Source organism: Proteus sp. G2669 (genome assembly GCF_009915245.1).
GTDB lineage: Bacteria > Pseudomonadota > Gammaproteobacteria > Enterobacterales > Enterobacteriaceae > Proteus.
Genome location: NZ_JAABLX010000040.1, coordinates 1 through 57,671, shown reverse-complemented (window position 1 = coordinate 57,671; position 57,671 = coordinate 1). Strand labels below are relative to the sequence as shown.

Annotated in this window: 55 protein-coding genes, 1 tRNA gene and 2 pseudogenes (1 of these 58 running past the window's edge); 43 read left to right on the top strand and 15 right to left on the bottom strand. The window is 36.6% G+C overall.

Annotated elements, in window-relative coordinates; genetic code table 11:
• From GWI68_RS10430 to GWI68_RS10420, 3 genes and pseudogenes are all read left to right on the top strand, one after another.
• A protein-coding gene (locus GWI68_RS10430; RefSeq protein WP_166540231.1) for a hypothetical protein crosses the window boundary here: on the top strand, nucleotides 1-426 show its 3' end. The gene continues 513 nt to the left of window position 1, outside the view; only the last 426 of its 939 coding nucleotides appear in the window; its start codon lies beyond the left edge, outside the window; its stop codon occupies nucleotides 424-426.
• Between the two features lie 213 nt (nucleotides 427-639).
• Nucleotides 640-972: a hypothetical protein gene (locus tag GWI68_RS10425; RefSeq protein ID WP_166540230.1), complete on the top strand. Its 333-nt coding sequence runs from the start codon at nucleotides 640-642 to the stop codon at nucleotides 970-972.
• Between the two features lie 394 nt (nucleotides 973-1,366).
• Nucleotides 1,367-1,508 (top strand): annotated as a pseudogene (locus GWI68_RS10420) (PAAR domain-containing protein); the annotation flags it as partial.
• Nucleotides 1,509-1,520: 12 nt separating this feature from the next.
• On the opposite strand, the gene btuF reads toward GWI68_RS10420, so the two are convergent.
• Nucleotides 1,521-2,348: a vitamin B12 ABC transporter substrate-binding protein BtuF gene (gene btuF / locus GWI68_RS10415; protein WP_166540229.1), complete on the bottom strand. Its 828-nt coding sequence runs from the start codon at nucleotides 2,346-2,348 to the stop codon at nucleotides 1,521-1,523.
• Between the two features lie 104 nt (nucleotides 2,349-2,452).
• Nucleotides 2,453-3,148, bottom strand: coding sequence for a 5'-methylthioadenosine/S-adenosylhomocysteine nucleosidase (mtnN, locus tag GWI68_RS10410; RefSeq protein WP_166540228.1), 696 nt, complete (start codon nucleotides 3,146-3,148; stop codon nucleotides 2,453-2,455).
• Nucleotides 3,149-3,275: 127 nt separating this feature from the next.
• On the opposite strand from mtnN, the gene dgt reads away from it, so the two are divergent.
• From dgt to GWI68_RS10390, 4 genes are all read left to right on the top strand, one after another.
• A complete protein-coding gene (gene dgt, locus GWI68_RS10405) occupies nucleotides 3,276-4,784 on the top strand; it encodes a dGTPase (RefSeq protein ID WP_166540227.1) in 1,509 nt (502 codons plus the stop codon).
• Between the two features lie 389 nt (nucleotides 4,785-5,173).
• Nucleotides 5,174-6,499: a 23S rRNA (uracil(1939)-C(5))-methyltransferase RlmD gene (gene rlmD, locus GWI68_RS10400; RefSeq protein ID WP_166540226.1), complete on the top strand. Its 1,326-nt coding sequence runs from the start codon at nucleotides 5,174-5,176 to the stop codon at nucleotides 6,497-6,499.
• Between the two features lie 71 nt (nucleotides 6,500-6,570).
• Nucleotides 6,571-8,808, top strand: coding sequence for a GTP diphosphokinase (gene relA / locus GWI68_RS10395; protein ID WP_166540225.1), 2,238 nt, complete (start codon nucleotides 6,571-6,573; stop codon nucleotides 8,806-8,808).
• A 149-nt stretch (nucleotides 8,809-8,957) separates the two neighbouring features.
• Entirely contained in the window at nucleotides 8,958-9,296 is a 339-nt protein-coding gene (locus GWI68_RS10390) for a colicin E1 family microcin immunity protein (protein ID WP_103005062.1), read from the top strand.
• A 23-nt stretch (nucleotides 9,297-9,319) separates the two neighbouring features.
• On the opposite strand, the gene GWI68_RS10385 is transcribed toward GWI68_RS10390, so the two are convergent.
• Nucleotides 9,320-9,886: a colicin-like pore-forming protein gene (locus GWI68_RS10385; protein ID WP_166540224.1), complete on the bottom strand. Its 567-nt coding sequence runs from the start codon at nucleotides 9,884-9,886 to the stop codon at nucleotides 9,320-9,322.
• A gap of 60 nt (nucleotides 9,887-9,946) precedes the next feature.
• Between GWI68_RS10385 and mazG the strand changes: the two genes are divergently transcribed.
• From mazG to GWI68_RS10360, 4 genes are all read left to right on the top strand, one after another.
• Complete coding sequence (gene mazG / locus GWI68_RS10380; RefSeq protein WP_166540223.1) at nucleotides 9,947-10,744, top strand: nucleoside triphosphate pyrophosphohydrolase; 798 nt, start codon at nucleotides 9,947-9,949, stop codon at nucleotides 10,742-10,744.
• 511 nt (nucleotides 10,745-11,255) lie between these two features.
• Nucleotides 11,256-12,893: a CTP synthase (glutamine hydrolyzing) gene (gene pyrG / locus GWI68_RS10370; RefSeq protein WP_166540222.1), complete on the top strand. Its 1,638-nt coding sequence runs from the start codon at nucleotides 11,256-11,258 to the stop codon at nucleotides 12,891-12,893.
• 62 nt (nucleotides 12,894-12,955) lie between these two features.
• Nucleotides 12,956-14,257 (top strand): phosphopyruvate hydratase, encoded by a 1,302-nt coding sequence (eno, locus tag GWI68_RS10365; protein WP_072070732.1) that lies wholly within the window; start codon nucleotides 12,956-12,958, stop codon nucleotides 14,255-14,257.
• 321 nt (nucleotides 14,258-14,578) lie between these two features.
• Nucleotides 14,579-15,961 carry a DASS family sodium-coupled anion symporter gene (locus tag GWI68_RS10360; protein WP_166540221.1) on the top strand — a complete coding sequence of 461 codons (1,383 nt, stop codon included), beginning with the start codon at nucleotides 14,579-14,581 and terminating at the stop codon, nucleotides 15,959-15,961.
• A gap of 234 nt (nucleotides 15,962-16,195) precedes the next feature.
• Here GWI68_RS10360 and mltD read toward each other — a convergent pair whose 3' ends face one another.
• On the bottom strand, nucleotides 16,196-17,530 hold the full coding sequence (gene mltD / locus GWI68_RS10355; RefSeq protein WP_109407894.1) for a murein transglycosylase D: 1,335 nt from the start codon (nucleotides 17,528-17,530) through the stop codon (nucleotides 16,196-16,198).
• 75 nt (nucleotides 17,531-17,605) lie between these two features.
• On the bottom strand, nucleotides 17,606-18,361 hold the full coding sequence (gene gloB, locus GWI68_RS10350) for a hydroxyacylglutathione hydrolase (RefSeq protein WP_166540220.1): 756 nt from the start codon (nucleotides 18,359-18,361) through the stop codon (nucleotides 17,606-17,608).
• Nucleotides 18,362-18,399: 38 nt separating this feature from the next.
• Here gloB and GWI68_RS10345 point away from each other — a divergent pair, with 38 nt between their 5' ends.
• Nucleotides 18,400-19,116, top strand: coding sequence for a methyltransferase domain-containing protein (locus GWI68_RS10345; RefSeq protein ID WP_109407892.1), 717 nt, complete (start codon nucleotides 18,400-18,402; stop codon nucleotides 19,114-19,116).
• A 6-nt stretch (nucleotides 19,117-19,122) separates the two neighbouring features.
• Here the strand turns inward: GWI68_RS10345 and rnhA are convergent, their stop codons facing one another.
• Nucleotides 19,123-19,608 (bottom strand): ribonuclease HI, encoded by a 486-nt coding sequence (gene rnhA, locus GWI68_RS10340; RefSeq protein WP_109407891.1) that lies wholly within the window; start codon nucleotides 19,606-19,608, stop codon nucleotides 19,123-19,125.
• A 65-nt stretch (nucleotides 19,609-19,673) separates the two neighbouring features.
• Here rnhA and dnaQ point away from each other — a divergent pair, with 65 nt between their 5' ends.
• From dnaQ to fbaA, 15 genes are all read left to right on the top strand, one after another.
• Entirely contained in the window at nucleotides 19,674-20,426 is a 753-nt protein-coding gene (gene dnaQ / locus GWI68_RS10335; protein ID WP_166540219.1) for a DNA polymerase III subunit epsilon, read from the top strand.
• Between the two features lie 123 nt (nucleotides 20,427-20,549).
• Nucleotides 20,550-20,626, top strand: a tRNA-Asp gene (locus tag GWI68_RS10330).
• Nucleotides 20,627-20,801: 175 nt separating this feature from the next.
• Entirely contained in the window at nucleotides 20,802-21,197 is a 396-nt protein-coding gene (locus GWI68_RS10325) for an immunity 22 family protein (RefSeq protein WP_166540218.1), read from the top strand.
• A gap of 33 nt (nucleotides 21,198-21,230) precedes the next feature.
• Complete coding sequence (locus GWI68_RS10320; protein WP_166540217.1) at nucleotides 21,231-21,776, top strand: nuclease; 546 nt, start codon at nucleotides 21,231-21,233, stop codon at nucleotides 21,774-21,776.
• Nucleotide 21,777: 1 nt separating this feature from the next.
• Nucleotides 21,778-22,131: a hypothetical protein gene (locus tag GWI68_RS10315; protein WP_166540216.1), complete on the top strand. Its 354-nt coding sequence runs from the start codon at nucleotides 21,778-21,780 to the stop codon at nucleotides 22,129-22,131.
• A complete protein-coding gene (locus tag GWI68_RS10310) occupies nucleotides 22,128-22,457 on the top strand; it encodes a hypothetical protein (protein WP_109407886.1) in 330 nt (109 codons plus the stop codon). The genes GWI68_RS10315 and GWI68_RS10310 overlap by 4 nt, the downstream gene beginning before the upstream one ends.
• 222 nt (nucleotides 22,458-22,679) lie before the next feature.
• Complete coding sequence (locus GWI68_RS10305; RefSeq protein WP_166540215.1) at nucleotides 22,680-23,378, top strand: hypothetical protein; 699 nt, start codon at nucleotides 22,680-22,682, stop codon at nucleotides 23,376-23,378.
• 84 nt (nucleotides 23,379-23,462) lie between these two features.
• A complete protein-coding gene (locus tag GWI68_RS10300; RefSeq protein WP_109407885.1) occupies nucleotides 23,463-23,813 on the top strand; it encodes a hypothetical protein in 351 nt (116 codons plus the stop codon).
• 55 nt (nucleotides 23,814-23,868) lie between these two features.
• Nucleotides 23,869-24,198, top strand: coding sequence for a hypothetical protein (locus tag GWI68_RS10295; protein ID WP_109407884.1), 330 nt, complete (start codon nucleotides 23,869-23,871; stop codon nucleotides 24,196-24,198).
• A gap of 2 nt (nucleotides 24,199-24,200) precedes the next feature.
• Nucleotides 24,201-24,593 carry a hypothetical protein gene (locus tag GWI68_RS10290; RefSeq protein ID WP_088493575.1) on the top strand — a complete coding sequence of 131 codons (393 nt, stop codon included), beginning with the start codon at nucleotides 24,201-24,203 and terminating at the stop codon, nucleotides 24,591-24,593.
• Nucleotides 24,580-25,038 carry a hypothetical protein gene (locus GWI68_RS10285; protein ID WP_166540214.1) on the top strand — a complete coding sequence of 153 codons (459 nt, stop codon included), beginning with the start codon at nucleotides 24,580-24,582 and terminating at the stop codon, nucleotides 25,036-25,038. Before GWI68_RS10290 ends, GWI68_RS10285 begins: the two co-directional genes overlap by 14 nt.
• A gap of 552 nt (nucleotides 25,039-25,590) precedes the next feature.
• Nucleotides 25,591-27,585: a transketolase gene (gene tkt / locus GWI68_RS10280; RefSeq protein WP_166540213.1), complete on the top strand. Its 1,995-nt coding sequence runs from the start codon at nucleotides 25,591-25,593 to the stop codon at nucleotides 27,583-27,585.
• Between the two features lie 257 nt (nucleotides 27,586-27,842).
• On the top strand, nucleotides 27,843-28,862 hold the full coding sequence (epd, locus tag GWI68_RS10275; protein WP_166540212.1) for an erythrose-4-phosphate dehydrogenase: 1,020 nt from the start codon (nucleotides 27,843-27,845) through the stop codon (nucleotides 28,860-28,862).
• A gap of 86 nt (nucleotides 28,863-28,948) precedes the next feature.
• The gene (pgk, locus tag GWI68_RS10270; protein ID WP_166540211.1) at nucleotides 28,949-30,112 is read left to right on the top strand and encodes a phosphoglycerate kinase; all 1,164 of its coding nucleotides are present in this window, start codon (nucleotides 28,949-28,951) and stop codon (nucleotides 30,110-30,112) included.
• Nucleotides 30,113-30,175: 63 nt separating this feature from the next.
• Nucleotides 30,176-31,255 carry a class II fructose-bisphosphate aldolase gene (fbaA, locus tag GWI68_RS10265; protein WP_072070716.1) on the top strand — a complete coding sequence of 360 codons (1,080 nt, stop codon included), beginning with the start codon at nucleotides 30,176-30,178 and terminating at the stop codon, nucleotides 31,253-31,255.
• Nucleotides 31,256-31,518: 263 nt separating this feature from the next.
• Here fbaA and dtpB read toward each other — a convergent pair whose 3' ends face one another.
• Complete coding sequence (gene dtpB, locus GWI68_RS10260; RefSeq protein ID WP_166540210.1) at nucleotides 31,519-33,006, bottom strand: dipeptide/tripeptide permease DtpB; 1,488 nt, start codon at nucleotides 33,004-33,006, stop codon at nucleotides 31,519-31,521.
• A gap of 598 nt (nucleotides 33,007-33,604) precedes the next feature.
• Nucleotides 33,605-34,123 (bottom strand): 4-hydroxyphenylacetate 3-monooxygenase, reductase component, encoded by a 519-nt coding sequence (gene hpaC / locus GWI68_RS10255; RefSeq protein ID WP_109407878.1) that lies wholly within the window; start codon nucleotides 34,121-34,123, stop codon nucleotides 33,605-33,607.
• 590 nt (nucleotides 34,124-34,713) lie between these two features.
• Between hpaC and hpaR the strand changes: the two genes are divergently transcribed.
• Nucleotides 34,714-35,151 carry a homoprotocatechuate degradation operon regulator HpaR gene (gene hpaR, locus GWI68_RS10250; RefSeq protein ID WP_166540209.1) on the top strand — a complete coding sequence of 146 codons (438 nt, stop codon included), beginning with the start codon at nucleotides 34,714-34,716 and terminating at the stop codon, nucleotides 35,149-35,151.
• A gap of 68 nt (nucleotides 35,152-35,219) precedes the next feature.
• On the opposite strand, the gene betT is transcribed toward hpaR, so the two are convergent.
• Together betT and GWI68_RS10240 are read right to left on the bottom strand one after the other, a co-directional pair.
• Nucleotides 35,220-37,223, bottom strand: coding sequence for a choline BCCT transporter BetT (betT, locus tag GWI68_RS10245; protein ID WP_166540208.1), 2,004 nt, complete (start codon nucleotides 37,221-37,223; stop codon nucleotides 35,220-35,222).
• Between the two features lie 365 nt (nucleotides 37,224-37,588).
• Nucleotides 37,589-38,224, bottom strand: coding sequence for a hypothetical protein (locus GWI68_RS10240; RefSeq protein WP_166540207.1), 636 nt, complete (start codon nucleotides 38,222-38,224; stop codon nucleotides 37,589-37,591).
• Between the two features lie 267 nt (nucleotides 38,225-38,491).
• Between GWI68_RS10240 and GWI68_RS10235 the strand changes: the two genes are divergently transcribed.
• Nucleotides 38,492-39,166: a YetF domain-containing protein gene (locus tag GWI68_RS10235; RefSeq protein WP_166540206.1), complete on the top strand. Its 675-nt coding sequence runs from the start codon at nucleotides 38,492-38,494 to the stop codon at nucleotides 39,164-39,166.
• Nucleotides 39,167-39,251: 85 nt separating this feature from the next.
• Here GWI68_RS10235 and rnz read toward each other — a convergent pair whose 3' ends face one another.
• Together rnz and rtcR are read right to left on the bottom strand one after the other, a co-directional pair.
• On the bottom strand, nucleotides 39,252-40,169 hold the full coding sequence (rnz, locus tag GWI68_RS10230) for a ribonuclease Z (protein ID WP_166540205.1): 918 nt from the start codon (nucleotides 40,167-40,169) through the stop codon (nucleotides 39,252-39,254).
• A 9-nt stretch (nucleotides 40,170-40,178) separates the two neighbouring features.
• Nucleotides 40,179-41,771 carry an RNA repair transcriptional activator RtcR gene (gene rtcR / locus GWI68_RS10225; protein ID WP_166540204.1) on the bottom strand — a complete coding sequence of 531 codons (1,593 nt, stop codon included), beginning with the start codon at nucleotides 41,769-41,771 and terminating at the stop codon, nucleotides 40,179-40,181.
• A 410-nt stretch (nucleotides 41,772-42,181) separates the two neighbouring features.
• Here rtcR and GWI68_RS10220 point away from each other — a divergent pair, with 410 nt between their 5' ends.
• The 3 genes from GWI68_RS10220 to GWI68_RS10210 are packed head-to-tail and all read left to right on the top strand — an operon-like array spanning nucleotide 42,182 to nucleotide 44,683.
• Entirely contained in the window at nucleotides 42,182-42,382 is a 201-nt protein-coding gene (locus GWI68_RS10220) for a hypothetical protein (protein ID WP_166540203.1), read from the top strand.
• Nucleotides 42,324-43,463 carry a slipin family protein gene (locus GWI68_RS10215; RefSeq protein WP_166540233.1) on the top strand — a complete coding sequence of 380 codons (1,140 nt, stop codon included), beginning with the start codon at nucleotides 42,324-42,326 and terminating at the stop codon, nucleotides 43,461-43,463. The genes GWI68_RS10220 and GWI68_RS10215 overlap by 59 nt, the downstream gene beginning before the upstream one ends.
• Complete coding sequence (locus GWI68_RS10210; protein ID WP_166540202.1) at nucleotides 43,460-44,683, top strand: RtcB family protein; 1,224 nt, start codon at nucleotides 43,460-43,462, stop codon at nucleotides 44,681-44,683. Before GWI68_RS10215 ends, GWI68_RS10210 begins: the two co-directional genes overlap by 4 nt.
• A 435-nt stretch (nucleotides 44,684-45,118) precedes the next feature.
• On the opposite strand, the gene mrpI is transcribed toward GWI68_RS10210, so the two are convergent.
• A complete protein-coding gene (gene mrpI / locus GWI68_RS10205) occupies nucleotides 45,119-45,679 on the bottom strand; it encodes a phase variation DNA invertase MrpI (RefSeq protein ID WP_166540201.1) in 561 nt (186 codons plus the stop codon).
• 676 nt (nucleotides 45,680-46,355) lie between these two features.
• On the opposite strand from mrpI, the gene mrpA reads away from it, so the two are divergent.
• The 10 genes from mrpA to GWI68_RS10155 all read left to right on the top strand — a co-directional run bounded on the left by mrpA (nucleotide 46,356) and on the right by GWI68_RS10155 (nucleotide 56,073).
• Nucleotides 46,356-46,883: an MR/P fimbria major subunit MrpA gene (gene mrpA, locus GWI68_RS10200; RefSeq protein ID WP_109409403.1), complete on the top strand. Its 528-nt coding sequence runs from the start codon at nucleotides 46,356-46,358 to the stop codon at nucleotides 46,881-46,883.
• A 95-nt stretch (nucleotides 46,884-46,978) separates the two neighbouring features.
• The gene (locus GWI68_RS10195; RefSeq protein ID WP_162557010.1) at nucleotides 46,979-47,527 is read left to right on the top strand and encodes a fimbrial protein; all 549 of its coding nucleotides are present in this window, start codon (nucleotides 46,979-46,981) and stop codon (nucleotides 47,525-47,527) included.
• A gap of 21 nt (nucleotides 47,528-47,548) precedes the next feature.
• Nucleotides 47,549-50,164, top strand: a complete 2,616-nt coding sequence (locus GWI68_RS10190) for an outer membrane usher protein (RefSeq protein WP_166540200.1) — start codon at nucleotides 47,549-47,551, stop codon at nucleotides 50,162-50,164.
• Between the two features lie 54 nt (nucleotides 50,165-50,218).
• Nucleotides 50,219-50,977 carry a fimbria/pilus periplasmic chaperone gene (locus GWI68_RS10185; protein ID WP_036932679.1) on the top strand — a complete coding sequence of 253 codons (759 nt, stop codon included), beginning with the start codon at nucleotides 50,219-50,221 and terminating at the stop codon, nucleotides 50,975-50,977.
• A gap of 13 nt (nucleotides 50,978-50,990) precedes the next feature.
• Complete coding sequence (locus GWI68_RS10180; RefSeq protein ID WP_166540199.1) at nucleotides 50,991-51,536, top strand: fimbrial protein; 546 nt, start codon at nucleotides 50,991-50,993, stop codon at nucleotides 51,534-51,536.
• Between the two features lie 11 nt (nucleotides 51,537-51,547).
• Nucleotides 51,548-52,033 carry a fimbrial protein gene (locus tag GWI68_RS10175; RefSeq protein ID WP_166540198.1) on the top strand — a complete coding sequence of 162 codons (486 nt, stop codon included), beginning with the start codon at nucleotides 51,548-51,550 and terminating at the stop codon, nucleotides 52,031-52,033.
• A gap of 10 nt (nucleotides 52,034-52,043) precedes the next feature.
• A complete protein-coding gene (locus GWI68_RS10170; protein ID WP_166540197.1) occupies nucleotides 52,044-52,592 on the top strand; it encodes a fimbrial protein in 549 nt (182 codons plus the stop codon).
• Between the two features lie 21 nt (nucleotides 52,593-52,613).
• On the top strand, nucleotides 52,614-53,441 hold the full coding sequence (locus tag GWI68_RS10165) for an adhesin (protein WP_166540196.1): 828 nt from the start codon (nucleotides 52,614-52,616) through the stop codon (nucleotides 53,439-53,441).
• Nucleotides 53,442-53,462: 21 nt separating this feature from the next.
• The gene (locus tag GWI68_RS10160) at nucleotides 53,463-53,783 is read left to right on the top strand and encodes a helix-turn-helix transcriptional regulator (protein ID WP_109409410.1); all 321 of its coding nucleotides are present in this window, start codon (nucleotides 53,463-53,465) and stop codon (nucleotides 53,781-53,783) included.
• A 715-nt stretch (nucleotides 53,784-54,498) separates the two neighbouring features.
• Nucleotides 54,499-56,073: an AbgT family transporter gene (locus tag GWI68_RS10155; RefSeq protein ID WP_109409411.1), complete on the top strand. Its 1,575-nt coding sequence runs from the start codon at nucleotides 54,499-54,501 to the stop codon at nucleotides 56,071-56,073.
• A 119-nt stretch (nucleotides 56,074-56,192) separates the two neighbouring features.
• Here GWI68_RS10155 and GWI68_RS10150 read toward each other — a convergent pair.
• Nucleotides 56,193-56,561: pseudogene (locus GWI68_RS10150) on the bottom strand (DUF1992 domain-containing protein); the annotation flags it as partial.
• Nucleotides 56,562-56,694: 133 nt separating this feature from the next.
• On the opposite strand from GWI68_RS10150, the gene GWI68_RS10145 reads away from it, so the two are divergent.
• Complete coding sequence (locus GWI68_RS10145) at nucleotides 56,695-57,033, top strand: carboxymuconolactone decarboxylase family protein (RefSeq protein ID WP_109409413.1); 339 nt, start codon at nucleotides 56,695-56,697, stop codon at nucleotides 57,031-57,033.
• A gap of 50 nt (nucleotides 57,034-57,083) precedes the next feature.
• On the opposite strand, the gene GWI68_RS10140 is transcribed toward GWI68_RS10145, so the two are convergent.
• Nucleotides 57,084-57,671: IS3 family transposase (locus GWI68_RS10140; protein ID WP_166539075.1), on the bottom strand; the 588-nt coding region annotated here is incomplete at its 5' end.

Sequence of the window (57,671 nt, the reverse complement as noted above, 5' to 3'; positions counted from 1 at the left end):
ACTATTGATTGGGAAAGTGCGGGCATTCCGATTGATCCTTTTTATCAACGCTTTTGCCAAGAGGCTCTCTATTGTGAAAATGATGAAATTCTAATCCCATGGTTAATAGAATTATGCGACAAGCATATTCAGTGGTCAGCATTATTTCGAAATAATGAAAATGAGCAAAGTGCAACAGGTTATGAAGTTGATATGGAAATACTCATTGCTTGGCCTTTTGAATATCAAGCCGTGAAAAATTTTCGTGCTCGTCATGGCTTAAGTACCCCCATAATCGATCATCCATTATTAAAAACACCGATGGCTATCGATCATCGACCTGATATGGTGGGTTGGTTAGAGACTATGCCTGAAATTTATCATCAAATTACAGATGATTTAATTAAAATAAACCCAGAGCTAAAAGTCATTCATACATTATTTTAGTCTTAATTAAAATTAAACGAAGGCTTTTGTTATAAAATGATACTGACAGCAAAAAGCAAACAGATAATTAAGGACAACATTCTTCAGGAATTCTATATGGAAGCAATAGAATTCCTTGAAGATGAGCATAAATTAGTATTGGATTATTGTAATATAAATAAACTATATTAATATTTTTATTTAAGTATGTTGTTAAAGGAAAACAAAAATATAATGGGTGTCAATGATGGAACAATATTATTAAAATTTATATCTAAACTGGATGAGCTTGAATGGAAGAAATATCAACACAGATATCCATATATATTAATAAGTAATAAACTCGAAATAATAGATCATTCATCTTATCCTCCGTTTACAAGTTTTAGATTTAAAAATAAAAATCCAAAAATTATAGAAATGTTAACTCAAGCTATAAGTAGTTATCAAGGCGATGTCGATTGGGTTTTAATTTCAAAAAAAAGAGAATATTGTAAAGGCATAAACTACTGTATTTTAACTAAGTATGTACAAGATAAAAAAGAGAAAATGAAAAAAAATAAATAAAACAACTTACTCTGTGGATCAATATATAGCTGAGAATATGCCTCAATTTGGTCCAATCGCTTATAATGATTTAGTTAATTTAACTAAACATATCGAGTATTTTTTTAGAAAGAATAATTTATACTTTAAAGTGAAAGGTTAAATTAATTAAAGGTGATAAAATAAAAAATATTATATTAAAGATTCTTTATTGCTGAAGAAGAAATATAGCATTTTTTAATGGAAATGTTTTCTTTATTTTAATTGATAAAAATAAAGTGATCCAATTTAATGATGATGGATATATTGTTCATTATGAAATACCATTAAAATTAATAGAGAAAGGAATGAGTAAATATTTAAAAAGTAAGTTTATTAAATAAATAAAGATTATTTGAATATTTTTGATGGCGAAGTTTATTGCCCTGCTTGTCAGCAAAAAGGCAAAATTATTGAGGGGGATTCCATGATGAAAATAAACACTACCCCCGTCGCATTAGAAGGGCATAAAGGGCATAAAGTGCATAAAGGGTTGTGTATTAGTGGCTATTGAGTAATTAATTATTTTGCTAATGGTTCGTTGCTATTGCTTCACAAATTTGCTGTGCTGCATTAATAATACGCGGTGCAGGTCGGCTAAAACTGTCTTCATCAATAGCAATAATCGGTACAGTAAGCTGAGGTTGCCAAAATGCTCGTACTGTAGGTATTTGATCTGCTTTACCACTGAATATAATTAAATCAGGTTGCTTTGTAAGTACTTGCTCACGACTTACTTGAGGCCATGCCACAGGGCTATTAGCGAAGATATTTTCACCGCCACAAAGTTCGGTAATATGGCTTTGTAATGTACTGTTTGATGTAGTAAATAACGGCTGCATCCCAAATTGAATAAACACTTTTTTGTTGGGTTGATTCGATATAGTTGATGCATATTGTTGCTGTAATATTTGATATTGCTGGCGTAATTGTTGTGCATTTCTTATCGCAATATCAGGATGATGGCTATAGCTGGAAAGAGTAACGAGATCGTCTGCGATTTCCTCAATACTTTGTGGATCAGAATAAATGATAGGAATACCCAAAGCTTTTAACTGATCTAATGGGCGTTGTGGATTACCGCCTTGCCATGCAATCACTAAATCAGGTTTTAATAATAGAATGCGTTCGATATTAATACCCTGCCAATTAGCGACTTGTTCAATATTTTTAGCAGCCTCTGGATAATCAGAGTAAGCACTAACTCCGACAATATTATCACCCATACCTGCGGCGTAAGCCATTTCAGTGGCTGATGGCGATAACGTAATAACACGATCAGCAAGCGTGGTAGCAATAGCAAAGTTTAGCCAAAATAATGAACAGAGTAATAATCCAAGATTGATAAATAAACGCATTACTTTTCCGATAATAAAAAATACCCACCTATTTTTTATCTTAGAATAAACAAAAAATAAAGGTGGGGTTTTGATAAAACGATATTAGGATTATCTCGACTTAATTAGTCTTTTAATTTATCCAACATCGCTGTCACCATTAAGCTTGATTGTTCTGCAGCAACAGATAAAAACTCATCAAAGCTTAAATGCGATTCTTTATCAGCTACATCAGAAATAGCACGAACCACAACGAATGGTGTGCTGAATTGATGGCAAACATGACCAATCGCAGTGGATTCCATTTCTACGGCAGCAACATCTGGGAATGTACGACGAATGCGCGCTAAAGGCTCTGCACCATTAATAAATGCATCACCACTACAAATTAAACCACGAACAGCATTTAATTTTAGCGATTCAATACACTCTTCTGCAATGCTAATAAGTTTAGGATCTGCAATAAAAGCAGGAGGGCATTGTGCCATTTGACCTGGTTCATAACCAAACGCAGTCACATCTGCATCGTGATAGCGAACTTCTGTTGAAACAACGATATCACCGACATTTAATCTTGAGTCTAAACCACCCGCAGAGCCAGTATTGATAACGACATCAGGGCGAAAATGCTCAAGCAATAAGGTTGTACCAATCGCAGCCGCAACTTTACCAATACCTGATTTTAATAATGCAACATCAACACCATTGATTGTGCCTGTATAAATTTCACAACCGCCACGAGATAAGATTTGGCAATCTTCAATTTTCTCACGTAGAAGTGTGACTTCTTGCTCCATTGCACCTATTACGCCAACTCTCATTGTGTCATACTCACTTGTAGGTTAATAATAAATAGAAATTTAAATAGAGTTTAGCATCTATCGGAAAAACACGATATAACACAAAGAATAGAGAATTCGTTTCATCGAAACCAGAAAGAGGACAGAAATGATCGATTTTAAGCTGAAGTTAAATTATCAACGCAAATATAACAGCAGTGATATCGATATTAACGATGAAATACAGGTTTCTCGTCAATTTGAAAGTGATCGTGGCCGTATTATTAACTCAGCCGCTATTCGGCGTTTACAACAGAAAACACAAGTCTTTCCTTTAGAGCAAAATTCCGCAGTACGTAGCCGTCTTACTCATTCTCTTGAAGTTCAGCAAATTGGTCGTTATATCGCTAAACAAATTATCGGTGAATTAAAAAAACAAAATAAGCTTGAAGTGTATGGTTTAATTGATCGCATCGATAGCCTTGAAAGTTTAATTGAGATGGCGTGCTTAATGCACGATATTGGTAATCCACCTTTTGGTCATTTTGGTGAGGCTGCGATTAAGCATTGGTTTCAAAAAGTATTATCACCAGAGGCGACAGCCGAATTTGATAGTTGTCCGTTTATCCCTATGCAGTATTCAGCTAAAGTGCAATTAAATGAATTGCGACAAACTTTACGCCAAGATTTATGTCAATTTGAGGGTAATGCTCAAGCTATTCGAATGGCGCATCATCTTCTTAAATTGAATTTAACTTATGCTCAAATTGGCTGTGTATTAAAATATACCCGTCCCGCTTATTGGCAAGGTGAAGTCCCTAAAGAATATAGCTATTTAATGAAGAAACCGGGGTATTACTGGTCCGAATTAGCATTCGTAAAAGAAGTACAAGAAAAATTAGATATGGGGGAATTTTGTCGCTTTCCTCTCACATATATTATGGAAGCTGCCGACGATATCTCGTATTGCATTGCGGATTTAGATGATGCGGTAGAAAAGGGGATTTTTGATATCAACCGTCTTGTTCAACTTTTACGAGATGCATGGCGTGAAAATGGTGATGTGACTGAAGGTGATTTATTCGATATTACTGTGAATCGTGCTTATAAAAAAGTCGATCAAAATGAAGCCAAACGCAGTATGCAAGATCAATTCTTTATGTATTTACGAGTTTATATTACAGGGAAATTAGTCCCTTATACGGCATATCGATTTATAAAAAATCTTCCTCAAGTTTATGAAGGAAGTTTTAACCATGCTTTATTGGAAGGGAATAGTGCTGAGCATCGTTTATTAACAACCTTAAAAAGTGTTGCTAAAAAATGGGTGTTTAGCCATCCTGAAGTTGAAGAGCTTGAAATGAAAGGATATCGCGTGATCAGTGGATTACTCGATATCTATAAGCCCTTGCTTTTATTATCAACTGAAGATTTTTTAAGATTGCATAAATATAACGAACATCCTAAATATGTCATTGAGACGCGTTTATATCATAAGCTTTCTGTTAAACATAAACTGGCTTATAACGAAATGTTAGAAAAGCTAAATGATATAAATACTGAAAGAGGAAAAATTTTAGAGTTTTATTATCGTACCAGATTAATTCAAGATTATATCAGTGGAATGACTGATCATTATGCTTATGAAGAATATAGAAAATTAATGGTTTGTGATTAATTTGTAATCATTAAGAAAAATGCTATCTAATTGATTGGTGATAATTTTTAGATTTTTCTTAGAGATAATAAAGATTTATTAAAATAACAGAAAATTAATGTTATTAATTGTAAATATATTCAATATAAAAGTTATATATAATATTTGTTAGTTATAGAACAATATAAAATCCATAAAACGAGTGTCTTAGGTTGTTATCATTAAAAGTTTTCTCAATTTAACAAAAATATTGCTTATATCAGTTAAGTAAATAACTTGTTCGATGTTATACTCTTCCCATGTTTTCTTCTGAAATGCATAGTCATTCATGTAACGCTGAAAAACATACAGCGTATTCTAAAACGATGTCATTTCACTGTTAATCCGTCATTGATACTTAATTTAATACTATGGTGCAGTTTTATTCCCCTAAAAAACGTCCTGCGAAAAAACAGGCGACAACTCTGGAAGTGACCGCCAGTGCATTGGATGCAAATGGTCAAGGTATTGCTCATGCTGAGGGCAAAACGATTTTTGTAAAAGGATTACTCCCACAAGAAACTGCTCGTATTCGTTTAACAGAAGAAAAGCGCCAGTTTGCTAAAGGCGAAGTTATTAAGCGTTTAACTACCAGTGAACAGCGTATAACGCCTCATTGTGAATATTATGAGCGTTGTGGTGGGTGCCAGCAGCAACATGTACCTATTGCGCTACAACGTACAACAAAAGCAGGTGTGTTATCGCATCTTATTAAACGTGAAACGGGTGTGGTGATTTCAGCAGAGCCTGTTATTGCGGGCGCTGAATATGGTTATCGTCGTAGGGCAAGATTGGGTTTGCGTCATCAGCCTGAAAAGGGCTTGGTAATGGGCTTTCGCCAAGAACGCTCTAATGATTTGGTTATGATAAAAAAATGCCCAGTATTAAAACCTCAGTTAAATGATTTATTGTCTCCTCTTTGGGCATGTCTTAAACAATTAGCATCAGTACGTGATTTAGGACATGTTGAAATGGTGCTGGCTGATAATGGGCCGTTGGTGATTTTACGTCATTTATCACCATTGCCAGAGAGTGATAAACAGAGTTTGCGTGATTTCTCTCAAACTCATCAAGTTACGATGTATCTTGCAGGTGATAATAGCGAGATAGCACGATTAACTTCAATTGAGAAGGAACCCTTCTATCAAATAGAAGGTCTAAATTTACGTTTTGCACCTACTGATTTTATTCAAGTAAACGATGAAATAAATCCTAAGATGGTTGCTCAAGCTATTGAATGGCTTGATTTATCACCAGAAGATCGCGTGTTAGATCTGTTTTGTGGTATGGGAAACTTCACTTTACCTATCGCAAAACGTGTCAGTGAAGTGGTGGGTATTGAAGGTGTACCTGCGCTGGTTGAAATGGCGAAAAAGAATGCAGAACTAAACCAATTAGGTAATGCTCATTTTTGGCATGCAGATTTATCGGCCGATTTTTCTGCGATGTCGTGGTCGAAAGAAGGATTTAACAAAGTGTTGTTAGATCCTGCAAGAGCAGGGGCTTTGGAGGTAATGTCACATATTGTGAAGTTATCCGCAGAAAAAATCGTGTATGTCTCCTGTAATCCGACCACGTTAGCCAGAGATAGTAAGATATTATTAGATTCTGGATATCAGTTAACCGGTTTAAAAATGTTGGATATGTTTCCACAAACAGGTCATCTGGAATCAATGGCACTGTTTAGTCGAAAGTAAATTTATTTGAAAATGAACAGTTAGCCAGTAAATAAGTCGCAAATAAGATTTATACCGTGTAGGGAGAGAATATGGTTGCAGTAAGAAGTGCTCACTTAACACCTGCAGGAGAGTTTGCTGTTGATAAATGGGTCAACAGCTTGAACTTAACCCATGTCAATGCAGGTAGTGAAATCATGCAAACCTGGGAATACTGCCATCGTACTGTTCAAGGGCGTGAAGATGCCGAACTGTTATTATGGCGTGGTGTTGAAATGGTTGAGCTTCTTTCGACACTAAGCATGGATAAAGACAGCATGAGGGCAGCGCTTCTTTTCCCGCTTGTTGAAGAAAATCTTATTGATCAGGAAATCGTAACTGAACACTTTGGTGATGCTATTTGGAGCTTAGTGCGTGGTGTTATGGAGATGGACGCCATACGCCAATTAAAAGCGACACATACCAATGAAACAAGCTCAGTTCAGGTGGATAACGTGCGTCGTATGTTGTTATCCATGGTGGAAGATTTCCGTTGTGTGGTCATCAAACTTTCAGAGCGTATTGCCCATTTACGAGAAGTGAAAGATGCCACTGAAGATGAGCGCGTACTGGCTGCTAAAGAGTGTTTTAATATTTATGCACCATTAGCCAACCGATTGGGTACTGGTCAATTAAAATGGGAATTAGAAGATTTTTGTTTCCGCTATCTTCATCCTGATGAATATAAAAAAATAGCAAGCTTGCTTCATGAGCGTCGTATCGATCGCGAACAGTATATTGATAATTTTGTCAGTACAGTACGCGGTTATATGAAAGAAGAGAATGTCGATGTAGATATCTATGGACGTCCCAAACACATCTATAGTATTTGGCGCAAAATGAAGAAAAAGAATCTCGCATTCGATGAGTTATTTGATGTGAGAGCGGTACGTATCGTCGTGGAACGGCTTCAAGATTGCTATGCGGCATTAGGGATTGTGCATACTCATTTCCGTCATTTACCTGATGAATTCGATGATTATGTCGCAAATCCAAAACCTAATGGCTATCAATCTATTCATACTGTTGTGTTAGGGCCTGAAGGCAAAACAGTTGAAATCCAAATACGTACCCGTCAAATGCATGAGGATGCAGAATTAGGTGTGGCTGCGCACTGGAAATATAAAGAAGGTGCAACAGGTGCTGCAACGAAAGGCGGTACAGGTAGTTATGAAAACCGTATTGCATGGTTACGTAAACTGATTGCGTGGCAAGAAGAGATGGCGGATTCTGGCGAAATGTTGGATGAAGTTCGTAGCCAGGTTTTTGATGATCGAGTATATGTCTTTACACCAAAAGGTGATGTAGTTGATTTACCTGCGGGATCAACACCTCTTGATTTTGCTTATCATATTCATAGTGATGTGGGACACCGCTGTATTGGGGCGAAAATTGGCGGGCGTATTGTACCGTTTAGCTATCAATTACAGATGGGTGATCAAATTGAAGTTATCACGCAAAAACACCCTAATCCAAGTCGTGATTGGTTAAATCCTAACTTAGGCTATGTCACTACAAGTCGTGGGCGTGCGAAAATTCATAACTGGTTCCGTAAGCAAGATCGCGATAAAAATATTCTTGCAGGTCGCCAAATTTTAGATAACGAATTGGCACATATGGATATCAACATGAAAGAAGCAGAGAAACTGCTGATTGCACGTTATAACGTTCATAGTGTTGATGAAGTATTAGCAGGTATTGGTGTTGGTGATATTCGAATCAACCAGTTGGTGAATTTTATTCAAAGTAGATTGAATAAAGCTACTGCGGAAGACGAAGATAAAGAAGCGCTGCGAACACTCGAGAACAAAACGCCAGCACCAAGAGCCACAGGATCTGGTGGAAGTATTGTTGTCGAAGGCGTGGGTAACTTAATGCACCATATAGCACGCTGTTGCCAACCTATTCCAGGTGACAATATTGTTGGTTTTATTACTAAAGGCCGAGGTATTTCGATTCACCGAGCAGACTGTGAACAACTTGCTGAACTGCTTTCTCATGCACCAGAACGTATCGTTGATGCGGTATGGGGAGAAAATTACTCTAGTGGTTATTCATTAGTCGTTCGTGTTGTTGCTAATGATCGTAGTGGATTATTGCGTGATATCACCACTATTTTAGCAAATGAAAAAGTTAATGTGCTAGGTGTCAGTAGCCGTAGTGATGTGAAGCAACAAATTGCGACAATTGACATGAATATTGAGATTTATAATCTCCAAGTATTAGGTCGTATTTTGGCAAAACTTAATCAGTTGCCTGATGTGATAGAAGCGAAACGCTTTTCTCACTAAAATATGAAAATGATAAGATGCCGAGACAACTGTTCTCGGCATTTTTTTATCTAAAAATCAGAAAAACTGTATATTTAGTTAGTAATTAAATTGTTATGGTTTATTTAAAATAAATATGGTTTTAAATAAAAGGGATCTAGTAGATAAATATGAAGATAACTAAACAATATTATATTAAAAATATGTGTTGGGGGTGGTTTATTGGTGCTCTATTTTTATACTCTTGCTTAGAATATGAGTTGAAGTATGAAAGTCTGATGTTGTTAATTAGTATTGCTGGTATTGGACTATATCCGTTGGCTAAATGGGGGATTGAATGTTTTTTTCTTCAATTTACTACCAAAGAATTTTGGAATCGAGGACTATTTTCAGATACAGCAGGTAAAGCTGGTGGCTTGGCTTTATATAGTTTCATTGTGTTTTTATTATCTATACCAATTACAATAATTTTTATATTATTCGTGTTAGTGAAAAGGTTGCTTTTCTAAATAAACAACCTTTAAAGTATTAATTAAATACCAATCAAATTATTGGCTTTTTCAATTAAGTCGTTATCAATCAATGCTCCAATACTTGCTATGAGCAATCCATATCCTAATATCCCTATGGGACCACCTAGAAGCACACTAAATGTAAATCCTGCTACAGATGTAGCCGCCATTCCTGCAAATATAGTCTCAGCTTTAACAAAAAATGGACGCCAATTATCTGTCTCTGTTGCTTTTATTAACTCTATCCATAAATCTTTGACGTCAAGGGCTTTACTTACAAAAAACATACCTTTACTAAATTTTTTTAATTTTTGAGCTATATCATCGAGTTTGATCGATTCCAATGCGGTTGCAATAGCTTTACGATCTTTGGCATTAATTCTTCTATTGATATCCGCTTTGTATTTTTCGTAAGCTTTTAGCGCATCATCAACGTTACGGATGGTTTTTCCTCTGGTTTGTTGTGCTAAAGATTCCGCTAATTTCCTTGCTTTATCACCATAAGCATTAAACACTTCTTTCAAAAAAGTTATTTTTAAGATCTTGAGCTTGAAATGATAAGATGCTGAGACAACTGTTCTCGGCATTTTTTTATCTAAAAATGTGTTAAACAGGATAAAGCTCACTCTTATTTAAAAGGCAATATGATGTCAGAAAATCGTGAAATCTTTCGTTTATTAGAAATTATGGCGCAGTTACGTGATCCTGATACGGGATGCGAATGGGATAAAGTGCAGACTTTTGACACTATCGCACCTTATACCTTAGAAGAAACGTATGAGGTGTTAGATGCTATTACTCGTAAAGATTTTGCTGATTTAAAAGAAGAGTTAGGCGACTTACTTTATCAAGTTGTTTTTTATTCACGTATGGCGCAAGAGCAAAAGTTATTTGATTTTAATGATGTTTGTGACGCCATTAGTAATAAGTTAGAACGTCGTCATCCTCATATTTTTGCCTCTGAAAGCGAAAACAATTTATCAACAGAAAAACATCGCTGGGAAAAACTTAAAGCGCAAGAGCGTGAGGCAAAAGCACAATTTTCATTATTAGATGATATTCCCACTACATTACCTGCTTTAATGAAAGCAGAAAAAATTCAAAAGCGATGTGCTTCTGTTGGGTTTGATTGGAATGAACTTGAACCTGTTTTAGGTAAAGTGTTTGAGGAAATCGATGAAGTGATGGCTGAAGTGAAAAAAACGCCCCAAGATGCGTCTAAAATCGAAGATGAATTGGGGGATTTACTATTTTCAGTTGTAAATTTATCTCGGCACTTAAAACAAAAACCAGAACAAGCCTTAAATCGTGCTTGCCGAAAATTTGAACAACGTTTTCGTTTTGTTGAAAAAACGCTCTCAGAAAAAGGTGTAGGCATAGAAAATGCTTCATTGGAAGAGATGGAGATCTGTTGGCAGAAAGCAAAGAAACAACAGATTGAGTGAATTGTGACACGCAAATTAACGCCAGCGTGACATAAAATGCGATAAAAATAGCCTGTAACATCTCGTTTTTTCAGCTATTTTTATAAAAACTCTTAAAGATAGAAATTATAAAAGGTAATTTCGTTTTTTTGTTTTTAGGTAATTTTAAATATTGCAGTTACATTCTATTGCATTAAAAATGTGATTAACCTCAAAAAAATTAAAAGCATGATCATAAGCAAAAGATCTCGCTATAAACCTGCTACACTTAATGTCGTGAAAAAAATAAAGCATCTCTTTTCTAAAAGTGGTATCTTAGCTGAAAGGATTAAGCTAAAATGCTTGAGAAATATTTTCACGGGTTTAGTTTATTGAATTTTTACTGTTTTTTCGTGTTTAAACGGATAAGTGGCGTGATGAAAAAGAACTTTATACTACTAAGAATGTTTGTAGCGAAAATAAGGTTCGGGTATACTGTGTTCCCGTCCAGTTATATCCATCATCCTAATACACCTAAACTTTCAGGTTCAGCATGAAAACGAATTATATTTTTGTGACCGGCGGGGTCGTATCCTCTCTGGGTAAAGGCATTGCCGCAGCCTCTCTGGCGGCTATACTCGAAGCCCGTGGACTCAATGTCACCATGATGAAGTTGGATCCGTATATCAACGTCGATCCAGGTACTATGAGCCCAATTCAGCACGGGGAAGTCTTCGTCACTGACGATGGTGCTGAAACTGATCTCGACTTAGGACACTATGAGCGCTTCATTCGCACGAAAATGACCCGTCGTAATAACTTTACGACAGGTCGCGTATACTCTGAAGTGTTACGCAAAGAGCGTCGTGGTGACTATCTTGGGGCTACAATTCAAGTTATTCCTCATATCACTAATGAAATCAAAGAACGCATCATCCGTGGCGGTGAAGGCCATGATGTCGTTTTAGTTGAAATCGGCGGGACAGTTGGTGATATCGAATCTTTACCATTCTTAGAAGCGATTCGCCAAATGGCAGCAGAAGTGGGTCGTGAGCATACCTTCTATCTGCATTTAACATTAGTGCCTTATTTAGCTGCTTCAGGTGAAGTGAAAACTAAACCAACACAGCATTCTGTAAAAGAACTACTGTCAATCGGTATTCAACCTGATGCGTTGATTTGTCGTTCAGACCGCGTTATTCCTGCAAACGAACGTGCCAAAATTGCACTGTTTTGTAATGTGCCAGAGAAAGCGGTTATTTCATTAAAAGACGTCGATTCCATTTATAAAATCCCTGCACTATTGAAATCACAGGGATTAGATGATTATATCTGTAAACGATTCAGCTTGGATTGCCCAGTTGCAAATCTTGCAGAGTGGGAACAAGTTATTTACGAAGAAGCTAATCCTGAAGGCGAAGTCACCATTGGTATGGTTGGTAAATATGTTGAATTACCAGATGCCTATAAATCAGTGATTGAAGCATTAAAACATGGTGGTTTCAAAAGCCGTGTTACTGTAAATATCAAACTAATTGATTCACAAGATGTTGAAACCCGTGGCGTAGAAATGCTTAAAGGGTTAGATGCAATTTTAGTACCGGGCGGTTTTGGTGAACGTGGTATTGAGGGCAAGATTATGGCTGCTCAATATGCGCGTGAAAATAAAATCCCTTACTTAGGCATTTGCTTAGGTATGCAGGTTGCTATGATTGAATTTGCACGTAATGTTGTTGGTATGGAAGGTGCAAACTCCACTGAATTTGCACCAGATTGTAAATATCCAGTTATCGCATTAATTACCGAATGGCGCGATGAAGACGGCAACATTGAAGTACGCTCAGATGATAGTGATTTAGGTGGCACGATGCGCCTCGGTGCTCAGCCTTGCCATTTAAGTGGTGATAGCTTAGTACGTACACTGTATGGAAAAAACACCATTACAGAACGCCATCGTCACCGTTATGAAGTAAATAATCTACTTTTAAAACGTATCGAAGATGCGGGTTTACGTATTGCAGGTCGTTCAGTAGATAACAAGCTGGTGGAAATTATTGAAAATCCAAACCATCCTTGGTTTGTGGCTTGTCAGTTCCACCCAGAGTTTACCTCAACGCCGCGTGACGGCCATCCGTTATTTGCAGGCTTTGTGAAAGCAGCCTTTGATAACCAAAAAGGTTTGCTGAAATAGGATATATGAGAAGAGATAGGGTATCTCTTCTCGGAAATTTAACTTGTACAGAGGAAAACCGAATGTCCAAAATCGTTAAAGTACTTGGTCGTGAAATTATTGATTCTCGTGGCAACCCAACTGTTGAAGCTGAAGTTCATTTAGAAGGTGGTTTTGTTGGTATGGCGGCTGCTCCATCAGGCGCATCAACAGGTTCTCGTGAAGCATTAGAATTACGTGATGGTGATAAATCACGTTTCTTAGGTAAAGGTGTTCTGAAAGCGGTTTCAGCTGTTAATGGTCCAATCGCTAAAGCTATCCTTGGCCAAGATGCAAAAGACCAAGCTAACATCGATAAAATCATGATCGATTTAGACGGTACTGAAAACAAATCAAACTTTGGTGCAAACGCAATCCTAGCGGTTTCTTTAGCAAACGCAAAAGCAGCAGCTGCTGCAAAAGGTATGCCTTTGTACGAGCACATTTCTGATCTGAATGGTACTCACGGTCAATATTCTATGCCTCTGCCAATGATGAACATCATCAATGGTGGTGAACACGCAGATAATAACGTTGATATCCAAGAATTCATGATCCAACCTGTTGGCGCACCTTCACTGAAAGAAGCTGTACGTATGGGTTCAGAAATCTTCCATCACTTAGCAAAAGTGCTGAAAGCAAAAGGTATGAACACTGCAGTTGGTGACGAAGGTGGTTATGCACCAAACTTAGAATCTAACGCTGCTGCATTAGCTGCTATCAAAGAAGCAGTTGAGAAAGCAGGTTACGTTTTAGGTAAAGACGTTACTCTGGCTATGGACTGTGCAGCTTCTGAGTTCTATAACAATGAAACTGGTAACTACGAACTGAAAGGCGAAGGTAAAACCTTCACTTCACAAGAGTTCACTCATTACTTAGAAGAACTGACTAAACAGTACCCAATCGTTTCTATCGAAGATGGTTTAAACGAATCTGACTGGGACGGTTTCGCATACCAAACTAAAGTTCTTGGTGACAAAATCCAACTGGTTGGTGACGACCTGTTTGTAACTAACACTAAGATCCTGAAAGAAGGTATCGACAAAGGCATCGCTAACTCAATTCTGATCAAATTCAACCAAATTGGTTCACTGACAGAAACTTTAGCTGCAATCAAAATGGCGAAAGATGCAGGCTACACCGCTGTGATCTCTCACCGTTCTGGTGAAACTGAAGATGCAACTATCGCTGACTTAGCAGTTGGTACAGCAGCAGGCCAAATCAAAACGGGTTCTATGAGCCGTTCTGACCGTGTTGCTAAATATAACCAACTGATCCGCATCGAAGAAGCATTAGGTAACAAAGCGCCTTTCAATGGTCTGAAAGAAGTTAAAGGCCAAGCATAATCTTGCTTGTTTGATTAAAAAATCTTATTAATCTGAAAGGGGAGAACCTTAAGTTCTCCCCTTTTTTTTGATTTTTTTTCAGAAAAAACAGAATATTTATTCTTAACATCTTTAAAAAAGTGTGATGTGTAAGAGGAAATAGTGTTCAATTATTACTCTTTTATTAATAAATTGGTTAATTCTCGTGGATGAGATCCCAATTATTAGTTTTGCGCATTTTCAATGACGAGAAATGTTTTTATATTTCACATATAACCTATTTCGTTAACAATTATGGCTTAGTGAACCCAATGTTCATATCAGCTAATGTGGAGTATTATCATGGACGCGTCCAATTTAGCCCCATCGGCGAAGTCGAGCCCGATAAATAAACGAGGGTTGATCATTCTGGCAATCGATGTAGTTTTATTATTACTTTTGCTAGAATTTTTACCTTATGATCCGAAGGCCAATGCAGGTCTAGCATTAATGGTGTTTGTGGGTGTGTTATGGCTAACCGAAGCTATTCACGTTACGATCACTGCATTATTTATTCCTATCTTAGCTGTCGTCTTAGGGCTATTGAATACCAATGAGTCATTAAAATCATTTGCGAATCCTATTATTTTCTTATTCTTTGGTGGATTTGCTTTAGCAACGGCGCTTCATATTCAAGGGTTAGACCGCTTAATTGCTAACCGTTTGTTGATGATTGCAAAAGGTAAGCTTTCAATCGCTGTATTGCTGTTATTTGGTGTTACTGCATTGCTTTCTATGTGGATCAGTAACACAGCTACAGCTGCGATGATGTTGCCTTTAGTATTAGGTATTTTATCTAACTTAGATATTCGTTCAGAACGTAATACTTTCGTATTCGTATTATTAGGTGTTGCTTATAGTGCGAGTATCGGTGGTTTAGGTACGTTAGTGGGTAGTCCGCCAAATGCGATTGCTGCTGCTCAATTAAACTTAGATTTCATTACGTGGATGAAGTACGGTATTCCAATCATGTTGGTATTATTACCTATCATGTTTATCGTTATGTATCTGATGTTACGTCCTAACTTAAAACATAAGTTTGACCTGAAATTAGAAGTATTGGAGTGGAATAACAAACGTGTTATTACCATGATCATCTTCTTAGTTACTGTCGTATGCTGGATCTTCAGCTCTTTCATCAGTAGTGCTTTTGGTGGCGTAAAAGATCTTGATACTGTGATTGCGGTCAGCGCAGCAATTGTTATAGGTGTAACAGGTGTAGCAAGTTGGAGCCAAATTCAAGAGAACACAGAGTGGGGCGTATTAATGCTGTTCGGTGGTGGTTTAACACTGAGCGCTATTTTACAGTCTTCTGGTGCAAGCCTTGTGATGGCAGATTTCATGAAAGAAACCTTCGGTGCAAGCCACTGGTTCGTGATTATCCTTGCAGTAACAACCTTTATCATCGTATTAACTGAATTTACCAGTAATACTGCGAGTGCGGCGTTATTAGTGCCAATCTTTGCAACTGTAGCACAAGCATTAGGTATGCCAGTAATGGCGTTAACTATGATTATCGGTATCGGCGCATCTTGTGCGTTCATGTTACCTGTTGCAACCCCACCAAATGCGATTGTCTTTGGCTCTGGTTATATTAAACAGACAGAGATGGTACGAGTAGGTGGTGTGCTAAACTTAGTGTGTATCTTAGTTATCTCTCTGTTTGCTTGGTTCTTCTGGTTGTAAGTCAATATGCTAAATTAGCCTTGATGAGATAAAAATAGAGCGCTTGATAGTTATATCAGGCGCTTTTTTATTGCCTGTTTCTTATCTGTTATTTGGGTTGTCATCTTAGTTATCATAGGGATTGCTCTAGAAAAAGGAGAGGTGATATGGCTTTTAGGAGCTATAAAAAACCATCAATATTAAGACTAAAAATGTCATAACATTGATGGCTATTTAAAATAGAAAATAAGTTAATTATTTTGTATAAAGTGTAAGTTGTGTACCCGGCTTTAACATTTTAATGTCTGAGTTCCAACTCATTAATAATTTAAGGTTAATACCGTGACGACGAGCGATGCTGTAATAAGAATCTCCCTGTCGAACTTTGTAATAACTCGGAGACGGTTTTGCCGGTTTTGTTACCGTGGTATTACTGGTACTACCCGCATTATGAATTTTTAATGTTTGTCCTACTAATAGGGTGCTTTTTGCATTTAATCCATTAATACGTTGTAAGTCTTTTATGCTCATATTGTAGCGACGAGCAATAGCGTAAAATGAATCCCCAGAGCGAACTTTATAAACACCCTCTTGCTTAATTGACTGATTTGTTTTGGCAACTGCTAAGCGAATAGTCTCTAATACCGCTTCATCTTCAAAAGCGTTACGGAATTGATCAAGCTTATTGCGAGGCAACATAATGACATGAGGGCCATTAGGTGCGGTTATTCCACGTTTATAGCCTGGGTTATAATCTTTCACAGTATTAATAGGTAGCTGACTTAATTCAGCAACTTTATTTAATGTGATCTGTTCACCAACATCAATGGAAGCTAACGCTTTATCGCGATAGTTACTTTTTGGAAAAGTAATATTTTCTTCGTTTTCACGAATAACTTTACTTAAAGCAAGAATTTTAGGGACATAATTCATTGTTTCTTTAGGTAAAGAGAGTGACCAATAGTCTGTTGGTAGATTTTTACTTTCATTTGCCTTTATTGCTTGCATAACACGGCCTTCACCAGCGTTATAAGCAGCAAGGGCAAGTGCCCAATCACTATCAAACATTACATACAGGCGTTCAAGTAAATCAAGTGCGGCTTTGGTTGACGCCATAACATCACGACGACCGTCATACCATTGGTTTTGTGCTAAACCATAGTAATTACCAGTTATTGGAACAAATTGCCATAAGCCAGCTGCATTTGCAGAAGAGGTAACATGGGGATTAAACGCACTTTCAACCACAGGAACTAAAGCTAGCTCCATCGGTAATTCACGTTTTTCAATTTCATCAATAATCGAATACATATAAGGTTCAGCGCGAGAAGCAACGCTTTGTATATGTTTGGGATTATTTAAAAAATATAATTCTTGCTGCGAGATCCTTTCATTTTCAGGGAGATCCATTTTTAATTCACTTATCACATAACCCCATAAATTGGTTTTGACATCATATTGAGGTTGGTGAGAAGTTGAAGTCCCTTTTGTTGATGTTGGCGTTATCGCAGACAAATTAGGTTTAATGTTCTCAGATTGCTGGCAGCCTGCCAATAGCAATATGGAGAACAAAATCGCTTTTGTCTTCATAATAGAAAAATTCATCCTGTGTGTTTTTTGAACCAAATGATACTTAGTGTGCCAAAATAAAACAACTAATAGGTATTAAAAGTTATCTTTTAATTCCCTTAATTTTGTAAATGTCTTAATTGGAGCATAAGTGTTAGTGGTTATACCTAAAATCCTTTGTAAATCAATATCGTCAGATTTCAAAAAAAGATTAATGTTCTTTTCATTTTTCAGCGTTATTGGCACTGTAGGTTGTAATTTCTTACGCATTTCACTAACTTGGGCTAAATAATCGGTAATAAGCGCATTTTCTGGCATGATATGGTGTGCAAAGGTCATATTCGATAGGGTGTATTCATGAGCACAACAAATTAATGTGTTATCAGGTAATGAACTTAATCTTTGTAATGAACTGAACATTTGTTGTGCAGTACCTTCGAATAAACGACCACAACCACCAGAAAAAAGTGTATCGCCACAAAACAGATAAGGTTCGCAATAATAAGCAACATGACCCAATGTATGGCCTGGCGTGCCAATTACATTAAAAGTAAATGAGCCAACAATAATGTGCTCTTGATTATGAATAATATTTTCAGCTCCTTTACTTTGTGTTTCTTGTGGGCCGAAAACGTCAATATTAGGATATTTTTTTACAAGTTCAGCAACACCACCAACATGATCATCATGATGATGAGTTAATAAAATCGCGATAGGTGTTAGTGAGCGTTGTGTGAGCATTTCAATAACAGGTTTGGCTTGTGAAGGATCAACAATCACACATTCACTATTTTCATTACTTAATAGCCAAATGTAGTTATCGGATAAAGCAGGAATTCTGATAAGCTCCATATAAGTTACCTTACTTATAAATTATAAAGGGTTAAACGATGAAAGCAGCTCGTTCAGCAAAACCAATTATGATGCCAGATTCTTGGCGCGATATTCCTTGGGGGGAATATTATCGCATGGCTATCGAACTACGTTTACAAAATTGGTGGCCGAAAATTTATGGCTTTCATTTATTAAAACTCGGTCAACTCAGTGCCGAACTGGATACCAAATTAAGTATCGTTTCACATCAAGTCAATGTGACATCTAATAAAATAAATGCAGATGTTATTGCCTCTTTAGATTATTTACCCTTTGAAAATAAATCGATTGATGTTTGCCTTATGGCGCATGTACTGGATTATAGTGCAGACCCCCATTGGCTATTACGAGAAGTAGATCGCGTTTTAATTGATGATGGCTGGATTGTATTAACGAGCTTTAACCCCATTAGTTTATTAGGGCTTGGGAAATGCACGCCGATATTACGACAAAAACAGCCTTACTCCAGTCGTATGTTTTCACTTCGTCGCCAAATAGATTGGCTTAGTGTGTTAAATTATGAAGTGATGACACAACAGAATTTCCAGATTATGCCATTTTCGAGACCAATAAAACGTGATGGTAGCCGCTATCACATCGGTGGCTGTTTAAATTTAATCATTGCACGTAAAAGAACACTTCCTTTAACACCCACAGCCTTGAAATTTGCATTGCCACGCATGAGTGTAAAAGGTCGAGTTTTAGGGGCTACACGTAATCATCCAGAGCCATAATGCTTACTAATCTATGGTTTTATCTTTTTGGCTTTCGATATAACCTGTGTCTTCTTGAGTTGGTGCTTGCGCGGCTGCTTTCGCTAATTCATCACAACGTTCATTTTCATCATGACCAGCATGGCCTTTTACCCAATGCCATTCAATTTCATGACGAGTAATAGCACTATCTAAGCGTTTCCATAAATCGACATTAAGTACAGGACTTTTGTCTGCTTTACGCCACTGGCGCTTTTTCCAGCTATGGATCCACTGTGTAATACCTTGTCTGACATATTGGCTATCTGTTGTCAGTGTAATTTTACAAGGGAATTTTAATGTTTCTAATGCTACGATAGCGGCAAGAAGTTCCATTCGGTTATTGGTGGTCATAAAAAAACCTTCACTTAGGGTTTTTTCATGTTGTTGATAGCGTAAAATAGCGCCATAACCACCGGGACCAGGGTTGCCTAAGCATGAACCATCGGTGAATATTTCTACCTGCTTGTGCATAAAGGCGACTTATCCTTTTTGATTAATACGAAAAACTAACCCTAAGTCTGACATAAAAACGGATTATGAGCACTCCAATCACACGACAAATTGTACTTGATACCGAAACTACCGGTATGAATAAGCTGGGCGTTCATTATGAAGGTCATAATATCATTGAAATTGGTGCCGTAGAGGTTATCAATCGTCGATTAACAGGGCGAAATTTCCATGTGTATATTAAGCCCGAAAGATTAGTTGATCCTGAAGCGTTTGAAGTTCACGGTATTAGTGATGAGTTTTTAGAAGATTGTCCTTCTTTTGCTGATATTGCTGACGAGTTTTTAGAATATATTCGTGGTGCAGAGCTGATCATTCATAACGCCTCGTTCGATATCGGCTTTATGGACTATGAGTTTAGAAAGCTTAATCGTGATATTCCACTTACCGAAACGTTCTGCCAAATTACCGATAGCCTTGCAATGGCGAGGGCATTATTTCCCGGTAAGCGAAATAATCTTGATGCCTTATGTGATAGATACTTAATAGATAACTCTAAACGTACTCTTCACGGCGCGTTATTGGATGCTGAAATACTTTCTGATGTCTACTTGGCAATGACTGGTGGGCAAACAGCATTAGCATTTTCAATGGATGGCGAATCAAGTAACGAACAAGAGCAAAATGATATCCAACGTATCGAACGCCCTGTTTCAGGATTAAGAGTAATAAGAGCAACCGCAGAAGAACTTGCTGAACACGAGTCTCGATTAGATTTAGTTGAGAAAAAAGGCGGGCATTGTTTGTGGCGTCCGGCATCAAATGATGAGGCCGTTTGAATATAAAAAAAGCAGAAATAGTTAGCTGAGATTAAAAACTATCCAAATGCATCTTTTTGTTAGAAAAACAGTTGACGACAAGGCAAGAGATTCGTAATATTCACCTCGTCCGAAAGGATACGCGGAGCGGTAGTTCAGTTGGTTAGAATACCTGCCTGTCACGCAGGGGGTCGCGGGTTCGAGTCCCGTCCGTTCCGCCAACATTCCAAACCCCAGCATTTATGCTGGGGTTTTTGCGTTTTACTGCCTCAACAATTTTCTCTTCTCTTATTTTTCTAAGTCACTATTTCTTGCTTTCAATATTTGATATCACTATCTTAGAATTTATTAATGATATTAATGCTATGCTCAATGGCATTTCGCAGGGTAATCAATATGGAAAATAGAGTACATTTATGGATTGGCAGTAATTTTTCTTCTGAAGAAGAATATATGTACTATTTTGAATTAGATTACTCTGAGGAAGACGGAATTGACTCTCCTAATTATAGAGTATGTGGATTTTGCAAAGATCTGGGAGTAGTGTGGTACGACGAAGATTTTATTGGTGTTATTCATCGCTTTGATAACGATGTTACGCTTGACGAGGTTTTGGTAGATGCTGCTGTTGATGAAAGTGAAATATCGTTCATTAAAGCTAAATGTGAAGAACTAGGAATTAAAAGTGCGAATGCTATATTTTGGTATCAAGATCCTGAGCTTGTTATCAAAAAGAGCGATAATCAAACCTATAATAATTTACATTATATTGGCGAATATAATGGTGATTAACTGGTTTAAAAATTAATTTAGTCTGGACTAATCATGCTATTAACGTTTGATGAAATCACAAAAGCGCTAGAAGATAAATTTTCTCCTTTAGGCGAAGATTTTAATGATTTCATTCTTTTTAAAAGGACAACACCTCTTACTGGTTTAGATTTACTAGAACAGATGCTAACACTCTCCCTTCCTGATGATTTTGCCTCTTTTATCTCTCTCTATAATTTAGATAATTTCTCATTATTTAATATCAGTTTTGGCTGTGGTGAAGATTATCTTGAAAGGCTTTTTATGCTAAATAGCCCCAATCAGTTTACTCAATGGTGGATTGGTGATGAACGACCTGAAAACGTCATTGTTATTGCACTGTCAGATCCTTATACCCTCTTATTAAATACTCAAACAGGGAATATTTTTGTAATGACGAGTGAGTCATCTATGGATAGTTTCGAACATATTGCAGTGAATTTTTTTGCTTTTTTTTGCGCAGTTGCCACTCTGTTTTTAACGGATATTTCGCCAGATAGAATTATTGAGCTAACCTCATCTAAAACAACTTCATTTTGGTATCAATTAAAACCTGAATAAGATGAAAAATATAAAGAAAAAAGAGCTAGTTTATGATGGTTTTGAAGATGATTTTTATCAGTTAAATCATCTTATTCAATGCCCTTATTATGATGAAGATATGTTAGTTAGCGTAACGCAATTAAGAGACTTAAACAGCCTAGATAAAGATGTAAAACAGCAGGTAATAAATAAGGTTAAAGGACTGACTTTAAATTTAGGAATGCACTATAACTATGATGGATTATCGGTAATGTATGATATTCAAAAATCAAAAAAAGAAAATATGCAGTTGCTTGGCTTATTTGCTATTGGTGAAAGACAGCCTGTGCGGTATCAAATCATAGTCTTAGGGATATTTAGGATTAATTTATGAACACGGAATTTTATTTACGTTTAAGTATGCTATCTAAAACGCTCGACCACTTTTATTATCAAGAATTTGAAACTGAGCAAGCCGAATACAGTAAAAATAAAGAAATAAAACAAGCCATTGTTCAGTTTATCCTTGAAATGAAAGAACATGGTGAACACGTATTAATTGATGAGGCTCTAAACCTTATATTTCATAATACTGGTTGCCATATTGATTGCGAAATTCTAGATGAAATCATGCCTCCTGTTATTGAACAAAAAATCATTACACCAGAATTGATTGATAAAAATCTGAGAGAAAATTCACCTATGGGGCGTTGGTTTTAATACAATTGGATAATAATTATGATACTTTCATCGAGGAAATTTAAGTTAAGTGTTATTATATTATTCTCATGCTGAATTTTTAGTAGAATTTATTCTTTATCAAGCCTAATTTATTATAAATAAATCTTATCTAACTTTATGTTGCAGTTGATATTGTGGTATAAATAAATTCAATTCGATATTGAAATAGTGAATCTTCAATAAGTATTATAAGGAAATAGTATGATTGGACCATATCAAGTATTAGACTATGAAAATAATTTAATTTTTTCATTTGAAAATTTAGTCGAATGTTATGACTACAAAAATACAAATAAAACACAATCATTTATTTTTATTGGATTGAAAGATAAAGTTTTACATCTTGAAAAAGGTAAGAGTTATTATGTGGTTTCTCAAAATTATGATGGTCGATTAGAATTTTCTTTTAATTTAATTAAATATCATTATTATGGAAATAACTTAATTTTAGATTCTTATTTTACTTCAGGGATGTATGTTTCTGGTGTGGTTTCATTACTTGAATTCCATGAGGATAATAAAGAAAGAATTTGGTTGGAAATGAGTGGTGAATTAAAAAAAATATATATCTCAGCAAGTTATGTTAAAAATGGATTTCCTAGGAAAATTTTAAAAGATGAGTTAGTGATTGAGGGGAAATATATTCAAGATTACTATTCTTTCTTTTGTGAATTGGGATATTCCTTATTAGGTCCTTATGGTTATATGGGGAGTAATCTTGATGCAGTTAGAGATTTATTTATTGATATAGCTGAAATTCCAGAAAGAAAAATAACCTGGGTTGATAGTAATTTATCATTTATGGCTATTGATAGTACGATACCTTCTGGATATTATCCATCTCTAGCGGAAGAAATGGTTTCTATATTAGAAGATTTCTTTATTTTAGAATTAAAATAAAACTGTCATAAGTTTCAAGATAAAATAATAGTAGGCTATATTACTTTTATTAAGTTATGATTTGTTTTAACTAGTGTGTTAATCATGAGAAAAGATAAATTTATTATTAATGAAATATACAAAGAGTTATTTGAAGATAACCTAAAACAGTATAGTGAAAGATTAAATAGACAAGATCCAGAGAGTTATCATGAAGGTACTTTTTCTCAAGTGAATAAGATTTTTGTTAATTTATCAGAAAAAGAAAAGCAATCAGTGATTGATATGATGAAAATCGTGATGACAGATACCGCATCAACAATATTCGGAATGCTAGACGGTACTCATTTTGTTAATAATATCGATGAAGATTTTCAGCTTATTTATGATAATGAAGAAATCCAAGGCGATCTTCAAGATCATTTTTTAGCGTTAGTGGAAGATAATAATAGTTAAATTAAAATTTATTCTGGCAAGGATCCAATTACTATAAAGGATATTACGCATTAAAATGAAAAAAATAGAAATTTACTCTGAAATGTTATGGTGGTCATTATCCCATATTCGAAATGTTCAAACACACAGTTTTATCCGTAAAGGAAAAAACAAATCCTGTGGTTTTGAAGCTGAATTACTACATAATGTTGTTGGTACTTTACCTACGGAAGAGATGACTAATAACGATATCCACTTTCTTAATGTACAGGCCAAGTATTACTTAGATAATGCTAGTGAAAGAATTTGTGATAATTATAATGTGCATAAGAAAAATATTAAGCGCTTATTTGAGATTGTACCTGAGCATTTAAAAGACCAACTAAAATGGGATGGGCCAGAATAAGAATGAAATATTTTGCTAGAGTTGTTGCCCTCAATCCTTATGTGGAAGAAGAAGTTACACTCTCTTTTGGTGAATATGAAATTTGTTGTTTTATTAATGAGCCCAATGTATTTGTGATAGGGGAGGTCTATTTAGTTGAGTTAGTATTAATGTTTTTTGATGATATTGAGATTAAACCATCAAATGATCACGTTATGTCGTTGACTCAAATTGGAAATTCTTTTGCTTATCAATTAAATGGTAAATTGCTTGATAATAAGTTTATTGTCACTAATTTAGTTTTTGAAGATGATCTATTTTATCAATATTCACATATTGAAAATCAGTATGTTATGTTGAAATCAGACAGAATTAACGTAGAAATAATTGAGTCTATTAGCAATGAGCTTTTTTAACGAAATCCAACAAAAAATCAGCATTACACCTTTCTTTTCTAATATGGGAAAGGGAAGCTTCGATGATAAAAAGATTATCTATTTTCAAAGTATCCAAGCTTGTTTTGAATCGTCTTTAAATGTTGAATGGTTGCCAACTTCTCCCACGCAAGATGATCCTTTCTATATAAAACAAGAATATCCCAAAGATTTGGTCGAGATGCGATTAGTCGTCAGTAAAGCTGTGATAGAGAGTCTAAAAGCTTTCCCTGTACCAGATAGTCAATTTCAATACGATGCACATAACTTCAAAATTGCAGCAAGAAATGCGATATGTTACGCATTTAGGCAGTATCTTACTGAAAAATACTTCAATTATGGTGACAGCTGGGAAAAGATCATTCAGATTTACTACCAAGGTCATTTTCCGATAGGTTTTTATAAAAAGAAATTAGTGGTGATTTAATCGTCAGTTGCTTAAAAAGAGTTTTCACTCACAGGGACAAATAGAATTAAATTTATTCTTTGCTATTGATATTAAAAAGTAACATTTACGCTACGCTGATTTTTCCTTTTAGTTATATATGATGTAAATAATATTTTTATTACTGAATCAGTGAATTATCTGCTTTTTATCTTTTTTAAGCTCTTATAATTCTACGTCCTTGTAACAAGTTCAGTCAGTTATTAGGCTATAATTAAAACAAATACGGTATTTATTTGATTTGATGGATAATTAGGTAATGAAATTTTATCTTGATTAGTCATATCAAGCTAAGGTTTAATAGCACGCTTCTCAATTGCGCAAATCATTGTCTTTTTTGCTTTTTGTTGCGCAACAATGCGGTGGTGTAATGTTATTTTCCGCTTTGATCGTAAAAAATGCCGTGCAAATCAAAGAATTATTGCTTTATGCTAATTACGATAGCCACCTTTGTGGATTTTTTATATTGCGGTTTTTTGCCCGCATTGAGAGAATCAGCTATCTAGATGCTTTTTATCCGACTTGGAGTAGAAAATGACCACTCGTAAAACCCTTGCTAATGCGATCCGTTTTTTAAGTATGGATGCTGTGCAAAAAGCTAAATCAGGACACCCTGGCGCCCCTATGGGTATGGCTGATATTGCAGAAGTATTATGGCGTGATTTTTTAAATCATAACCCGACTAACCCTAACTGGGCTGATCGTGACCGTTTCGTATTATCTAACGGCCATGCTTCAATGCTGATTTATAGCTTACTGCACCTGTCTGGTTATGAAGTTTCTTTAGATGATCTGAAAAACTTCCGTCAATTGCATTCTAAAACACCAGGTCATCCAGAATATGGTTATACCGCGGGTGTTGAAACAACAACGGGTCCTTTAGGTCAAGGTATTGCAAACGCAGTGGGTTTTGCTATTGCAGAACGTACATTAGCGGCTCAATTTAACCGTCCTGGTCATGACATCGTTGACCACTACACCTACGCCTTTATGGGTGATGGTTGTATGATGGAAGGTATCTCTCATGAAGTGTGTTCTTTAGCGGGAACATTACAATTAGGTAAACTGATTGCATTTTATGATGACAATGGCATCTCTATTGATGGTCAAGTGCATGGTTGGTTTACTGATAACACAGCAGAACGTTTCGACGCTTATGGCTGGCATGTCATCAGTGGCATCGATGGTCACGATGCAGCAAGCATCAAAGCAGCTGTTGAAGCAGCAAAACAAATCACAGACAAACCTTCACTGTTGATTTGTAAAACCACTATCGGTTTTGGTTCTCCTCATAAAGCAGGTACTGCTGATTCTCACGGTTCTCCATTAGGTGATGCTGAAATCGCTGAAACACGTAAAGCGTTAGGTTGGGAATACGGCGCATTCGAAATTCCACAAGAAATCTATAAAGAGTGGGATGCGAAAGAAGCGGGTAAAGCAAAAGAAGCTGCATGGGATGCTAAATTTGCTGCATACGCAGCACAGTTCCCTGAATTAGCGGCCGAATACAAACGTCGTGTTTCTGGTGAATTACCAGCAAACTGGGAAAAAGATTCCAAAGCATTTATTGAAAATCTGCAACAAAACCCTTCAAGTATTGCAAGCCGTAAAGCATCTCAAAATGCATTAGAAGCATTCGGTAAAGTATTACCAGAATTCATGGGGGGTTCTGCGGACTTAGCACCAAGTAACCTGACTATGTGGTCTGGTTCTAAAGCGCTGAATGAAGACAAAGCGGGTAACTACATCCATTATGGTGTACGTGAATTCGGTATGTCTGCAATTATGAATGGTATTGCATTACACGGCGGTTTCGTTCCTTACGGTGCAACCTTCTTGATGTTTATGGAATATGCGCGTAATGCAGTGCGTATGGCTGCACTGATGAAGATCCGCAGTATCTTTGTTTATACTCATGACTCTATCGGTCTGGGTGAAGATGGCCCAACTCACCAACCAGTTGAGCAAATGGCAAGCCTGCGTGTAACTCCAAACGTGAGCACATGGCGTCCATGTGACCAAGTTGAATCAGCTGTTGCATGGAAATATGCAATTGATCGTAAAGATGGTCCAACAGCACTGATTTTCTCTCGTCAAAATCTTGCACAACAACCACGTACTCCAGAGCAACTAGCAAATATCGAGAAGGGTGGTTACATCCTGAAAGATTGCGCTGGTACGCCTGAATTAATCTTTATTGCTACAGGTTCTGAAGTTGAACTAGCGGTTAGCGCTTATGATCAACTGACTGCCGAAGGCCGTAAAGTACGTGTTGTTTCTATGCCAGCAACAGATGCATTTGATAAACAAGATGCAGATTATCGTGAAGCAGTATTACCAACATCAGTGAAAGCACGTGTTGCTATCGAAGCTGGTATTGCTGACTACTGGTTCAAGTATGTTGGTTTAGATGGTGCGATTGTAGGTATGCGTAGCTTCGGTGAATCTGCACCTGCAAACGAATTATTTGAAGAGTTTGGTTTTACTGTTGAAAATGTGGTCACACAGGCAAAATCTTTACTTAAATAATCAATAAGTGTTAACAAGAGCACATTTTTGGGAAGAATTTCTCAGATGTGCTCTTTTTTTATCCTTCCATCTTTGTTTACTATTGCGATCTTCTCTCATTTCTCGTAATCTGATTATCAACAAGCTGAACCGTTTCAGTTAATGCTAAAATGTCGGTGACTGCACAATTTCTAGATTTACTTGATTTATCGTTGTTGATTAGTATCTTGCTCTATTATTCTAAGCGGTTGCAAATCACTAGTTATCAAGGAAGTCACATGACAATCAGAGTCGCTATTAACGGTTTTGGTCGTATAGGGCGTAATGTGTTAAGAGCGCTTTATGAATCAGGTAAACGGGCTGAAATAACGGTTGTTGCAATAAATGAATTGGCTGATGCACAAGGTATCGGGCATCTTCTCAAGTATGACTCCAGTCACGGACGTTTCGCTTGGGATGTACGAATTAATAACGATTTATTGCAAGTAGGTGATGATAGCATTCGTCTTTTTCATCATGCTGATATTACTGATTTACCTTGGGGTGAGCTTGGTATTGATGTTGTGCTTGATTGTAGTGGTGCTTATGGCTCTCGTACTGATGGCGAAGCTCATATTGCACAAGGTGCAAAAAAAGTGCTCTTTTCTCATCCAGGTACAACAGATTTAGATGCAACAGTGGTTTTTGGTGTTAATCAACATGAACTTAAAAAAGAACACCGCATTGTTTCAAATGCATCTTGTACAACAAATTGCATTATTCCTATCATTAAAATGATGGATGATGCATTTAATATAGAATCTGGAACAGTAACAACAATTCATGCAGCCATGAACGATCAACCCGTGATTGATGCATATCATAAGGATTTACGCCGTACTCGTGCCGCAGGACAATCTATCATTCCTGTTGATACGAAATTGGCCGCAGGAATTACTCGGATTTTCCCAAAATTTAAAGATCATTTTGAGGCAATTTCTGTACGAGTTCCTACAATTAATGTGACGGCAATTGATTTAAGTGTCACTGTAAAAACTGCTGTAAATGTGTTAGATGTCAATCGGTTAATTCAAAAATCAGCAACTGGCGCATTTCGTGGTATAGTGGATTACACAGAATTGCCATTAGTCTCAACTGATTTTAACCATGACCCTCATAGTGCTATTGTTGACGGCACTCAAACAAGAGTCAGTGGGCAACACCTGATCAAGACGTTAGTCTGGTGTGATAATGAATGGGGCTTTGCTAATCGGATGCTTGATACAACGTTAGCAATGGCTACAACTGGTTTTAAATAATCATGTTTTAATGACGGTGTCGCGTAAAATACAACACACTGAACAGAAGATTACTAAATTTTAGAGAATCAATGAGAGGATTCATCATGTCTGTAATTAAGATGACCGATTTAGACCTAGCGGGTAAACGAGTTCTTATCCGTGCTGACCTGAACGTTCCAGTAAAAGATGGTAAAGTAACTTCAGATGCGCGTATCCGTGCTTCTTTACCAACAATTGAAGCCGCGTTAAAACAAGGCGCTAAAGTGATGGTAACTTCTCACTTAGGCCGTCCTACCGAAGGTGAGTACAACGAAGAGTTCTCTTTAAAACCAGTTGTTGACTATCTGAAAGACAAATTAACCGCACCAGTTAGCCTTGCTAAAGACTATTTAAACGGTGTTGAAGTTAATACCGGTGAATTAGTTGTTCTTGAAAACGTTCGTTTTAACAAAGGCGAAAAGAAAGACGACGAAACACTGTCTAAACAATACGCTGCATTATGTGATGTATTCGTAATGGATGCATTCGGTACTGCTCACCGTGCTCAAGCATCAACTCATGGTGTTGCTAAATTTGCACAAGTTGCTTGTGCTGGCCCACTGTTATCAGCAGAGCTTGAAGCATTAGGTAAAGCATTAGATAAACCAGCGCGCCCAATGGTTGCAATTGTTGGTGGTTCTAAAGTTTCAACTAAACTGACTGTATTAGATTCTTTATCAAAAATCGCTGACCAATTAATCGTTGGTGGTGGTATCGCAAATACCTTTATCGCAGCAGAAGGTCACCCAGTAGGCCGTTCTTTATATGAAGCAGACCTAGTTGATGACGCTAAAAAACTGATGGAAAAATGCGATATTCCAGTACCAAGTGATGTTCGTGTTGCAACTGAATTCTCAGAAACAGCAGAAGCTGTTTTAAAATCAGCAAGTGACATCAAAGACGATGAACAAGTGCTAGATATCGGTGATGTGACAGCTGAACGTTTAGCTGAAATCCTGAAAAATGCGAAAACTATCCTGTGGAATGGCCCAGTAGGCGTATTTGAATTCCCTAACTTCCGTAAAGGCACAGAAATCATTGCTAAAGCGATCGCAGATAGCGAAGCATTCTCTATCGCAGGTGGTGGTGATACGCTGGCAGCTATTGATTTATTTGATATCGCAGACAAAATCTCTTACATTTCAACCGGTGGTGGTGCTTTCTTAGAATTCGTTGAAGGCAAAAAACTTCCTGCTGTTGCAATGTTAGAAGAACGCGCTAAACAGTAATTAAGTCAGCTCATACAGGTAGAAAGTTATTTTCTACCTGTTCCAAATATAGGATCTTATTACATGTCTAAAGTTTTTGATTTCGTGAAACCGGGCGTCATCACGGGTGATGATGTACAAAAAGTATTTGCAGTAGCAAAAGAAAACAAATTTGCTCTGCCTGCGGTTAACTGCGTAGGTACTGACTCAATCAATGCTGTGTTAGAAGCTGCTGCGAAAGTTCGTTCTCCTGTTATTGTACAGTTCTCTAACGGTGGTGCTGCATTTATCGCAGGTAAAGGTCTTAAATCTGATGTGCCACAGCAAGCCGCTATTTTAGGTGCAATTTCTGGTGCTCACCATGTGCATCAAATGGCTGAATACTACGGTGTTCCTGTTATTCTGCACACTGACCACTGTGCGAAAAAATTATTACCATGGATTGATGGTCTGTTAGATGCAGGTGAAAAACACTACGCTAAAACAGGTAAACCACTGTTCTCTTCTCACATGATTGACTTATCAGAAGAGTCATTAGAAGAAAACATCGAAATCTGTGCTAAATATTTAGCGCGTATGGCTAAAATCGATATGACTTTAGAGATCGAATTAGGCTGTACTGGTGGTGAAGAAGACGGTGTTGATAATACAGGTATGGACAGTTCTGCTCTGTATACTCAGCCAGAAGATGTTGCTTACGCATATGAAAAACTGAGTGCGGTAAGCCCTCGTTTCACTATCGCAGCTTCTTTCGGTAACGTTCACGGTGTTTATAAACCAGGTAACGTTCAATTAACGCCAAAAATTCTGCGTAACTCACAAGACTACGTATCAGAGAAATTCAATCTGCCACACAATAGCCTAGATTTCGTTTTCCACGGCGGTTCAGGTTCTTCTGCTGAAGAAATCAAAGAAGCTGTTGGCTATGGTGTTATCAAAATGAATATCGATACTGATACTCAGTGGGCAACTTGGGATGGTATTTTACAGTTCTACAAAAAGAACGAAGGCTATCTGCAAGGTCAGTTAGGTAACCCTGAAGGTGCTGATAAACCTAACAAGAAATACTATGACCCACGTAACTGGTTACGCCAAGCACAATCATCAATGGTTGTTCGCTTAGAGCAAGCATTTAAAGAATTGAATGCGATTGATGTTCTGTAATTAATTCATTCATTTAAAATGAAACAAACCCGCTTACTTGGCGGGTTTTTTATGTCTGATAGAAAGTTATCAGGCAATTTGGTTATGATGATATTTATCTGCAAAATTAGGTATGAAGTTATGTTGATAATCAATATCTTTATAGTCTCTATTAGAGATATCCGATCCCCATGAAAGAAGATCTAAAATTGAGATAAAGCAGATACAAAAAAGCGTCTATTAATGAATAGACGCTTAAATTAAGTAATATATTAACTGAAAGATTAGCCTGTGACTTTAACGCCTTTGCTTTCTTCTTTCATCATCCGGGTAAGTAGGGGCACTGTTGCCCACATAACCAGACCTACAATTAAGGTCACTATACCAATTTTACCAAACACATCGGTATAAATAGGTAAAGTCTGTAGTGGATCTGTAATACCTTCTGGTGCTGCTGTGAAGGTTGCAACATAACCACCTAACAAATAGGCCGTTGCTTGAGTTAAGAACCACATACCTAAAATAAAGCCCATCATATATTGCGGTACGAAAGCTGCAACCATGGCCAAACCTAATGCACTGATCATTAGCTCACCTAAACTCTGGAATAAATAAACCAGAACGATAAACCAAGGTGATGTTAAGCCTTGAGCATCTGCAAACCACATACCCGATGCGGCAGCTGTAAGGAATCCTAACGAGCACAGAAGCATTCCTGCGGTAAACTTCGCTGGCATTGAGAAGTCTTTGCCTTTCGCGCCTAAACGACTATATACGATGGCTAAGATTGGGCTAGCAATGATAATCCAGAATGGATTTAAAGCTTGGAAGCTTACAGGGTGGATCTCAAAACCCAATAAATTATGATGAACGTTGTGAATAGCAAAGAAGTTTAGTGAGGTTGGCATTTGTGCATAAAGAATGTAGAAAATAACAGCTTCTAACATCAGAACAAAAGCAACATACATTTTATTACGTGCAACACGGTCTTTTTGTTTAAATGCTTCACGGAAATAAATGAAGACAACAATAATAGACAAGCTGACTAAAACAATATTCGCAATCATTACGTTGTGCAGTAACCATGCACAAGCAAATACCATTGCGACAGACCCAGCAATGACTAATAGCAGTTTGTTGTAATTCATTGGTAAATGGTCTGGTTCAGAACCAATATTTGCTACCATCTTACGACAGAAGAAATAAACCAATAAGGCGATAATTAAGCCAATACCACAAATATTATAAGTCAGTCCATATCCATAATGATCGGCAAGTACTGGCGCAATAGATAAAGAAATTAATGAACCAACATTTATCGACATATAAAATAGCGTAAATGCGCCATCAAGACGAGGGTCTTTAGGTGGATAGCATTTTGCTAATAGGCTTGCAGGATTCGCTTTAAATAAACCGTTACCTACAGCGATAGTTCCTAATGCATAGAAAATTAAATTAGGATACATAATTGACATACCAGTCATGAAATAACCGATAGCCAAGACAATAGCACCTAAAACAATAGTTCGTTTTGTTCCTAATAAGTGATCACCAACATAACCACCAATAGAAATAAGCCCATAAACCAGTGCAGAAAATGCACCAAAAGTAATAAAAGCCTGTTCTTGAGAGAATCCAAGTTTACTAACAAAATAAACGGCAAGAATACCTTGTACGCCGTAGTAACCAAAACGTTCCCATAATTCTACAAAGAAAATCATAAAGAATGGTTTAGGCTGTTGTAATAAACCGACTTGAGCGGGTTTATCCATATCTGTAATGCCCCTAATTATTATTTATTTTTAACAACGATGTTATTTACTCAAACTTATGAGATATGTTACATGACGGTAACATTATCTGTCGCATTTAGAGTGATGTTTGCAAATTTAAGAAGGTAATCAGCAAGTCGAGTAGACTAATATATTGATGGAATGACTTCTCAAAGGTTGATCACACTGTAGGGAAGATTAATACCAGATTGAAAAAAATATTCATTAGTTTATTTTCAAATAAAGCTATTTAATTGGCTTTTGGTATAAAATTTCGTCAATAAGACTATTTTTTGTTTGTATTTTAATCTAATTAAAATAAATAAAGATACATGATGAAAGTGGAAAGAAAATATTTTTGATGATGTGACTGATTGATTATAGAAAGAATTTTTTCATTATAATTTAAAGATATTCTTTTATAACAAACAGATGTTAATAAAAGTTTAATAAAGACCTAAAAATTAGGAATTGATATTTAATTAAATAAGTATTCATTTATTTTGGATAAATATTTAATTTTATAAAGATGTTATTAATAATAAAAAACGCCCTTATTGAAAGCGCGTTTTTATCTTGAGTCAGAAATAACCAAAGTTTAAATGGAGATAGGCGCCAATTCATTTTTAACAGAATGGAAACGACGTTTAAAATAAATAAGTCCATCACCATCTTCACGTACAGCAATATTTTTAATTTCAGCCATATAAACAAAATGTGTGCCCACTTGGCGAACATCATAAATATCACCTTCTAAGCAGGCGAGTGCATTTGTTAATACGGGTTGTTGTAATTGTCCGTTTTGCCATCCTGGCTGGGTAAAGCGATCTGCCATCGCGAGCCCTGTCATTCCGGCGAAATGACATGCCATTTCTTCTTGCTCATGATTCAATATATTGATGCTCAATTTTCCATTTTCTTGAAAAATAGCGTTCATCTGACTTTTACTGTTGATGCAAACCATCACGGTAGGTGGGTTATCAGTAACGGAACATACTGCTGTTGCGGTTAAGCCACAGCATCCAGCATCGCCATTTGTTGCAACGATATTAACTGCCGCACCTAAGTTTGCCATTGCATCCCGAAAAAGTGGGTTAGCCTGTTTTTCCTCAGACATTATTTACTCCTACTGCCAGACTTCTCGTCTGTGGGCGTCTTCACTTAAAATAATTATTAGTTAGATAACTAAAAAATCACCTAACTACTCCGCTAACAAAGTTGTAATGTTATTGCCGGTCTCTTTGTTGCGTTGTTTTAAAGCCGTAACGCTACCGCGCATAAACAAAGATAGCAATCTTTCTTTGTTACAACCTGTTAACTTTATCTCAAAAAAATGTGAGACAACCTTATCGCTACGATCATTATTCCTAATTTATAACTAAGGTAATAGGCAAATCAGGCGACTTTTTTCAATAGATAGAGGGATAACACAAATTGTAAACTCATAATAATTGCATATAGGGCAAAAGGTTGAGAACAGAGGTGTTAAAACAAATAAAAGTGAAGGGTGATAAATTGCACAAAGAGAATAAAATTGCAAAAATTGAGTCAACTTTATTTATTTGTTAATATGAATAATTGTAACAAATAGTCTATTCTTAGAATATAGTCATTTTATAAACCATAAACAGCGGTACTTTTTCACTGTCTATATTGAGTGATTTTTCGTCCATTCACCTATAACACCATATAAAGAGCTTCTTGATTATGCATGAATCATTAACTATCGCGCTATTGCAAGCTCGGGAATCTGCGATGGGTTTTTTTCGACCTGTTCTTAAAGAGCATAATCTGACAGAACAACAATGGCGGATTATTCGAGTGCTTGCGGATAAGCGTTCTATTGATTTTCACGAATTAGCACAAAAATCGTGTATTCTTCGACCAAGCCTAACAGGCATTCTGATTAGAATGGAAAGAGACGAGCTAATTTGTCGATTAAAGCCTGTCAGTGACCAACGAAAACTTTTTGTTTCACTTTCTACAAACGGCCAAGATTTATACGATAAAATTCAGCCTAAAATTGAAGAAGGCTATCAATTACTTGAGCAAAAGTTTTCCACTGAAAAACTACAACGACTAGCTGGATTATTAAAAGAGCTGATTGCGCTTAATCCAGATGATATCGAACAATCAGAGAAATAATTTATTATTGATAATAAAAAAGGAGATGCAAGAGCATCTCCTTTTTGTTTGTTATGACTTAGATAATATTATTGTTTACCTAATACATGTAAGAAGTGGATGTGTTTTTCATACTGATCAAGAATATCGTGAATGATTTGTTCTTTCGTCCAGCCCATGACATCGTAGTCTTGTCCACCTTCTTTTAAATGAATCTCAGCGCGATAATATTTATGTTCTTCGTCTCTTTCTTCATCACTTAATCCAGCTAAAGCAAAAGCGGGTTGAGTATAAAAACGCAGACGAACTTCATAGAAGAAATTCATGTCATCGCCTAAATCGACTTCAAAACCAATTCGATCATCTTCATCGTTATGGATAATACATTGTGTCGCTTGTTTACTTAGCTCGGCAGATACCATTTCCATTGAGGGTTGGATCACTTCATCCATAAAACGTTTTACATGAGAACGTTTAGGGAAATAGGCAATATTTCTTAAACGACGTTGCCAAGGGATCGGATTACGGCTTGCTGGTGGCGCAATTGTCGTTAATTGTTGGCTATCACGTTTATATACATCCACTCGCAATGCTTTTATTAACCCATAAATAGAAGCAAGCAATACCATTGAGAAGGGAAGTGCACTTGCAATAGTGACTGTTTGTAGCGCGGTTAAACCACCAGCTAATAATAAAGTAATTGCAGAAACACCCATTAAGCCTGCCCAGAAAATACGTTGCCACACAGGTGTTTCACTATCGCCACCTGAAGCTAAAGTATCAACGACCATAGCACCGGAGTCTGCTGAGGTCACAAAGAAGACAACGACCATCAACATCGCGAAGAAGGATAAAACAGAAGAAAATGGGAAATAATTTAAGAACTCAAATAAAGCCAATGACACATCTTGTTGTACGATATTTGCGAGAGCTTCTGCACCTTTATCTTTGATTAAATGAATAGCGGTATTACCAAATACAGTCATCCAAAGTAAGGTAAAGCCAGCCGGAACAAACAGAACACCGATAACAAATTCACGAATAGTACGACCGCGAGAAATACGGGCAATAAACATCCCTACAAATGGGGACCATGAAAGCCACCAACCCCAATAAAGCAGAGTCCATCCACCTAACCAATCACTCGATTTTGGCTCGTATGCATAGAGATTAAAAGTTTTACTGACAATTTCGGATAGATATCCCCCCGTATTCTCAACAAATGATTTTAATATCAATACGGTTGGACCAAGGATAATGACTAATAAAAGAAGAACAACTGCCAATCCTAAGTTCAGTTCAGATAAAAAACGGATCCCTTTTTCTAATCCAGAAACAACAGAAATGGTTGCAAGTCCTGTTATCACAACAATCAATACAACTTGCACGGTTGGATTAATAGGAACATCAAAAAGGTGATTTAAACCTGCATTAACTTGTAAAACACCAAAACCGAGAGAAGTTGCAACACCAAAAACAGTTCCCACAACGGCAAAAATATCAACAGCATGACCAATTGGGCCATGTATACGATCACCAATAATAGGGTAAAGAGCTGAACGCAACGTTAACGGTAAACCATGACGATAAGAGAAGAATGCTAAGATCAAAGCGACAATCGCGTAAATTGCCCATGCATGTAATCCCCAATGGAAGAAGGTTAGTCGCATCGCTTCTTTAGCAGCTTCTATGGTTTGTGCTTCACCCGTTGGAGGCATAAGGTAATGCATAACAGGTTCTGCAACACCGAAGAACATTAAGCCAATTCCCATACCTGCTGAAAAAAGCATGGCAAACCAAGCAAAATAGCTAAAGTGGGGACGTGCATGATCGGGGCCTAACTTGATCTGACCAAAGCGGGAGAACCCTAAATAAGTCACACTCAGCAAAACCAATGCTACGGCTAGAATGTAGAACCAACTCGCATTTGTGAAGAGGTTTTCCTGAAGATGACCTAGTTTATCATTAGCAAGTTCTGGAAATAGCGCAGAAAATCCAACGATTAATGAAATGAGTAGTGCTGATGTATAAAAAACGGGAGGATTAATTTTTATCCTAATTTTCTGAGGCGTTATATCGTTTTGTTGGCTCATAGTTAACCTATTTTTTGTTATTTTCCTAGAAAGAGACTTTTCGCTACCCTCTATCTGATTGTTTATGTCATCAGAAAAGAAAAGTTCATAAGAAAATTTGAATAAAACACCAAATTGGAAAGATGCTTTATAAAAGAACGGAAGTCAGTTATTTTTTCCGTAAAATGAAGAAAAATATAATTAAATCAAATTAGTAACAACTTTGTATGCTAGGTGCTTTCGCTCTTTAATAGGTTTCTCCTGTTGAAAAAAGGAGAACATGGTTACATTTTTTGCTTAATCGATCAAGCCTCGTCTTTTTTTTGTACAAAAAAAGCCAGTGAAAATTTACTGGCTCTTGATTCATCAAAAAAACTGAAATCTGATTATTTATTTTCAGCTTTTAAATCATCAATTTTTTGTTTGGCTTGATCAGTTAATTGATCTGCTTTATCAAGTGCTTTATTTTCAGTCTCTTGAGCCTGTTGTTTTATATCACCACTTGTTTTTGAAGCATCACCTTTTAGCTGATCAACTTTTGTGTCAGCTTCTTGCATCAGGTTATCTGCTGTTTTACTGGCATCTTGTTTTAACTCTGTCGCTTTTTCAGAGAGTTTATTGCTTTCAGCTTCTAAACTTTGCTTAATCTCTTCTGCTTTTGTTGCACTCGCATCTTTTAACTCATCAGTTTTTTGTGAGATGTTCTCTTTTAGCGCATCTGTTTTTTCATCAGCTTGTGCTTTTAATTCTGCAGCTTTTTGTTCTGCTTTATCTTTTAGCTCTTGAGCTTGTTGTGTTAATTCATCTGCTTTTGCAGCTGCATCTTCTTTTACGTCAGCGGCTTTATCTTTGGCTTGTTCTGTCAACTCGTTAGCTTTATCTTGTGCTGTCTCAGTTACTTGAGTTGCAGTTTCTTTTGCTTTATCTATACCATCATCGACTTTTTTAGATGAATCATCACAACCAGCTGTGATAGTAACCAGACCCGCTAGAACCAATGAAGTAAGTAGTTTTTTATTCATTTTTTTCTCCAAAATGTGTGTTCAAAAACAATTCAGTGATATCCCGCGTAAGTAGTAAAAAAGGCGAGAAGCTATTACGCTGATAGTAAGAGATTACAGATAAACTATCGTAATAAGTATAGTGTGAGTCTTAAAATCAACTAACTTAAGTATATTAAGTGTTTTTTCTTAGTCAAATCCCATGAAAAATAATTTGAATTTTTATCAGGATAGCGTTTTCTGCTTTATAATAATGAGGGCAGACATTATTGGAAATGTGAGATGCAAATGGAATATTACTTTCTGGTTATTATTAAATTTATTATTGGTTTTACTATCATATTAGCCCATATGAATTTATCAGGGAAAACACAACTTTCTCAATTAACTCCCATTGATTTTATTGGCAATTTTGTTCTTGGGGGGATTATGGGAGGGGTGATTTATACTGATGCTATTCCTCTTTACCAATATATTATTGTCTTTTTAATTGGTGTTTGTTTTATCTCTTTGCTCAACTATATCAGCAAACGATTCAATTTTTTTCGTGCGGTTACCATTGGAAATCCGATCCCTATCATAAAGAAGGGCGAGTTTATTATGGAAAACATCATGGAGAAGAAGAATAAAATAGATATTCTTAATATTACTTCACGTCTTCATGCTCAAGGTATCCATTCATTTCAAGAAGTTAACTATGCACAAATTGAACCTGATGGACAAATTACAGTAGTGTGTGACGGTGCTAAAATGCCGTCCTTGATTGTGATGAAAGATGGCGTTATCCGTACTTCAGAATTAGTACAAATAGAAAAAGATGAAGCATGGTTACAAGAAGAAATGAAAAATCAGCATATTGATAAGCCTGAAGATGTTTTTTTAGCTGAGTTTTGGGATGGGAAAGTGAATTTTATTTTGCAAGATGGCAAGATAAAACGTACCGCATCATTACCGAATAATTAACTAAAATACAAATCGATGATTAGGTGAATGCTGTAGAGTAACAATGGCGACGTAATGTCGCTATTGTTACTTTCTAATAGTAGAACTACAACTTAAACACGGCAAAATCAGACGCAATTTCAGTATGGCTAAAAACGTGTTGGCATTCATTGAGCAACTCAACACAGTCTTCTGGTAAATAGCGGCTACTAAGATGGGTAATAATCAACTTTTTGACGTTAGCGTCTTTTGCTAATGTTGCAGCTTGTACTGTTGTTGAATGCCCGCGACTATTTGCTTGTTCTGCCATTTCATGCTTAAACGTTGCTTCATGCACAATAACATCCGCGTTATTCGCTAGTTTTAATGCATCCGGTGTGGGTTGTGTATCACCAAAAATAGCAATACAGCGTCCTTTTATTTCAGGGCCGATATACTCTTGGCCATCAATGACTCTTCCATCGGGTAATGTAATAGTTTTGCCTTGTTTTAACTCTTGTAACCAAGGGCCAGTCGGAATATTTTCAGCTTTTAGCTTCTGAGCATCGAGTTTACCGAGGCTATTTTCTTCCTCTAAGCGATAGCCAAAACAAGGTACTGGATGAGAAAGTGCTTCACAACTGACTTTCATTCCTTCTTCTTCAAACAGAAAACCCGCTTCGTCAATTTCAACAATATTAATAGGATAAGTTAAATAGGATTGACTTAATGTCAGTGATGTTTCTATAAAAGCTTTGATGCCAGAGGGGCCATATACTGTTAAGCTTGTTTCAGTTCCCCCCATTGAACGACTACAAAGTAGTCCCGGCAAACCAAAAATATGGTCACCGTGTAAATGGGTAATAAAAATTTTATTTAAACGCGGCAATTTCACGCGAGTATGCAGTATCTGATGTTGTGTGGCTTCACCACAATCAAACATCCACATACTTTTTTGTTTATTTTGTAAATCAAGCACCATACTTGTGACATTCCTCTCTTTAGACGGAACGCCTGCGTTAGTGCCTAAAAAAATGAGCTCCATAATGAAATATTATTCTCCATGTTGAATTTGTTCCCAATTTAAATCAAATTTCGCAAGATACTTACGTAATCGATCGGCATCGTTGGGTTGTTTTTTATTTTGTCTTGATACTGCGAAAAGTTTTCTACCAGCTTCTGAGAGTGTTGATGATTGCTGACAGGTTTTGATAACTGTATTGAGTTGGCTAAGATCGAAGAGATCAATATCAGTACTATTAAATAAAGAAGATGAAGCCACTCCCCAATTTTGTTTTAAACGATTAATTTCTTCATCAACAAGAGAAAGGGTAATACGACCATTTTCAGCAAGTGTAGCCATTCGCGTTATACTAGCACTAAGTTCACGAAAATTACCACGCCATAAAGCCTGCTCAGATGTGGCAAACCGAATATAGTGAGATTTTGCATCTGAATTAAAGCGGATCGCTTTTTGATAGAGTGTTGTAAAATGATGTAACTCATAGTCGATATTGGGTTCGATATCCTCTTTGCGATCGACTAATCCCGGTAATGAAAAAGACCACATATTAATCCTTGCATAGAGATCTTCGCGAAAAAGCCCCTTTGCAATTTGTTTATCCATATCTCGATGTGTACCTGCTATCAACTGGAAATCGCTTTGTACTTCAGTATCTGAGCCATACGGATAAAAAGATTTTTCTTCTATCGCTTTAAGTAGCATCGCTTGCTCATCAAGCCCTAATTCTGCAATTTCATCCAGAAATAAAATCCCTTTGTTTGCTTCTCTTAATAATCCTTGTCTAGCTTGCAACGCACCGGTAAATGCGCCTTTTACATGTCCAAATAAAGTGGACATGGCGTTGTCACCGCGCAAAGTAGCGCAGTTAACTGCGATAAAACGCCCTTTTACAAAATGGCGCGATTGTCGTAATTCATAAATACGTTGAGCAAGAAATGATTTTCCTGCACCAGTGGGACCCGTTAATAGAATAGGAGCAAAAGAGCGCAACGCTACTCGTTCAATTTGAGCAATTAAGGTATTGAAGCGTTCATTACGTGTGGCAATCCCTGATTTTAAAAAAGAGAGTGACTCATTATGATAGTGTTCAAACCGACTCGTTAACTTTGTATAACGGCTTAAATCAAGATCAATAATGGCATAACTGCCTGTAGCTGACTGTATGGTTTTAGCACCGTCTTCATTTTCTATTTTAGAAGTGGGTGAGGTTTGTAATAGTTTTGCTGGTAAGTAGTGTGCTTCTGTCAGTAGAAACCAACAAATTTGAGCAATATGTGTTCCTGTTGTGATATGCACATAATATTCTTCATTTTCAGTATCAAATGGATAATTTACTGCAAAATCAAGAAAATGGCTGTAAACCTCTTCGAGATCCCACGGATCACAAATATCAATTTCATAAGGCCACACCTCAGTATCAGGTGAGACAGTATGGATATCTTCTGTAATTTTAGATGCTAGCATTGAGTCATTAGGCTGGTGGATCATCACTAATCGGCTAACAGGAAAATCCTTTTGATGACAAATGGAAATTGTTGGGCGCCATGAGTTCCACCTTTTATGGCTTTTACCTCTTTTATCTAATGTTGTGCCTAAAACACCAATCACTACTTTGCGTTTCATTAAATTATCTCTACTTATTTTTTATCTATTTTTATAAATATATAGATAAAAAGATAGTGTTCTGTTGTTTTTAATTTAATGGGTAAATATCTAAAAATTACAAAAAATATTTTTATTAATAAAAAACAATAATTTAGAAATATTTTTTTTATATTTTTAAAACTTGGCACGATATTGGCAATATTATTACTGTCTTGAGCAGATTTTAAATCTGGTAGGCACATGAGGAACACTCTGTAGTGTTATCTAAATGTGTTCCTCCACATCGAGACTCTGTAGGTGAAGAGGGTTATTTTCAGGTTCGATTCCTGACACCAAAACCATTACAAATCCAAATGTAAATTTAAATATAAAAAATCGTTGTGACAGCTGTACCGTCACCTTACTTATCCACCAGCAACGGAGCTGGATTGATAGCAGAAGAAGAGACAAACAAAGTATCGTTCCTCTCTTGTTTTCCTTTCAGTTTCGCAAAGCTTGCCCGTGGAAAAGTAAGTCACGATAAATTGCACTATATAAAGAAGAATAAAAAAGAAGAAGGAACGAAAAATGATAAAAACAACAATAGTGGTAAAACAGGGGCAGTTAGCACTTTTAAAGAAAAAAGATGAATACATTGATGTGCTAACAGCAGGTGAACATAAATTTTTTGATTTTGGGCGTCAGCTCAGTGCAGATGTTTTCCCTTTAAATGGGGGAGCATTAGAAAGCGAGAAAGCCGAATTTTTACGTCAATACTATCCTCAATGGGTGGCTGAGTATGGTTTTGATATTGTGTTATCGGATGAAGAGATTGGCCTTTTATATGAAAACGGCTCTTTAAAAGAGATCTTAGCACCAGGAACGCGACGTTTATATTGGCGGTATGCCGACCGTTCTCTAGAAATAGTATCTATCGATGAACTTGAAGTATCTTCAATATTGATGAAAAAACTCCAGCATCCTAAATTACGAAATCAAGTCATAAAGGGAAGTGAAGGGGTTCTCAATGTGGATATTCCTGCTTGGCATAATGGTGTTATTCGGATCAATGGAGAAACACAAGCCTTATTGCCACCGGGACTAAAAGGATATTGGCGTTATCAGTATAAAGTAGATGTTGAAGTAGTCGATATGCGTTTACAAACACTGGATGTTAGTGGGCAGGAGATCTTAACGAAAGACAAAGTGACACTGCGTATTAATTTATCGGCTAACTGGCGTTATAGCGATGTACTTTTAGCATATCAACAACTGGCTTCACCATTGGAGTTCTTATATAAAGAGTTGCAATTTGCCTTACGCGAAGCAGTAGGAACAAGAACGCTGGATGAATTATTAGAAAATAAAAGCCTGATAGATAGTTTAGTCAGTGAAAAAATCAGTGAAGCCACTCAAGGATATGGTATTGAAGTGGCTTCATTAGGGGTAAAAGATATCGTTTTACCGGGTGAAATGAAAACGATTTTAGCGCAAGTCGTTGAAGCTGAAAAATCAGCACAAGCTAATGTCATTCGTCGAAGAGAAGAGACATCAGCAACACGTTCTTTATTAAATACTGCGAAAGTGATGGAAAATAACCCTGTTGCTTTAAGGCTAAAAGAGCTAGAAACGGTAGAACGTATAGCAGAACGTATTGATAAGATCTCCGTTTATGGCGGTTTAGATCAAGTATTAAACGGATTAGTCCAAATTAAAGGAGCACAAGCATGATATTGGATCACCAAATAGTAAAAGAAGCAGGGACTGCTGAAATTAAAATGTGGACAAATGGTGTGCCTGTTGAGGCCGATGCTCTAAAGCAGCTTATCAATACCGCTAAGATGCCTTTTATCTTTAAACATATGGCGGTTATGCCTGATGTTCACTTAGGCAAAGGTTCAACAATAGGCAGTGTTATTCCAACCAAAGGTGCGATTATTCCAGCGGCTGTTGGTGTGGATATCGGTTGTGGAATGATTGCAGTGAAAACATCATTACATGCAAATGATCTGCCCGATAATTTATTTGCGATAAGAACAGCAATAGAACAAGCCGTTCCTCATGGAAGAACGAGTTATCAATCAGGGAATGATCGTGGTTCATGGAAGAACCCACCTAAACTTGTTGATCAACATTGGCAACAACTTGAAGGACGTTTTAAGGTTTTAACTGATAAGTATCCACGTTTACGAAATACTAATAATTATCGTCATCTTGGAACATTAGGAACAGGGAACCACTTTATTGAGTTGTGTCTTGATGAATCAGATAACGTTTGGGTAATGTTGCATAGTGGATCTCGGGGAGTTGGCAACGCTATCGGTACGTTATTTATACAAATGGCACAAGAAGATATGAGAGAACATATTGCTAATTTGCCAGATAAAAACTTAGCGTACTTAAAAGAAGGAACGCTTTTCTATGATGACTATATAGAAGCGGTTGAATGGGCTCAGGATTTTGCACGACATAATCGAGAAGTCATGATGGAACGTGTGTTGGCCGCATTATCAACACAAATCACTAAACCTTTTACGACACAACAACAAGCAGTGAACTGCCACCATAACTATGTGCAAAAGGAAATGCACTTTGGTGAAGAGATATTGGTAACACGAAAAGGAGCTGTTTCAGCACAACGTGGTGAAATGGGGATCATTCCAGGCTCAATGGGTGCTAAGAGCTTTATTGTAAGAGGAAAAGGAAATGCTGAAAGTTTTTGTTCATGTAGCCATGGTGCAGGACGTGTAATGAGTCGAACGGCGGCTAAAAAAGCCTTTAGTGTTGAAGATCAGATCCGAGCTACAGCTCATGTGGAATGTCGAAAGGATAAAGATGTCATTGACGAAATTCCAATGGCTTATAAGGATATTGATGCAGTTATGAAGGCTCAATCATCTTTGGTTGAAGTTGTTCATACACTAAGACAGGTGGTGTGTGTAAAAGGTTAATCGTACTTTTTTACGGTAATTCATAACTATCCCCTAATAGTAACGTAGGGGATAGTGAGATATGACAGCGTGTGCATGGAATGCAAATGAATACAAGTTAAAGAGTTAAAGTTATTTTTAAATTAAGTCCTTATTTGCTGTTTGAAATTTAAACAATCAATGTTTAGCATTATTAATAAATAATTACTGATATTAAATTTATAGTCGACCAATAAAGATAATCAAAAAACGAATACCTATATTGAGTCACTCTTTAATTAAAAAAGAATTATTAATAACTTATTAATATCTACAATCGCAGTTATTTATTTAGTATAAAACAAATCCTAAATTTCTTAATTATATTAAAAATTAACTTTATTCTTATTGAAAAAATATAGCCTACTCTATTTAGTGTATTAATCTTCATAGCGCATATTAATAAAAAAGTGATTGTTAATTTCTTATATCCCAAATGTGAACAAAACGTTTTGAGTTGCTTGCTGTATAGATAACAGTATGTGAAATATTCCGATGTCCCAAGTAATCCTGAATTAGACGCGTATCTCTACCTAAATCAGCAAGCGCATAGCCACATGCATGGCGTAACATATGGGGATGAGGGCTTATAGATACATTAGCTTCTTTACCTAAACGGCGAAGTAATCCATATACTTGTTGACGAGAGATTGGACCTGTTTTTTGAGATAAAAAGACCCATTCTGAGTCAGATTCTCTCCATGTTTCCCTTTTTTTCAACCAGTTAACCAGCGCATCGTATTCCTCTTCTATAATAGGTTGTGTTGTTGATAAACCTCCTTTCAAGCGCCTGACGTAGAGTATCCTACTTTCCAAATCGATATCGCTTAAAGTTAGTCTGCATAGCTCACTAACACGAAATCCATGTAAAAAACACATTAAAAACATACAGTAATCTCTTTCTGGATATCGTCCTTCTTTTGCTTGCTTCAAAATAGAGTTGATCTCAAAACGTGTAAGAAACTTACGTTGCTTCATTTTTATAACCTTTTCAATGAGATAACAAAGAACAAAAGTCAATTGATACATAACTATAACAAGTAATATGTATCAATAAAGAGTTGTGTTTTTTTTATGCTTGCGCTTTTACTTGTTAATTTTAAACAAGTTTATTGAAAGTTTATTTATTTTTAGAAAATGAAAGTGATTGATTGACAAAGCGAAAAATGAGTATAGGTAGGAATTCGGCCATCTTTAGAGAAATAAACAGAATACACCAAATTGTTTACTATTATTCTCTGGCTTCTCACTTAAGTCAAATTTAATATTCATCACATATCATCATTTATTTAACATATTGATATTTATCATTATTTCAAAAATTAAATATGATTAGTTACTTTGTTTAAAATCTAGAAATAAATTTTTTTACTTTTTTCACAAATTATAGTAATTGCACTTAGAATTATAAACTCTTTTTCTGATATTTAAAGTTAGATTATCTAAATGTGTTTAATTTCGAGATGAAAATTTTTAACAAAACAATTTGGTGTATTTTGTTTTGTTTCTAACGAAATTTAATTTCGTTTTGGACGGGCACAAGTATACCAAAATTAAAAAACTCAATAATGAGTCATTCAATTAGGAATAATTCAATCCTAATGAATTTATTATTTTTAATGTCTTCGTCCTTTATATTTTAGGAAACAAAAAGATGAAATTAAATAAATTAGCGTTAGTTCTTGGCTTAGGTTTATCTGTTGCTGCGGGTTCTGCATTTGCTGCTGACCAAGGTCACGGTACTGTTAAATTTGTTGGTTCAATTATTGATGCACCTTGTTCTATTCATCCTGATTCAGAAAATCAAACTGTTCCATTAGGTCAAATTTCTACTGCTGCATTAAAAGATGGTGGCCGTAGTAATTCTCGTGATTTCAAAATTTCTTTAGAAAATTGCACAACTGAAACTTATAAAACAGTTCAAACAACCTTCACTGGTTCAGAAGATGCAGACATTTTAGCAGGCTCTTTAGGTATTGAAGGTATCGCTAAAAATGCTGCTGTTGTTATCACTGATGCGGGTGGTAAACAAATCAAATTAGGTACACCAAGTGCAGCTCAAAACTTACGTGATGGTAATAATGATCTGAACTTCGCTGCTTACCTACAAGGTTCTGCTGCAGAAGCCGCTGTTCCAGGTGACTTCACTGCAATTGCAACTTTCGCACTGACTTATCAGTAAGAAAAAATAAGTTCTGTACATGGATGTACAGAGCTTTATTTCCTGTGTCTATTTTTAACGATTTTTTTCTTACGGAGAAAAATATGAATCGCAAGATGACACCACTATGGCTATGCCTTATTGCCAGCTTACTGACAACATCGGTAATAGCAAGTGATGTAAAACAAGATAAAAACATGCATCAGCGATTTGGGGTACTTAATCTTTCAGGCTCGATCTTAGAACCATCTTGCACGATTGCAGCAGGAAGTGGTGAACAAGTTATTCCACTGACAACGGTTTCTATTCCAATGTTAGTGACTGAAGGGCGAGGACCTATTGAGTATTTTTCTATCAGATTAACGGAATGTACGCTCATTGAACAAAAAGGTCAGGAAGCGGACAACCCTCGTTTTATTGCAACGTTTGAAGGACCTTCTAACGAAAATGGTAATTTTACGCTTTCTGGTGAAGCAAGAGGTGCATCATTAGCGATAGCTGATCGTTATGGTAGACAAGCTATTCCAGGGCAACCATTGCCCCCTGTTGGTATTGATTCGAAATCAATGGCGTTACTTTATCAAGCGCGAATAGTCAAAAATAACGAAATACCCAAAGCAGGGAATTACCGTACAACGCTGCGATTTAAGCTGGAATACTATTAAATGGATCGGGTTGGATAATTTATGGCGAGATCATTCAAAACCGTTGGTTTAGGGACGGAAAAAAAGAAAAAACAACATACTATTCGGCCTGTTGCTGTACTGATCTATTTAATCCTTACTGGGGCTTCCAGTATTTCAAGTTCAGCTTTAGCAAATAGTGATATTGAATTTAATGCCGATATTCTGGATCTAAAAGATAAGCAAAATATCGACTTATCAGATTTCTCTCGTGCGGGCTATATTATGCCTGGCCGATATGAGTTTGTTGTTCGTGTTAACAATAATGAACTCCCTGAACTTTATAACATTAATTATGTAGTGCCTGCCAATGATCCTAAAGGTAGTGAACCTTGCTTACCTCCAGAATTGATCCATCAAATAGGCCTTAAACCTGAATGGGCTGAAAAAGTTAAATATCAAGATAATGGAAGTTGTCTTGATATCTCTTCCATTCCTGGAATGACAGTAAATGCAAGTCTAGGAAGTGGTAATCTTATTCTGACTATTCCTCAAGCTTATCTTGAATATTCAGCACCAAACTGGGATCCACCTTCTCGTTGGGATCATGGTATCTCAGGAGTGCTTTTTGACTATAACGTCAATGCTAACGTGACAGATCCCGCTAAAGGAAAGCAACGTCAACAAGTTACAGGTTTAGGAACCGTGGGCGCAAACCTGGGGGTTTGGCGTTTCCGTGCTGATTGGCAAGCAAGTTATCAGCATACAACGGGTCTTCCCGATAGTACTGAAAATAGTTGGAAATGGAACCAGCTTTATCTTTATAGAGCAATCACCCAATTAGGGGCTCGCCTTGTGATGGGGGAGACTTATTCACGCTCTGACATTTTCGATAACTTCCGTTTTACTGGGATTAATTTATCTACGGATGACAATATGCTACCGCCTAACTTAAGGGGGTATGCCCCTGAAGTAACGGGGGTCGCAAAAACGAATGCGAAGGTGACGATTAGCCAACAAGGTCGTGTGATCTATGAAACTCAGGTTGCTCCCGGGCCGTTTCGTATTCAAGACATTAATGATGCAGTGAGTGGCAAATTAGATGTACGTGTTGAAGAACAAGATGGATCTGTTCAAGAATTCCAAATGGATACTGCGAGTATTCCTTATTTAACACGTCCTGGCCGAGTGCAATATAAATTATCTGCAGGTAAACCGTCAGATATGAACCGTAATACCGAAGGTCCTATTTTTGGTATGGGTGAATTCTCGTGGGGTATTAGTAATGGTTGGTCACTTTATGGTGGTTCATTAGTCTCTGGCGATTATAACTCTGTTTCTGCTGGTATTGGTCGTGACTTAATGGCGTTGGGTGCCATCTCTTTTGATGCAACACATTCTTGGGCCAAAATTCCAAGTGATAACAAGCGCTATCACGGTGGTTCTTATCGCTTAAGTTACTCAAAACGTTTTGAACAAATAAATAGCCAAGTGACATTCGCAGGCTATCGATTCTCTGAACGTGATTTTATGAGTATGAACCAATATTTAGATCGCCGTTATCGTGATGGTGAAGAAGATAACAATAAAGAGCTTTATACCATTATGTTTAGTAAGCAGTTCCCTGAATGGGGATTAAGTGCTTACTTAAACTATAGCCATCAGACTTATTGGAATAAGCCTAATAATGATAACTATAACTTGTCATTAGCCAAAGCGATGGATATTGGTCGCTTTAAAAACATCAATCTCAGTCTGTCGGCGTTTCGCAATAAATTCAATGGCACCAATGATAATGGCATTTATATGAATGTCAGTATGCCTTGGAGCGATCGTGCAACCATTAGCTACAACACCGTGATTAACAAACACGGTAATTCACATAATGTCAGTTATTACGATCGTATTGATGATAATAGTAGCTATCGTGTTGGTGCTGGCTTAAGTAGTAACGGTAAACCATCTGCAGATGCCTATCTCATGCATTACGCTGATGCAGCATTAATCACTGCCAGTGCGAGCCATATAAATGATGAATACACATCAGCCACATTATCATTGCAAGGTGGGGCAACATTGACACCAAAAGGTGGGGCATTACACCGTACAAGTCGTACAGGTAGTACTCGTTTACTTATTGATACAGATGGTATTTCTGATGTACCAGTGAAGAGTATCGGTGCTATTACTCGTACCAATGCTTTTGGTAAAGCCATACTGCCTGATATCAATGATTATTACCGTAGTAGTGCCAGTATCGACCTTGATCAGATGCCTGATAACGCTGAAGCATTACGCTCAATTCAACAACTAACCCTAACAGAAGGCGCAATAGGCTACCGTCACTTTGATGTAGTGTCGGGACAAAAAGCCATGGCTGTCATTCGTTTACAAGATGGAACTTATCCACCATTTGGTGCCAGTGTCACAACTGATAAAGGCCGAGAGCTCGGTATTGTCAATGATGGTGGAAATGTCTACCTGACAGGTATTAATAGTGGCGATGTGTTGAGTGTGCGTTGGAATGGACAAGCACAGTGCAAAGTTCAGATCCCGACATTAGTTGAAGGCATGTTTATATCTTCATTATTACTAACTTGTGGTGATGGCAATACCACACCATCAACAATCAATCAAAGAACCGAACCCTTACCTAAACCTCAATTGATCACAAAATAAGGTTAGGCAAAAGGGAAAGATAACAATAATTTCAGACAAAAAGAGTAATTTAAAATGATGTTATTAAAGCGCTTATTTGTTGTAACAACCACTTTATTGACTGGAATGATGTTTACTAGTCAAGCCATTGCCGCGATTGCTTTAGATAGAACGCGCGTCATTTTTAATGGCGCGGATAAATCAATTAGTTTAAATGTCAGTAATCAAAATAAAGAGCTGCCTTATTTAGCACAAGGTTGGATGGAAAATGAGAATGGTGAACGTATTGATTCTCCATTGCTGGTTTTACCACCAATCCAACGTATTGAACCAGGCGATAAAAGCCAAGTAAAAGTGCAGTCATTGCCTGACATTGCCAAGTTACCACAAGATAGAGAAAGCGTTTTCTATTTTAACTTGCGTGAAATTCCACCTCGTAGTGATAAACCCAACGTGTTGCAAATTGCATTACAAACACGAATTAAGTTGTTTTATCGCCCAGCGGCTATTTATGCCACTCAAACAGATCTGACTCATCCTTGGCAAGAAAAAATCATCTTAACGAAAAAAGGTGATCGTTACGAAGTGAATAACCCAACACCTTACTACGTAACATTAGTTGATGGATTGACAGGTTTACAAGGGAAAAGTCTTGATGGTTTTCAGCCATTAATGATTGCGCCTAAAAGTACAGGCACGATAAACCTAAATGCTTCTGCATTTGGTGCGTCACCAGTATTAAGTTACATCAATGATTATGGTGGACGTCCACAGATGAAATTTAGCTGTAATGGCAATGAATGCAAAGTGACAGAAACATCAGCAGGATACTAAATAGGTCTATTTTATGAAAATGGAACAGCGGTTTAGCCCAAGCAAAGCAGTGTTGAGTTTTATTCTGGCAACATTTACTGGAGGCCTAAGTTTTACTGCTGTTGCGAATTTACCCGCTAGAGCGGTGAAAGATGTTATTCCAGGAATTGTTTATATCAATATTACTGGGAATGTTATTGCCCCACCGCCTTGTTTGATCAATGACGGCAAAATGATTGAGGTAAATTTTGGCGAAGTGATGAGTACGCGTATTGATGGCGCAAATTATAAACAGCCAGTTCACTATACTGCGACGTGCCAAAAGATGCCGACAAATGCAATGAAGGTTTATATCACTGGCAGCGCAACTGGATTCGATTCAAATGCACTACAAACAGATATTACGGGATTAGGGGTGCGTATTTTATATCAAGGCCAATTATTAGATTTAGGCAAAGCGATTAATTTTACCTACCCTAATTTGCCTGATTTAGAAGCTATTCCTGTTCGTGATCAGAGTGCCACATTAAGTGGTGGTGATTTTGTCGCTAGTGGCACGTTGCATGTGGATTATCAGTAAGGGGCCAGAAAATGAATAAATTAAAATACATATGCCTGATTGCATTACTGAATTCTTACGCGGTCATGGGTGCAGATACGCCGAATATGAAATTATTTGGCACCTTATTAGTTCCACCTCCTTGTGTTATCAGCAATAACCAACTGATTGATGTCTATTTTGGACACAACGTAGGTATTCATAAAGTAGATGGTATTAATTACACCGAATCAGTGAATTATCAACTGGTCTGCGATCCAAATTTAAAAGGATGGGATTTAGGTCTTTCTATTATTGGACCTAAAACACAGTTTGATGAAGCTGCGCTACAAACCAATATTCCTGATTTAGGTATTCATCTCACACAAGATGGTCAGCCTTTTAAATTAAACGAACGCATTGCGATATCACCGGATAATCCTCCAGTGATCCAAGCTGTGCCGGTTAAAAGACCGGGTAGCACGCTACCTGAAGGTGCATTTGAAGTTTCAGCAACACTTCTTGCTGAATACCAATAGGAGCGTATTGATGAAAATGAAAAGATTATCGATCCCGTTCGTTTTGGGCTTTATCACATTTATGGGATTAACATCAACGGCGTTTTCTGTACCAGACAATATGTACTTTCACGGCATATTAGTTGATGAGCCTTGCACCATAAAACCTGGTGATGAAACCGTTGAATTAGATTTTGGCAATATTCCTGATAAGAATCTTTATGCATATCAAAGAACACCAAGCAAATTATTTCAAATTCGCTTATCTGAATGTGATCTCACGATTGGTAAAAGCGTCAAAATTACATTTAAAGGTGATGAAAACCAAGCCATGGCAGGGCAAGGCTTTTTAGCGATTAGCTCAAGTAGCCAAGCGGCAGGAATTGCGGTTGGATTGGAGTCTGAAAATGGAAATGCCTTACCTGTTAATAAAGAGACAGACAAACTTTCATTAAATGCGGATGACACTATTTTAAATTTTTATGCCTTTATTCAAGGGGAACCGGATGCGATTGCCAATCAATCCATTAAACGCGGTCCATTTAGTGCAATAGCCACATTCCATTTGAATTATGACTAATTATTAGGGTTGAGGTTTTCTATGTCTATATTAAAGCGATTTCCAGCTTTATGTATTGCAATAGGTTTGCTGTTTTCAGCGCCGGCGATGGCATCTATTTTTTCTTATATAACACATTCCGAAGGTGAGCCTGCTCACGCCACATATACCTATGTTATTCAACGCTGGGATCCTGAAGACCCTTATACTCCCAACCCTTGTTATGGCTGGAGTAAATGCTGGATAACAATTAACCATAAGCATGATGCTAATGGCTCTCCAGGTTCGGCAGTAAGAAGTATTGTTCGCGTTGAAAAAGAACCTTATTTAGCGGGGGTTCGTGATGCCGTTATGAGAGTTGAGAGTTTTCCAATACAAGGAACGGCAAGACATGATGGTGATCCTCTGACCTCAAACCAAGAGTGTGTTGGGCTATTTTATGAATCTAAGGAAGGCGGCTGGTCTCCAAATGGACGTTTATTACCGGGATCATTATGTGGTATTGCACCGCCACCCGTTGGTGCCTGCAAAATAACAGAAGGAGCTGTAAACCTTAATTATGGCGATATTGACGAATTCAGTTTAGAAAATGCAGCACGCGCTCAAAATATTAATGTGACTTGCAACTTAGCAATGAAAGTTCTGGTTATTGCATCAGGCTCAGACAGTGGCCGAGTTCCATTACGACCTGATAATAGCCTTTATGCTGATTTATTTCTTGATGGTTATCCTGGTGAAAGAGGCTCTGTAATTGATGTTCCTAAAAACGGAACCATACCTGTAGAGGTTAAATCAATTTTACATACCAATGGTCGCGTTGCACCAGGTTATTTCTCTGGTTCAGGTTCAATTATTTTAACGATGCCTTAATCATGATAATGGGTGAATATTATGATGAATTACGATTTTACAGATATTGATGTTAATGCGTTAGTTGGAAAGCGAATTCAAAAAAAGCGTAAAGAATTGGGTTATACCGGTATGCAAATTGCTGAAAAAATTGGTGTAAGCCAACAGCAATTCTCTCGATATGAGCGCGGGATGAACAAGATAGATTTAAGCTATCTTGTTTTATTAGCTAGCTATTTAAATACACCTATTTATTGGTTTTTTGAAGATTGCTTTATACCAAAATCCTCATCAGAAAATCTGCGTGTTGATAAACGTAGCAGTATCATTGCTGAAGCGACACCCGATGTCTTTTTATACTAATACATACGACTAAATAAGATCCAAATTTTGGTGTTCTAGTGTGTATGTGTTTCTTTGATTGATTACCTAATTGGTAAGGCAAGGGAGACCTTGCCCTTTTTTTATATAAAAAGTATTAAATTGTGAGATGAACTTGAGCTGTTATTAAAAAGAGTAAGTATTACTTGCTTTCTTTTTTATCTTTAAAAAATCAGCAATACTATTTTTAAATATTAACTTTTCAATTTTAATCGTTCCTTTCTTAGATTATCTATTCTTCATTCCACGTATAATATCTACTGTAAAATTACCTATTTACGTTACAAATAAACTAAGCTTTTAACCTATCTTGACCATTTATTCGACATTATTTTCTCTTTTATAGTAATTACAACCGTTACTATCAGGTTTATCAGAGTGTTTAATCGATTCTGGCTATTAATTTAAGATATTTTCAGTCATGAAAGGTTAATAAATAATCATAATAATGTTAAAAAATGTTACCTTATGCACATTTTTTAATTTTAGATACTATAAATTAATTTTAATGTAAGTGATTTATAATTGTATGATTTATTTTTATCTTATTGTTTAATAAAGTAAAAAATATATTATCTAATAATTTTATCATGATATTTATCTTAAATAAGGCGGTTGTAAATAGGATTAACAGATAGTCATAACAAAAAGGGTTGTGTACTGTGCATTTTCTGTTTTTTTATAAAAAGGATAAATGATGCAAACAAAAAAACAGGGAGGCAGTCGCTTTCTACGCACAGTGGAGTGGTTAGGAAACGCGCTACCCCATCCCGTTATTTTATTTATTATTTTAATTGCTATTTTACTTGTCTCTTCGGCGGTTGGTGAATATTTTGGTGTTACCGTACAAGATCCCCGACCAGAGGGCGCTAAAGGACGCGCTGAAGATGGCTATATTCATATTATTAGCTTGTTAGATGCCGATGGTATTCGCCGTATATTAGCCAATATTGTCACAAACTTTACGGGATTTGCCCCTTTAGGTACGGTGCTGGTGGCATTATTAGGTGTCGGTATTGCTGAACGTGCTGGTTTATTATCCGCAGTTATGCGTTTAGTGGTAATGAAAGCACCACGTAAAATGACCACTTTAGCCATTGTGTTCGCAGGTATAATGTCGAATACCGCTGCTGAATTAGGGTATGTAGTATTAATACCGTTATCAGCAATTATCTTCCATTCATTAGGACGACACCCTCTAGCGGGACTTGCGGCTGCATTTGCTGGGGTTTCTGGTGGTTACTCTGCTAACTTGCTCTTAGGTACGATAGATCCATTACTATCGGGCATTACACAGCAAGCGGCACGTATCATCGATCCAACTTATATCGTGGGTGCTGAAGCAAACTGGTACTTTATGTTTGTCAGTACATTCCTGATCACTTTCTTAGGTTACTTCATCACCGAAAAAATCGTTGAACCTCAATTGGGTCCATATAACGGTAATGAGCTTGATGAAGAAGAAAATGATTTAAGGAATGCGGCTGAAGTTACGTCGTTAGAAAAGAAAGCATTATGGGCTGCAACGGGTACATTTATTGTTATGTGCGTGATTTTGGCGCTAACTGTTGTTCCTGAAAATGGCATATTGAGAAACCAAGAAACAGGGCTAATTGGTAATTCTCCTTTCTTAAAATCTATTGTTGTCTTTATTTTCTTATTCTTTGCAATTCCGGGTATCGTTTACGGTTGGGTTGCTAAGACAATGAGAACAGATAAAGATATTGTTGATGCCATGGCGAATTCGATGAGTACGCTTGGGCTTTATTTAGTTATTATTTTCTTTGCGGCCCAATTTGTTGCTTTCTTTGGTTGGACAAATATTGGCCAGGTTATTGCTGTTAAAGGTGCTGCATTACTTAACAGTATTGATATGCCAAGTGGTTTGTTGTTTTTAGGGTTCATTTTAATCTGTGCCTTCATTAATTTAATGATAGGTTCTGCATCGGCACAATGGGCGGTAACAGCACCTATCTTTGTACCAATGCTAATGCTTGCAGGTTATGCACCAGAAACAATCCAAGCAGCATATCGAATTGGAGATTCTGTTACTAATATCATTACCCCTATGATGAGTTATTTTGGTTTGATATTAGCGGTTGCTACAAAATATAAGAAAGATACGGGTATTGGTACTATGATTTCTATGATGTTGCCATATTCTGTTATTTTCTTAATTGGCTGGTCACTCTTATTCTACTTATGGGTATTTGTATTCCATTTACCAGTAGGACCTGGCTCACCAATCTATTACACACCAACAGCAGGTTAATTCTTCGCTATAACAGAAGCTTATACAGAGATGTATAAGCTTTTTTCTTTTTCTTTTTCTTTTTCTTTTTCTTTTTCTTTTTCTTTTTCTTTTTCTTTTTCTTTTTTATCCATTTCTTTTTTATGATTTGCCAATTTCTCAGTTAATTGGTTGGCATAATCTGCATGTAAAAACTGAGTATCTAAACCTGCTTGTTGTAATTTTAATTCGAGCAATACTAAACGCTTTTGCAACGATTCATGCTCTTCTCCTGTTTCACTCAGCGTACTTAGAATTTCGGCTAGAGATAATGCTTCTTTTCTATCTTGCATTTCAGGAGGTAAGAAACCTGCATTTTTTAATAAATGATAGCTTGCTCTAAGTGACTCAGGTACATGACTATTATCATCAAGGATCAGAGGTTTTCCTTCACCTTTAAGTGATGATAGCTCACCTTTTTGTAGTGCTTGTTCAATGTGGCGTTCAGCCCATTCATCAATAATTGACATTCTAAACCTCGTTATTTTGAGATTATTTTAAGCAGAAAAGATCACACATGCTCAATTTATCTTGATCAAATTATATGATTTGATATTATATTTTTATATTATATAAAAATATATATTAACTAAGGGATATCTAATGAGTAAGTACAAAGAAATAGTAACAGACATTGCAAATAACATGGGAGCATTGTCTCAAAATATTCCAGAAGTGATGAAAGCTTTTATGAGTACCACAAAAGCAGGGGGCAAAGAAGGAGCATTAGATTCAAAAACAAAAGAATTGATCGCGATTGCAATTGCTGTTGCCAATCGTTGTGATGGTTGTATTGGGTTCCATACTAAAACTTTAGTCGAACTCGGTACAACAGAACAAGAACTTGCAGAAGCATTGGGCGTTGCTATTTATATGGGTGGCGGCCCTTCAGTTATGTATGCCGCCAACACTATGGGTGCTTTTAAAGAATTTAGTAAATAAGATTTTTATCATTATATAACTGACTAGTCCTGATATAGGTTGACAACTTTTCAGGCATAAAACGCTCGATGTACTTCATCGGGCGTTTTATAGTTTAACGATAAGTGTGGCCGTTTTTCATTATAGAGTTGAATTGATTCTTCTACTAATTTTCTTGCTTGTTCCAGATTACTCGGTTTTATCAGTAGATACTCCATTTTTAATATTCCATTAATTCGTTCTGCTAAGGCATTTTGATAACAATCATACCCATCAGTCATAGAACATTGAATATTATGCTCTTTATGTATCTTCTGATATTCCGAAGAACAATACTGTATCCCTCGATCTGAATGATGGATTAACGAAGTTGTCGAAGTCCGTTTTTTTAACGCCTGAACCAACGATTTCTTCACTGAACTTGTTTTCATATTGTTATCTAAATGATATCCCACGATTTTTCGTGAATACGCATCCGTAATTAAACTTAAATAAGTATCACCTTCATGCGTCGATAAATAGGTAATATCTGCCACCCAAAGCTGTTCTGGTTGTGTGGGGATAAACCCTGACTTAATTAAATTTGGATGCCGATGAAAACGATGATGGCTTAAGGTTGTTCGATGATAAGCCCGTTTATTAGGCACCAGTAACTGATG

What these genes read in the sequence shown, in the direction of transcription:
- GWI68_RS10425 (WP_166540230.1), top strand. Translation starts at nt 640, where the DNA reads ATGGGTGTCAATGATGGAACAATATTATTAAAATTTATATCTAAACTG.
- btuF (WP_166540229.1), bottom strand. Translation starts at nt 2,348, where the DNA reads ATGCGTTTATTTATCAATCTTGGATTATTACTCTGTTCATTATTTTGG.
- mtnN (WP_166540228.1), bottom strand. Translation starts at nt 3,148, where the DNA reads ATGAGAGTTGGCGTAATAGGTGCAATGGAGCAAGAAGTCACACTTCTA.
- dgt (WP_166540227.1), top strand. Translation starts at nt 3,276, where the DNA reads ATGATCGATTTTAAGCTGAAGTTAAATTATCAACGCAAATATAACAGC.
- rlmD (WP_166540226.1), top strand. Translation starts at nt 5,174, where the DNA reads ATGGTGCAGTTTTATTCCCCTAAAAAACGTCCTGCGAAAAAACAGGCG.
- relA (WP_166540225.1), top strand. Translation starts at nt 6,571, where the DNA reads ATGGTTGCAGTAAGAAGTGCTCACTTAACACCTGCAGGAGAGTTTGCT.
- GWI68_RS10390 (WP_103005062.1), top strand. Translation starts at nt 8,958, where the DNA reads ATGAAGATAACTAAACAATATTATATTAAAAATATGTGTTGGGGGTGG.
- GWI68_RS10385 (WP_166540224.1), bottom strand. Translation starts at nt 9,886, where the DNA reads ATGCCGAGAACAGTTGTCTCAGCATCTTATCATTTCAAGCTCAAGATC.
- mazG (WP_166540223.1), top strand. Translation starts at nt 9,947, where the DNA reads ATGTCAGAAAATCGTGAAATCTTTCGTTTATTAGAAATTATGGCGCAG.
- pyrG (WP_166540222.1), top strand. Translation starts at nt 11,256, where the DNA reads ATGAAAACGAATTATATTTTTGTGACCGGCGGGGTCGTATCCTCTCTG.
- eno (WP_072070732.1), top strand. Translation starts at nt 12,956, where the DNA reads ATGTCCAAAATCGTTAAAGTACTTGGTCGTGAAATTATTGATTCTCGT.
- GWI68_RS10360 (WP_166540221.1), top strand. Translation starts at nt 14,579, where the DNA reads ATGGACGCGTCCAATTTAGCCCCATCGGCGAAGTCGAGCCCGATAAAT.
- mltD (WP_109407894.1), bottom strand. Translation starts at nt 17,530, where the DNA reads ATGAAGACAAAAGCGATTTTGTTCTCCATATTGCTATTGGCAGGCTGC.
- gloB (WP_166540220.1), bottom strand. Translation starts at nt 18,361, where the DNA reads ATGGAGCTTATCAGAATTCCTGCTTTATCCGATAACTACATTTGGCTA.
- GWI68_RS10345 (WP_109407892.1), top strand. Translation starts at nt 18,400, where the DNA reads ATGAAAGCAGCTCGTTCAGCAAAACCAATTATGATGCCAGATTCTTGG.
- rnhA (WP_109407891.1), bottom strand. Translation starts at nt 19,608, where the DNA reads ATGCACAAGCAGGTAGAAATATTCACCGATGGTTCATGCTTAGGCAAC.
- dnaQ (WP_166540219.1), top strand. Translation starts at nt 19,674, where the DNA reads ATGAGCACTCCAATCACACGACAAATTGTACTTGATACCGAAACTACC.
- GWI68_RS10325 (WP_166540218.1), top strand. Translation starts at nt 20,802, where the DNA reads ATGGAAAATAGAGTACATTTATGGATTGGCAGTAATTTTTCTTCTGAA.
- GWI68_RS10320 (WP_166540217.1), top strand. Translation starts at nt 21,231, where the DNA reads ATGCTATTAACGTTTGATGAAATCACAAAAGCGCTAGAAGATAAATTT.
- GWI68_RS10315 (WP_166540216.1), top strand. Translation starts at nt 21,778, where the DNA reads ATGAAAAATATAAAGAAAAAAGAGCTAGTTTATGATGGTTTTGAAGAT.
- GWI68_RS10310 (WP_109407886.1), top strand. Translation starts at nt 22,128, where the DNA reads ATGAACACGGAATTTTATTTACGTTTAAGTATGCTATCTAAAACGCTC.
- GWI68_RS10305 (WP_166540215.1), top strand. Translation starts at nt 22,680, where the DNA reads ATGATTGGACCATATCAAGTATTAGACTATGAAAATAATTTAATTTTT.
- GWI68_RS10300 (WP_109407885.1), top strand. Translation starts at nt 23,463, where the DNA reads ATGAGAAAAGATAAATTTATTATTAATGAAATATACAAAGAGTTATTT.
- GWI68_RS10295 (WP_109407884.1), top strand. Translation starts at nt 23,869, where the DNA reads ATGAAAAAAATAGAAATTTACTCTGAAATGTTATGGTGGTCATTATCC.
- GWI68_RS10290 (WP_088493575.1), top strand. Translation starts at nt 24,201, where the DNA reads ATGAAATATTTTGCTAGAGTTGTTGCCCTCAATCCTTATGTGGAAGAA.
- GWI68_RS10285 (WP_166540214.1), top strand. Translation starts at nt 24,580, where the DNA reads ATGAGCTTTTTTAACGAAATCCAACAAAAAATCAGCATTACACCTTTC.
- tkt (WP_166540213.1), top strand. Translation starts at nt 25,591, where the DNA reads ATGACCACTCGTAAAACCCTTGCTAATGCGATCCGTTTTTTAAGTATG.
- epd (WP_166540212.1), top strand. Translation starts at nt 27,843, where the DNA reads ATGACAATCAGAGTCGCTATTAACGGTTTTGGTCGTATAGGGCGTAAT.
- pgk (WP_166540211.1), top strand. Translation starts at nt 28,949, where the DNA reads ATGTCTGTAATTAAGATGACCGATTTAGACCTAGCGGGTAAACGAGTT.
- fbaA (WP_072070716.1), top strand. Translation starts at nt 30,176, where the DNA reads ATGTCTAAAGTTTTTGATTTCGTGAAACCGGGCGTCATCACGGGTGAT.
- dtpB (WP_166540210.1), bottom strand. Translation starts at nt 33,006, where the DNA reads ATGGATAAACCCGCTCAAGTCGGTTTATTACAACAGCCTAAACCATTC.
- hpaC (WP_109407878.1), bottom strand. Translation starts at nt 34,123, where the DNA reads ATGTCTGAGGAAAAACAGGCTAACCCACTTTTTCGGGATGCAATGGCA.
- hpaR (WP_166540209.1), top strand. Translation starts at nt 34,714, where the DNA reads ATGCATGAATCATTAACTATCGCGCTATTGCAAGCTCGGGAATCTGCG.
- betT (WP_166540208.1), bottom strand. Translation starts at nt 37,223, where the DNA reads ATGAGCCAACAAAACGATATAACGCCTCAGAAAATTAGGATAAAAATT.
- GWI68_RS10240 (WP_166540207.1), bottom strand. Translation starts at nt 38,224, where the DNA reads ATGAATAAAAAACTACTTACTTCATTGGTTCTAGCGGGTCTGGTTACT.
- GWI68_RS10235 (WP_166540206.1), top strand. Translation starts at nt 38,492, where the DNA reads ATGGAATATTACTTTCTGGTTATTATTAAATTTATTATTGGTTTTACT.
- rnz (WP_166540205.1), bottom strand. Translation starts at nt 40,169, where the DNA reads ATGGAGCTCATTTTTTTAGGCACTAACGCAGGCGTTCCGTCTAAAGAG.
- rtcR (WP_166540204.1), bottom strand. Translation starts at nt 41,771, where the DNA reads ATGAAACGCAAAGTAGTGATTGGTGTTTTAGGCACAACATTAGATAAA.
- GWI68_RS10210 (WP_166540202.1), top strand. Translation starts at nt 43,460, where the DNA reads ATGATATTGGATCACCAAATAGTAAAAGAAGCAGGGACTGCTGAAATT.
- mrpI (WP_166540201.1), bottom strand. Translation starts at nt 45,679, where the DNA reads ATGAAGCAACGTAAGTTTCTTACACGTTTTGAGATCAACTCTATTTTG.
- mrpA (WP_109409403.1), top strand. Translation starts at nt 46,356, where the DNA reads ATGAAATTAAATAAATTAGCGTTAGTTCTTGGCTTAGGTTTATCTGTT.
- GWI68_RS10195 (WP_162557010.1), top strand. Translation starts at nt 46,979, where the DNA reads ATGACACCACTATGGCTATGCCTTATTGCCAGCTTACTGACAACATCG.
- GWI68_RS10190 (WP_166540200.1), top strand. Translation starts at nt 47,549, where the DNA reads ATGGCGAGATCATTCAAAACCGTTGGTTTAGGGACGGAAAAAAAGAAA.
- GWI68_RS10185 (WP_036932679.1), top strand. Translation starts at nt 50,219, where the DNA reads ATGATGTTATTAAAGCGCTTATTTGTTGTAACAACCACTTTATTGACT.
- GWI68_RS10180 (WP_166540199.1), top strand. Translation starts at nt 50,991, where the DNA reads ATGAAAATGGAACAGCGGTTTAGCCCAAGCAAAGCAGTGTTGAGTTTT.
- GWI68_RS10175 (WP_166540198.1), top strand. Translation starts at nt 51,548, where the DNA reads ATGAATAAATTAAAATACATATGCCTGATTGCATTACTGAATTCTTAC.
- GWI68_RS10170 (WP_166540197.1), top strand. Translation starts at nt 52,044, where the DNA reads ATGAAAATGAAAAGATTATCGATCCCGTTCGTTTTGGGCTTTATCACA.
- GWI68_RS10165 (WP_166540196.1), top strand. Translation starts at nt 52,614, where the DNA reads ATGTCTATATTAAAGCGATTTCCAGCTTTATGTATTGCAATAGGTTTG.
- GWI68_RS10160 (WP_109409410.1), top strand. Translation starts at nt 53,463, where the DNA reads ATGATGAATTACGATTTTACAGATATTGATGTTAATGCGTTAGTTGGA.
- GWI68_RS10155 (WP_109409411.1), top strand. Translation starts at nt 54,499, where the DNA reads ATGCAAACAAAAAAACAGGGAGGCAGTCGCTTTCTACGCACAGTGGAG.
- GWI68_RS10145 (WP_109409413.1), top strand. Translation starts at nt 56,695, where the DNA reads ATGAGTAAGTACAAAGAAATAGTAACAGACATTGCAAATAACATGGGA.